The 56789-nt window shown below is 71.8% G+C and carries 49 protein-coding genes (1 of these 49 running past the window's edge); 14 read left to right on the top strand and 35 right to left on the bottom strand.

Features of this window, described 5'->3' with window-relative positions; genetic code table 11:
• The 11 genes from BO39_RS04545 to BO39_RS04490 all read right to left on the bottom strand — a co-directional run.
• Nucleotides 1-275, bottom strand: the start of a protein-coding gene (locus BO39_RS04545) for a phytoene desaturase family protein (RefSeq protein ID WP_169742728.1). The gene continues 1342 nt to the left of window position 1, outside the view; 275 of the gene's 1617 nt are visible here — the first part of the coding sequence; the start codon lies at nt 273-275; its stop codon lies beyond the left edge, outside the window.
• 2 nt (nt 276-277) lie between these two features.
• Nucleotides 278-1825: a phytoene desaturase family protein gene (crtI, locus tag BO39_RS04540; RefSeq protein ID WP_052401488.1), complete on the bottom strand. Its 1548-nt coding sequence runs from the start codon at nt 1823-1825 to the stop codon at nt 278-280.
• Between the two features lie 102 nt (nt 1826-1927).
• Nucleotides 1928-3517 (bottom strand): acyl-CoA dehydrogenase family protein, encoded by a 1590-nt coding sequence (locus tag BO39_RS04535; RefSeq protein ID WP_052401486.1) that lies wholly within the window; start codon nt 3515-3517, stop codon nt 1928-1930.
• Entirely contained in the window at nt 3514-4650 is a 1137-nt protein-coding gene (locus BO39_RS04530) for an FAD-dependent oxidoreductase (RefSeq protein WP_043830526.1), read from the bottom strand. The genes BO39_RS04535 and BO39_RS04530 overlap by 4 nt, the downstream gene beginning before the upstream one ends.
• Nucleotides 4651-4702: 52 nt before the next feature.
• Nucleotides 4703-5860, bottom strand: coding sequence for a DUF3140 domain-containing protein (locus BO39_RS33915; RefSeq protein ID WP_245614957.1), 1158 nt, complete (start codon nt 5858-5860; stop codon nt 4703-4705).
• Complete coding sequence (locus tag BO39_RS33910) at nt 5857-6720, bottom strand: hypothetical protein (RefSeq protein WP_211257383.1); 864 nt, start codon at nt 6718-6720, stop codon at nt 5857-5859. Before BO39_RS33910 ends, BO39_RS33915 begins: the two co-directional genes overlap by 4 nt.
• 61 nt (nt 6721-6781) lie before the next feature.
• Entirely contained in the window at nt 6782-7621 is an 840-nt protein-coding gene (locus BO39_RS04510) for an aldose epimerase family protein (RefSeq protein WP_043830524.1), read from the bottom strand.
• Nucleotides 7622-7626: 5 nt separating this feature from the next.
• Entirely contained in the window at nt 7627-8469 is an 843-nt protein-coding gene (locus BO39_RS04505) for an NAD-dependent epimerase/dehydratase family protein (protein WP_043830523.1), read from the bottom strand.
• A 7-nt stretch (nt 8470-8476) separates the two neighbouring features.
• Nucleotides 8477-9757 carry a TRAP transporter large permease gene (locus BO39_RS04500; RefSeq protein ID WP_043830520.1) on the bottom strand — a complete coding sequence of 427 codons (1281 nt, stop codon included), beginning with the start codon at nt 9755-9757 and terminating at the stop codon, nt 8477-8479.
• Between the two features lie 25 nt (nt 9758-9782).
• The gene (locus BO39_RS04495; RefSeq protein ID WP_198381897.1) at nt 9783-10316 is read right to left on the bottom strand and encodes a TRAP transporter small permease; all 534 of its coding nucleotides are present in this window, start codon (nt 10314-10316) and stop codon (nt 9783-9785) included.
• A gap of 2 nt (nt 10317-10318) precedes the next feature.
• The gene (locus BO39_RS04490) at nt 10319-11305 is read right to left on the bottom strand and encodes a TRAP transporter substrate-binding protein (RefSeq protein WP_043830519.1); all 987 of its coding nucleotides are present in this window, start codon (nt 11303-11305) and stop codon (nt 10319-10321) included.
• Nucleotides 11306-11436: 131 nt separating this feature from the next.
• Here BO39_RS04490 and BO39_RS04485 point away from each other — a divergent pair, with 131 nt between their 5' ends.
• Nucleotides 11437-12789 (top strand): amidase, encoded by a 1353-nt coding sequence (locus BO39_RS04485; protein ID WP_043830517.1) that lies wholly within the window; start codon nt 11437-11439, stop codon nt 12787-12789.
• A gap of 22 nt (nt 12790-12811) precedes the next feature.
• Here BO39_RS04485 and BO39_RS04480 read toward each other — a convergent pair whose 3' ends face one another.
• From BO39_RS04480 to pnp, 4 genes are all read right to left on the bottom strand, one after another.
• The gene (locus BO39_RS04480) at nt 12812-15052 is read right to left on the bottom strand and encodes a xanthine dehydrogenase family protein molybdopterin-binding subunit (protein ID WP_043830854.1); all 2241 of its coding nucleotides are present in this window, start codon (nt 15050-15052) and stop codon (nt 12812-12814) included.
• 23 nt (nt 15053-15075) lie between these two features.
• The gene (locus BO39_RS04475) at nt 15076-15525 is read right to left on the bottom strand and encodes a (2Fe-2S)-binding protein (RefSeq protein WP_043830515.1); all 450 of its coding nucleotides are present in this window, start codon (nt 15523-15525) and stop codon (nt 15076-15078) included.
• 167 nt (nt 15526-15692) lie between these two features.
• A complete protein-coding gene (locus BO39_RS04470; RefSeq protein WP_043830514.1) occupies nt 15693-17093 on the bottom strand; it encodes an NAD(P)H-dependent flavin oxidoreductase in 1401 nt (466 codons plus the stop codon).
• Between the two features lie 144 nt (nt 17094-17237).
• Nucleotides 17238-19478, bottom strand: coding sequence for a polyribonucleotide nucleotidyltransferase (pnp, locus tag BO39_RS04465; protein WP_043830512.1), 2241 nt, complete (start codon nt 19476-19478; stop codon nt 17238-17240).
• 558 nt (nt 19479-20036) lie between these two features.
• Here pnp and BO39_RS04460 point away from each other — a divergent pair.
• A complete protein-coding gene (locus BO39_RS04460) occupies nt 20037-20243 on the top strand; it encodes a cold-shock protein (protein ID WP_043830510.1) in 207 nt (68 codons plus the stop codon).
• A gap of 159 nt (nt 20244-20402) precedes the next feature.
• Here the strand turns inward: BO39_RS04460 and BO39_RS04455 are convergent, their stop codons facing one another.
• Nucleotides 20403-20792 (bottom strand): hypothetical protein, encoded by a 390-nt coding sequence (locus BO39_RS04455; RefSeq protein ID WP_043830508.1) that lies wholly within the window; start codon nt 20790-20792, stop codon nt 20403-20405.
• A 282-nt stretch (nt 20793-21074) separates the two neighbouring features.
• Nucleotides 21075-21671, bottom strand: a complete 597-nt coding sequence (locus BO39_RS04450) for a YbhB/YbcL family Raf kinase inhibitor-like protein (RefSeq protein WP_052401484.1) — start codon at nt 21669-21671, stop codon at nt 21075-21077.
• A gap of 108 nt (nt 21672-21779) precedes the next feature.
• Here BO39_RS04450 and BO39_RS04445 point away from each other — a divergent pair, with 108 nt between their 5' ends.
• Nucleotides 21780-22655, top strand: coding sequence for an aldose 1-epimerase family protein (locus BO39_RS04445; protein ID WP_043830507.1), 876 nt, complete (start codon nt 21780-21782; stop codon nt 22653-22655).
• 85 nt (nt 22656-22740) lie between these two features.
• Nucleotides 22741-23547 (top strand): class I SAM-dependent methyltransferase, encoded by an 807-nt coding sequence (locus tag BO39_RS29640; RefSeq protein ID WP_052401482.1) that lies wholly within the window; start codon nt 22741-22743, stop codon nt 23545-23547.
• Nucleotides 23548-23587: 40 nt separating this feature from the next.
• Here BO39_RS29640 and BO39_RS04435 read toward each other — a convergent pair whose 3' ends face one another.
• A complete protein-coding gene (locus BO39_RS04435) occupies nt 23588-24565 on the bottom strand; it encodes an ABC transporter substrate-binding protein (RefSeq protein WP_043830506.1) in 978 nt (325 codons plus the stop codon).
• Between the two features lie 71 nt (nt 24566-24636).
• Here BO39_RS04435 and BO39_RS04430 point away from each other — a divergent pair, with 71 nt between their 5' ends.
• Nucleotides 24637-25425, top strand: coding sequence for an alpha/beta hydrolase (locus BO39_RS04430; RefSeq protein ID WP_043830504.1), 789 nt, complete (start codon nt 24637-24639; stop codon nt 25423-25425).
• Here BO39_RS04430 and BO39_RS04425 read toward each other — a convergent pair.
• From BO39_RS04425 to BO39_RS04415, 3 genes are read right to left on the bottom strand one after another with little or no spacing between them, the layout of a single operon-like run.
• Entirely contained in the window at nt 25401-25877 is a 477-nt protein-coding gene (locus BO39_RS04425; RefSeq protein WP_052401480.1) for a MarR family winged helix-turn-helix transcriptional regulator, read from the bottom strand. The genes BO39_RS04430 and BO39_RS04425 overlap by 25 nt on opposite strands.
• Complete coding sequence (locus BO39_RS04420) at nt 25877-27346, bottom strand: indolepyruvate oxidoreductase subunit beta family protein (RefSeq protein WP_043830502.1); 1470 nt, start codon at nt 27344-27346, stop codon at nt 25877-25879. The genes BO39_RS04425 and BO39_RS04420 overlap by 1 nt, the downstream gene beginning before the upstream one ends.
• Complete coding sequence (locus tag BO39_RS04415; RefSeq protein ID WP_043830500.1) at nt 27343-29511, bottom strand: thiamine pyrophosphate-dependent enzyme; 2169 nt, start codon at nt 29509-29511, stop codon at nt 27343-27345. Before BO39_RS04415 ends, BO39_RS04420 begins: the two co-directional genes overlap by 4 nt.
• 79 nt (nt 29512-29590) lie before the next feature.
• Here BO39_RS04415 and BO39_RS04410 point away from each other — a divergent pair, with 79 nt between their 5' ends.
• The 5 genes from BO39_RS04410 (at nt 29591) to BO39_RS04390 (ending at nt 35806) form a co-directional block, all read left to right on the top strand.
• On the top strand, nt 29591-30925 hold the full coding sequence (locus BO39_RS04410) for an aromatic ring-hydroxylating oxygenase subunit alpha (protein WP_084697844.1): 1335 nt from the start codon (nt 29591-29593) through the stop codon (nt 30923-30925).
• Entirely contained in the window at nt 30922-31413 is a 492-nt protein-coding gene (locus BO39_RS29635; RefSeq protein WP_052401478.1) for an aromatic-ring-hydroxylating dioxygenase subunit beta, read from the top strand. The genes BO39_RS04410 and BO39_RS29635 overlap by 4 nt, the downstream gene beginning before the upstream one ends.
• 28 nt (nt 31414-31441) lie before the next feature.
• Complete coding sequence (locus BO39_RS04400; RefSeq protein ID WP_043830499.1) at nt 31442-33790, top strand: xanthine dehydrogenase family protein molybdopterin-binding subunit; 2349 nt, start codon at nt 31442-31444, stop codon at nt 33788-33790.
• Nucleotides 33787-34758 (top strand): Bug family tripartite tricarboxylate transporter substrate binding protein, encoded by a 972-nt coding sequence (locus BO39_RS04395; RefSeq protein ID WP_043830498.1) that lies wholly within the window; start codon nt 33787-33789, stop codon nt 34756-34758. Before BO39_RS04400 ends, BO39_RS04395 begins: the two co-directional genes overlap by 4 nt.
• A 79-nt stretch (nt 34759-34837) precedes the next feature.
• Nucleotides 34838-35806 (top strand): Bug family tripartite tricarboxylate transporter substrate binding protein, encoded by a 969-nt coding sequence (locus BO39_RS04390; protein WP_043830495.1) that lies wholly within the window; start codon nt 34838-34840, stop codon nt 35804-35806.
• A gap of 183 nt (nt 35807-35989) precedes the next feature.
• Here the strand turns inward: BO39_RS04390 and BO39_RS04385 are convergent, their stop codons facing one another.
• The 14 genes from BO39_RS04385 to BO39_RS04320 form a co-directional block, all read right to left on the bottom strand.
• Nucleotides 35990-36373 (bottom strand): H-NS histone family protein, encoded by a 384-nt coding sequence (locus BO39_RS04385; RefSeq protein WP_052401476.1) that lies wholly within the window; start codon nt 36371-36373, stop codon nt 35990-35992.
• Nucleotides 36374-36523: 150 nt separating this feature from the next.
• A complete protein-coding gene (locus tag BO39_RS04380) occupies nt 36524-37249 on the bottom strand; it encodes a DUF2272 domain-containing protein (protein WP_245614956.1) in 726 nt (241 codons plus the stop codon).
• 125 nt (nt 37250-37374) lie between these two features.
• Nucleotides 37375-39288, bottom strand: coding sequence for a hypothetical protein (locus BO39_RS04375; protein ID WP_043830493.1), 1914 nt, complete (start codon nt 39286-39288; stop codon nt 37375-37377).
• Nucleotides 39289-39463: 175 nt separating this feature from the next.
• Nucleotides 39464-40441: a Bug family tripartite tricarboxylate transporter substrate binding protein gene (locus BO39_RS04370; RefSeq protein ID WP_043830491.1), complete on the bottom strand. Its 978-nt coding sequence runs from the start codon at nt 40439-40441 to the stop codon at nt 39464-39466.
• A gap of 97 nt (nt 40442-40538) precedes the next feature.
• Nucleotides 40539-41465 (bottom strand): SH3 domain-containing protein, encoded by a 927-nt coding sequence (locus BO39_RS30860; protein ID WP_245614955.1) that lies wholly within the window; start codon nt 41463-41465, stop codon nt 40539-40541.
• Nucleotides 41466-41542: 77 nt separating this feature from the next.
• Entirely contained in the window at nt 41543-41914 is a 372-nt protein-coding gene (locus tag BO39_RS04360) for a DsrE family protein (RefSeq protein WP_043830489.1), read from the bottom strand.
• Nucleotides 41911-42708: a HesA/MoeB/ThiF family protein gene (locus tag BO39_RS04355; RefSeq protein ID WP_043830487.1), complete on the bottom strand. Its 798-nt coding sequence runs from the start codon at nt 42706-42708 to the stop codon at nt 41911-41913. The genes BO39_RS04360 and BO39_RS04355 overlap by 4 nt, the downstream gene beginning before the upstream one ends.
• A gap of 70 nt (nt 42709-42778) precedes the next feature.
• The gene (locus BO39_RS04350) at nt 42779-45169 is read right to left on the bottom strand and encodes a M10 family metallopeptidase (protein WP_052401473.1); all 2391 of its coding nucleotides are present in this window, start codon (nt 45167-45169) and stop codon (nt 42779-42781) included.
• Between the two features lie 104 nt (nt 45170-45273).
• Nucleotides 45274-45723 carry a dUTP diphosphatase gene (gene dut, locus BO39_RS04345; RefSeq protein WP_043830485.1) on the bottom strand — a complete coding sequence of 150 codons (450 nt, stop codon included), beginning with the start codon at nt 45721-45723 and terminating at the stop codon, nt 45274-45276.
• Entirely contained in the window at nt 45723-47153 is a 1431-nt protein-coding gene (locus BO39_RS04340; RefSeq protein WP_245614954.1) for a bifunctional phosphopantothenoylcysteine decarboxylase/phosphopantothenate synthase, read from the bottom strand. Before BO39_RS04340 ends, dut begins: the two co-directional genes overlap by 1 nt.
• On the bottom strand, nt 47150-47896 hold the full coding sequence (locus BO39_RS04335; RefSeq protein ID WP_043830484.1) for a class I SAM-dependent methyltransferase: 747 nt from the start codon (nt 47894-47896) through the stop codon (nt 47150-47152). Before BO39_RS04335 ends, BO39_RS04340 begins: the two co-directional genes overlap by 4 nt.
• A gap of 59 nt (nt 47897-47955) precedes the next feature.
• Nucleotides 47956-49335 carry a hypothetical protein gene (locus tag BO39_RS04330; RefSeq protein ID WP_043830483.1) on the bottom strand — a complete coding sequence of 460 codons (1380 nt, stop codon included), beginning with the start codon at nt 49333-49335 and terminating at the stop codon, nt 47956-47958.
• Between the two features lie 77 nt (nt 49336-49412).
• Nucleotides 49413-50132 carry a hypothetical protein gene (locus tag BO39_RS04325; protein ID WP_043830481.1) on the bottom strand — a complete coding sequence of 240 codons (720 nt, stop codon included), beginning with the start codon at nt 50130-50132 and terminating at the stop codon, nt 49413-49415.
• Between the two features lie 164 nt (nt 50133-50296).
• On the bottom strand, nt 50297-51988 hold the full coding sequence (locus tag BO39_RS04320) for a gamma-glutamyltransferase family protein (RefSeq protein WP_052401472.1): 1692 nt from the start codon (nt 51986-51988) through the stop codon (nt 50297-50299).
• Between the two features lie 107 nt (nt 51989-52095).
• Between BO39_RS04320 and mutM the strand changes: the two genes are divergently transcribed.
• The 4 genes from mutM (at nt 52096) to BO39_RS04300 (ending at nt 56789) form a co-directional block, all read left to right on the top strand.
• Nucleotides 52096-52989, top strand: coding sequence for a bifunctional DNA-formamidopyrimidine glycosylase/DNA-(apurinic or apyrimidinic site) lyase (mutM, locus tag BO39_RS04315; RefSeq protein WP_043830479.1), 894 nt, complete (start codon nt 52096-52098; stop codon nt 52987-52989).
• A 99-nt stretch (nt 52990-53088) separates the two neighbouring features.
• The gene (locus BO39_RS04310) at nt 53089-53652 is read left to right on the top strand and encodes a MarR family winged helix-turn-helix transcriptional regulator (protein ID WP_245614953.1); all 564 of its coding nucleotides are present in this window, start codon (nt 53089-53091) and stop codon (nt 53650-53652) included.
• Nucleotides 53649-55265 carry a benzoylformate decarboxylase gene (gene mdlC / locus BO39_RS04305; protein ID WP_043830478.1) on the top strand — a complete coding sequence of 539 codons (1617 nt, stop codon included), beginning with the start codon at nt 53649-53651 and terminating at the stop codon, nt 55263-55265. Before BO39_RS04310 ends, mdlC begins: the two co-directional genes overlap by 4 nt.
• Before the next feature lie 15 nt (nt 55266-55280).
• Nucleotides 55281-56789 (top strand): aldehyde dehydrogenase, encoded by a 1509-nt coding sequence (locus BO39_RS04300; protein ID WP_043830476.1) that lies wholly within the window; start codon nt 55281-55283, stop codon nt 56787-56789.

Raw genomic sequence — 56789 nt, 5'->3', positions numbered from 1 at the left:
ACGAGCGGCAGGTCGCGCGCCTGATCGCGCCCGGCCTCCGCGAAGATGCGGCGCAGCACGCGCGGCACCGTCAGGATCGTCGGCCCCATGTCGAAGCGGAAGCTGCCGCCGTTGCGCCCGCCGGGCGTCGCGGGGGCGTCGAGGTGCAGAACGGCGGCCTTGCCGCCCAGCCACTCGTTCTTGTCGAACAGCGTCACCTGGTGCCCGCGGGCCTGGGCCACACAGGCGGCGGCAAGGCCACCCAGGCCCCCGCCGATGACGGCAACCTTTGCCATGCTCAGATCCTCGTGGAGACGGGTGCGCGGCCGAGGTCGCGCAGCAGGAGGTTGGCGCTGATCCGCGCCCCCTCGTAGATCACGGGCAGGCCGGAGCCGGGATGCGTGCCGCCCCCGACGAGGTAGAGCCCCTTCGTGTCGCCGAACCGGTTACCGGGCCTGAACATGAGCATCTGGCGCAGATCATGCGCGAGGTTGAAGGTCGCGCCATAACCCACGGCATAGTCGTCCCGCCAGTCGCGCGGCGTTACGATGCGCTCGTAGCGGATGCGCTGCTCGATATCAGGCACGCCGAGGCCGCGCAGACGGTCCAGCGCCAGCTTGCGGTAGCGGACAGTGTCCGCCTCCGTCCACTCGTGCCCGTGGGTAAGGTTCGGCACCGGCACGAGCACGTAGAGGCTTGTATGCCCCGGCGGCGCCATGCTCGGGTCGGTCGCGGTGGGATTGTGCAGGTAGAGGGAGGGCGTCTCGGGCACGATGCCCTGCTCGATCTCCGTGATGTTCCGCTGGTACCCCTCCGAGAGGAGGATCGAGTGGTGGGCGAGGCCGGGGAACTCTCCCTCTACCCCGAGGTAGAGCATGAAGGTGGAGCAGGAGTAGCGCGAGCGCTCGATCCGCTTGTCCGACCATTTTCGGCGGATCGCGTCGGGCACCAGCCGCGGCATGGCATGGGCAAAGTCACCGTTGAGAACGACGGAAGCGGCCGGGATCAGCGTGCCGCCCGCCTCCACCCCTGTCGCGCGCTCGCCCTCGAAGGTGATGCGGTCCACCGGCGTGCCCAGGCGGAACTCGACGCCGAGATCGGCCGCCACGCGCGCCATGGCTGTCGCGACCGTGCCGCAGCCCCCACGCGGGTGAAACACGCCGTGCTCGTATTCGAGGAAGGAGAGGATGGTGAAGAGGCTGGGGCAGCGGAACGGGCTCATCCCCAGGTATTTGGACTGGAAGGAGAAGGCGAGCCGCGTGCGCGGGTCCCGGAAGAAGCGGCGCAGGTCGGCATCGACCGAGCGGCCCGGCTTGAGCAGCGGCAGCGCGCGCAGCATATCGGGCGCCATCAGGTCGGCGGCCTTACTGAAGGCGCGCTCCAGCACCGGGCGGAACGCCGCGAGCTTGCGGCGGTTCTCCGCCATGAAGGGGCGCACCCCCGCGGCGTCCCGCGGGTCGATCTTCGCGATCTCCCGCTCCATCCGCTCCAGGTCGGGCGTCGCGTCGATGGTGACGTTGCCGGCGGCGGCCTCGAAGACAAGGCGGTACTGCGGGTCGAGGCGGATCAGCTCCACCTCGTCCTCCAGCCGGGTGCCGCATTCGGCGAAGATCTCGCCGAGGATGCGGGGATAGAGGAAGAAGGTGGGGCCGAGGTCGAAGCGGTATCCCGCCTCCGTCTCCAGCGTGCGGCTGCGGCCGCCGACCACCCGGTCCTTCTCCAGCACGGTGACGCGCAGGCCCCGGGCCGCGAGCAGCATGGCCGAGGCCAGTCCACCGGGCCCCGCCCCGATGACGACGGCGTGCGGCCGCTCAGGGCGCAAGGAGGGGCGGCTTAGGGCGTTCATCGGACTCCGTCGGGCAGGGACACCGGGGATGTTTGCGCGGAAGCCGCGTGCGCAAGGGCTCGTTGAAGCAGGTTGCGCGGGCGATGCGAAGGCATCCGCCGATCAAGCGGGCGCCATCGCCTCGACCAGCCGGGCCCCGGCCCGGGGCAGCAGGCGGCGAAGGAAGAAGCCGGCATCGGCCGCGAGCGCCGGCTCGGCCGCCGCCGCCCGGACCAGCCAGCCACCCCCGAGCACCCAGCCGGCGGCGTCGAGGAAGGGCACGGCCGCAGCACCCGCCACCTCCGGCGGCGCCTCGGCCAGCCGCCGGGCGGCATCTGCCAGGGCCTCGGCCGGCGCGCGCAGGGCGGGGTCGGCCGCCCCTGCCTCCTCCACCAGCAAAAGGAAATCCGGCAGCGCGCGGGGTATCTTGCGGAGGGTGAGGTCCGCCGCCTGGATGCCGTTGGTTCCCTCGTAGATCGGCGCGATCCGGGCATCGCGCCAGATCTGCGCCGCCCCGGAGTCCTCGACATAGCCGGCGCCGCCATGCACCTGGATGCCGAGGCTCGCGACCTCCACGCCCCGGTCCGTGCACCAGGCCTTCACGATAGGGATCAGAAGGGCGAGGCGCGATCCGGCGCCCGCCTCCCCTGCCCTCGCCCGGTCGATGCAGACCGCGGCGTCGAGCGTCAGCAGGCGCGCGGCATGGGTCACGGCGCGCATCTCGGAAAGCATCCGCGCCACGTCCGGGTATTCGGCGATCGGCCTTCCGCCCTGCACGCGCTCCGCTGCATAGGCCTCGGCGAGGAGGGTCGCGCGGGCGCACTGGCCGACGCCCTCCACCCCCACGGCGAGGCGGGCCGCGTTCATCATGGAGAACATGGCGGCCAGGCCCCGGTGCGGCTCGCCCACCAGCTCGGCCTCCGCCTCCTCGAAGATCATCGTGCAGGTGGGACAGGCGTGAATGCCCGGCTTGCGCTCGATGCCCCCGCAGCGGAGCGCGTTGCGCCGGCCGTCCGGCAGCACCTTCGGGCAGGCGAAGAGCGAGATGCCGCGCGAGCCCGGCGGCGCGTCCGGTAGGCGCGCAAGGACGAGGTGGAGCGTGTTCTCCGCGAGATCATTCTCGCCCCAGGTGATGTAGATCTTCCCACCGCTGATCCGGTAGCCGCCGGCGCCGTCCGGCACGGCCCGCGTGCGGATGGCCGAGAGGTCGCTGCCCGCCTGGGGCTCCGTCAGACACATCGTGCCGTTCCAGGCGGCGGAGACGAGGGGCGGCAGCAGCCGCGCGGCCTGCTCCTCGCTCGCGTGGTGCGCCAGCAGCTCGATGGCGCCCGCGGTCAGCATGGGCATCAGGGCGAAGGCCATGTCGGCGGAGGTCGCCAGCTCGAAGACCGAGGTGAGCATCGCGTGCGGCAGGCCCTGCCCGCCCTGGGCTTCCGGCGCCGCAATGCCCTGCCAGCCGGCCGTGCGCCATTCCTCCAGCAGCGCCGCATAGCCGGGTGGCGTGCGGACGACGCCGTTCTCGATCGTGCAACCCGTGCGGTCCGCCTCCACTCGCCCAGGAGCGATTCGCTCCTCGGCGAAGCGCGCGGCCTCCTCCAGGATGGCCACGACGTCATCGGCCGCGAGCGGCGTGCCGAGCCGCGCGGAGAGGCCCGGCAGGTCGTGCAGGCGGTTGAGTGCGAGGGCCAGGGCCTCGGCGGCGGGCATCATCATGCGGCGACATCCCCTCTCTGCTGCGCATCACCCGCGGCCCAGCCTGGAAGGGCGGCCATGCGGGCGGGATCACCGAGCGCCGCGGCGACCGCCCGTCCGAGCACGGGCCCGAACTTGAAGCCGTGACCCGAGAAGCCGCTCATGACCACGCAGCGGCCGGAGAGCGGCTCGACCACAAATCGCTCCCCCTCGGCCACGTCGTAGTAGCAGGCGCGGGCCTCGATCACGCGATAGGCGCCGGCATCGCGCAGGCGCGGCAGCGCGAGGCCGAGGATGGCGTCGCGCTCCTCCGCCGTCGCCTCGCGCGGGTCCTCGGCGTCGCCACGGAGGGAGAAGCGGTGGTCGCCGATCTTCAGCCCCGTGCCGGCGACCGGCGGCACGGCGTAGAACCCGCCCGCTTCCGAGAGGTCGAGCACCATGGGCGCCCGTACCCAGGCCTCGCGCTGCGCGGGCGGCGGCTCGAGATAGACCACCACCTGGCGCGACGGCGTCACGCGCCCGGCGAGTTCGGGCAGCAGGCGCGGCGCCCAGGGCCCGGCCGCGACGACGAGCATGTCGGCGGCCATCGTATTGCCCCCGGACAGCGTGACGCTGGCGCGCGCCGGATCGACCCCCACCGCCCGCGCGCGGTGGAAGGCGACGCCCCGCGCCCGCAGGTGCCGCGCGAGCCCAGCGACGATGCGGCGCGCGAGGAGCACGCCGCCGCGGGGCATGTGGAAGCCCTCCGCGACGCCGGCGGCGCGCAGCCAGGGGAAGCGCGCCTCGAGCGCGTCGGGACGGAGGTCCTCGGCGGCCAGCGCGTGGCCCCGTAGCGCGCGGCGGCTGGCGGCGAACCAGTCCGCCTCCCCGTTCGCGCCGTCCGAGAGGGCGAGCACGCCCGTCTCGGCATAGGCCCGCTCCCCGATCGCGGCGAAGAGGTCGTCCCAGGCGGCGTAGGCCTCGTCCACCATCCGCATGTAGCCGGCGGCGGCGCCGTAGGCGTGGCGGATCAGGCGGTGTTCGTCCACCGAGGCGCCGCGCGGATTTGGCACCTCCTGGGCCTCCACCACGCTCACGGCATGGCCGGCGGCCTCCAGCGCCCAGGCGGCGGAGAGGCCCATGATCCCGGCCCCGAGGACAAGCGCGCGCTGCATGCCCCCATACTGCGCCCCGCCGCGCCCGGGTGCCAACCGGGGCGGCGGGCCGTCAGCCGCGGCGCGTGGGCGGCTTGCGCGGGGTGGTCGTGCGGCGGGCGGCGGTGGTCTTCGGCGCGGCCGCGCGGCCCGCGCGCGGCTTGGCGGCCGCCGCCCGCCCCTTCGGGGCTGCCTTTGCCGGGGCAGCTTTCGTCGCGCGGCCCCTCGCCGGAGCCTTCGCCGGGGCGGCTTTCGTCGCGCGCGTCTTCGCAGGGGCCTTGGCAGGGGTCTTGGCAGGCGCGGCCTTCGTCGCGCGCCCCTTACTCGGTGCGGCTGCCCTGGCCGTCCGGGCGGGTGCCTTCGCAGGGGCGCGCGGCTTGGCCGGGGCGGCCTTCGTCGCACGGGCCGCGGGCTTTGCCGCCGTGCGCGCCGCCGCGCCCCGAGTGGCGGGCTTCGTGGCGGGCTTCGTGGCGGCCTTGGCGGTGCTGCGCCGCGCCGTGGCCGGTGCCTTGGCGGCCGTCCGCCGCGCCGGGGCCTTCGCCGCGCCGCTACCCGATGCCTTGCCGCCCGAAGCCCTGCTTGCGGTGGCCTTCGCGGCAGTGCGGCCGGCGCTGGCCTTCGTTGCCCCCGCCTTCCCGCCCGTCGTCCGCGTCGCCGAGGCCTTGGTGCCCGCGGCCCTGGTGGACTTCGTGGCCGAAGGCTCCGCGCTCGCTTTCCGTCCCGCCGGCCTTGCGGTGCGAGCGCCCGCGGGCGCCGCAGCCTTGCGAGGAGCAGTACGGCGCGCGGCGGTCTCCCGCGCGACGGGCTGGCGCACAGCCGGCTTGCGTGCGGTCGTTCGCCGCGTCGCGGGCTTGCGCGCCGGGGTGGGCGCGTCCTGCCGCGCGTCCGGCCCCTTCATGGGGTCATGCCCCCAGTTCATCAGGCTGTAGCGCCAGCGGGAGTGCTCGATATCCTCCGCCGGGCCCTGCGCCATGTGGCGGTGCACATAGCCCACCACCTTGCGCATATGCGCGAGATCCTCCTCCGAGGGTTCCTCGGGCGGGTTCTCCAGCAGCCGGACGATGTGGTGGCCCATCTCGTGGCCCACCGCCTCGCTCTCGCCCTCCCGGACGAAGCCGACGGAGCGGCTCTCCTCGGTCTCGAGCCAGTCGCGCAGCGCGGCTGCTTCCATGTTCACCGCCTCGCGGAAGGCGCGCAGGAGATCCTGCGGATCGGTCGTGTCGTCGCTCACCGGGTCTTCCCCTTGCTCGGGCCCTTGGTGGGGCGCTTGGTCGTGACGCGGCGCGTCGCGGGGGTAGCGCGGGCCGCCGCCGCCCGGCTGGGCGCCTTGCGGGCGGCCGGCTTGGTGGTGGTCCGCGTGGCTGCCTTCGCTGCCGGGCGCTTGGCCGGGGCCTTGCGGGCGGCCGGGGCGGTGCGCTCCGCCGCCGGGGCGCGCTTCGCCGCCGGGGCGCGCTTCGCCGCCGGGGCGCGCTTCGCCGCCGGGGCGCGCTTCGCCGCCGGGGTCGCTGGCTTGCGCGTTGTGCTGCTCGTCGCGGATGCCTTGCGCGCGGTCGTCGTCCTCTTGGCCGCGGGCGAGCGCTTCGTCGCCGCCGCGGCCGGCTTGCGCGCGGCGGGCGCGGCGCGGCGCGTGGTGGTGCCCTTCGTCGCGGCCGGCTTCGCCGCGGTCGCCCGCTTCGCCGGCGCCGCCTTGCCGGTGTCCCGCGCCTTCGCCGTCTTGCGCGCGACATCCGCGGGCTGGCGGGAGAACTGCTTGCCAGCCGCCGTGTCGCGCCGCTTGGCTGCTGTCGTGCGCGCGTACTCCGTGCTGCTCAGCGATTCCCTAGCCTTGCGGGGAAGGTAGCGCTCGCCGGTCTTCCCGCTCTCGCGGCCCGACTTCGTGCCCCAGTCCTCCTCCGTCCACTGGGAGAGGTGGTTGTCGGCGCTCTTGCCGCCCTCGTAGCCGCCGCCCGCCTTCTTGTACTCGGCAACCGCCAGCTGCGCCTTGCGCGCCGACCACTCGCCGGCATCGCCGCCTTTGCTGCCGCGCGTGACGCGCGCCTTCACCTTCTCCCAGAGCTTCGGGTCTGTTCTGCGCGCCGTGCCGGATGCCATGGTGAGGATCTCCGCAGTTCGCTGGCGAACGCGGTGCTGCTCCCGAAGGTTGCCGGTTGCATCACGTCACGGGCATCAACGAGACTCCCCCTGTGATCGCCGCGCCATGCGCGAGGTGCCGCATGTCACCGAAGGAGGCGAAGTCGGGACGGTTCGCCACGTCCGGCACGTGGCTCACGGGCTCGGCGCAGATCACGCCCGCGCCGCGCGGCGCGAAGACCTGCAGGTTGCGCGACCAGGCGCCCTCGCCCGTCATCGCGAAGGCGCGCGCGCCGAGATTGAGCCGCAGCGCGCCGTCCCAGCCGGTGTAGTGCGTGTCCTGCCCCGCAAAGGCCTCCTCGCCGCCTTCCAGGCCGTCGGAGGCAGCGAGGCCGACGGGAAGGTTCCGGACGTCGCGCTCGATCATGCCGCTCGCGCGGAAGGCGATGCGCGTGCCGGCTGGGCGGACGAAGAAGGGGTGCCAGCCGCTGCCGAAGGGCATCCCCTCCGCCCCGTCATTCGTCACCGTCAGCACGAGGCCGAAGGCCGCGCCCAGCCGCAGCTCCATCCGCGCGACGTAGCGGTAGGGCGCAATGTCGATCCGCTGCACGAGCACGGCGCGGTCCGCCCCGGCGCTCTCCACCTCCCAGGCGTGCTCGCGCGAGAGGCCGTGCAGCGCGGTGCGCTCGGCCACGCGGTTGCACGGGAAATGCGCGACGCCCCCCGGATGCGGCAGCCGCCCCTCGTCCAGCCGGTTCGTCCAGGGCAGCATGACGAAGGCGCCGGCCCAGCTGTCGTTGGGATCCGCGCCCTCGGGCAAGGGGACGAGCACGTCCTCGCCCGCATGGGTGAGGCGGGCCAGGGCGCCGCCGCGCGCGGGCAGCAGGCCGGCCCGCCACTCGCCGCCGGCGATCTCGATCATCCCGCCTAGTCCAGCGAGAACTGGTCCTTCGGCGAGGGCGTCTCTCGCGTGTAGTCCATGGCGGTATAGCCGCCGCCCTGGTAGCGCTCCGTCACCGGGTCGCCCGAGACCTTGCCGCCGACCTTGTCGCGGAAGGCCTCGGCCGTGTCCTGCGGCTCCCAGCCGATGCGGTCGCGGTGATCGCCGCCCCAGTAGGTCGCGGGGTTCTTCGAGGCGCCCCAGACCACCGCATGGCCGATGCGCGGTGCCTCCAGGAAGCGCTCCATCAGCCGCGCGAGGTCCGCGTAGGAGAGCCAGGTGGAGAGCATCCGCGCGTCCACCGGCTCGGGAAAGGAGGAGCCGATGCGGAGGTTGAGGTTCTCCACCCCGTGCTTGTCCCAGTAGAGCCGGCCCATCAGCTCGCCATAAGCCTTGGAGAGGCCGTAGAAGCCGTCCGGGCGGAAGGCGCAGTCGGCGTCCAGCAGCTCCGCGTTGCCGGCCGGACGCTCGTGGAAGCCGATGCTGTGGTTGCTGCTGGCAAAGAGGACGCGGGCGCGCTCCCGCCGGGCGGCCTCGTAGATGTGGTAGAGGCCGCGGATGTTGGGGCCGAGCACCACCTCGAAGGCCTGCTCGGTACTGACGCCGCCGAAGTGCAGGATCGCCTGGCAGCCCTCGGCCAGGCGCAGGATGGTCGGGCCGTCGTTCAGGTCCGCCTTCGTGAAGGTGGCGCCGGCCGGCACCGCGTCCGGAAAGGGGGCGATGTCGGTCAGGCGGAGCGTGTAGCCGGCCGCGGTCAGCGCGGGCGCGAGCGCGCGGCCGAGGTTGCCGGACGCCCCGGTGAGCAGGACGGGGCGTGTCTTGTCGGTCATGAGGGCCTCAGTGGAAGACGGACGGGAGCCAGAGCGAGAGCCAGGGAATGTACGTCACGGCCAACAGGACCACAAAGCTGGCGATGTAGAAGGGCGCGCTGGTGCGCGTGGCCTCCCACATCGAGACCTTGCCCACCGCGCAAGCGACGAAGAGCAGGGGACCGACCGGGGGCGTGATCAGGCCGATGCCGAGGTTCAGGATGAGCACGATGCCGAACTGCACGGGGTCCATCCCGGCGGCCACGGCCACCGGCAGGAAGACCGGCGTGCCGATCATGATCAGCGGCGCCATGTCCATGAAGGTGCCGAGCACCAGCAGGACGACGTTGATCAGCAGCAGCATGGCCAACGGGTCGGAGGTGATGCCCTTCATCATCGCGACGGCCGCGGCCGGCACCTGCATCAGCGCCATCAGCCAGCCGAAGGCGGAGGCCGTGCCGATGATCAGCAGCACCATTCCCGTGGTGCGGCAGGCGCCGAGGACGGCCTCCTTGAAGGCCCCCCAGGTGAGGCTGCGATAGACGAGGCCGATGACCAGCAGGGCGTAGATCACGGCAACGCAGGCGCTCTCGGTGGCGGTGAAGATGCCCGAGCGGACGCCGGCGAAGATGATGACGATGAGCATCAGGCCGGGGATGGCGCCGACGGCGAGGCGCAGCAGCGCCCACCAGCCCGGGAAGGTCTCCCGCGGGTAGCCGCGGCGGACGGCGACGAGCCAGGCGACGAACATGATGGTCAGCATCAGCAGCAGGCCGGGGATGAGGCCCGCGGTGAAGAGGTCCGCCACCGAGATCGCGCCGCCGGCGGCGATGACGTAGAGGATCATGTTGTGGCTGGGCGGGATCAGCAGGTCGATCAGCGCCGCGTTGGCGGTGACGTTCACCGCGTAGTCCGGCGCGTAGCCCCGCGCCCGCATCTGCGGGATCATCACGCCGCCGATGGCCGAGGCGTCGGCGACGGCCGAGCCCGAGACACCGCCGAAGAGCGTCGCCGCGACCACGTTCACCTGGCCCAGACCCCCGCGCAGGTGGCCCACCATGGCGGAGGCCAGCGCCACGAGGCGGTCGGCGATCTGGCCGCGCATCATCAGGTCGCCGGCGAAGATGAAGAAGGGGATCGCCAGCATGGAGAAGATGTTCATGCCAGAGGCGATCTGCTGAAAGACCACGATGGCCGGCAGATCCATCCAGAGCACCGTGACGAAGGCGGCGATGCCCAGCGCGAAGGCAACGGGCGTGCCGATCAGCAGCAGCAGCGCGAAGCTGCCGAGCAGGACCGCGATATCCATGGATTGTCTCTCCGCGCCCGGGGCGTCAGGCGTCGGTTAGGATGGGTTTGGGGTGCATGTCCGCCGGCGCCCGCATCCCGGCCGCGTGGGCAAGGAGGCGCTCGATCCCGAACAGGGTGATGAGCACGCCGCCGAGGACCAGCGGCAGGTACTCCACCGCGCCGCTGAGCCCGATGGTGGGCAGGGTGGTGTCGGCCACCTCAGCCGCGAGCTGGCCGGTGAACCAGGCCATGCCGATGCCGAAGGCGGTGATGCAGAGGTCGGACACCACGTCGCAGAGCCGTTCGAGCGGGGCGGGCAGCAGGGTCTTTAGCGTGTCGAAGCCCATGTGGAAGCCCTCCCGCACGCCGACGGCGGCGGCACCCATAATGGTCCAGGCCATCAGCATCATCGCGGCCGACTCCGCCCAGGAGGGCGTGTCGTTCAAGACGAAGCGCCCGAAGACGGCGTAGGCCACCACTGCCACCATCGCGAGCAGCGCGAAGGCAGCGACGAAGAGGGTGACGCGGCAGATGGCATCCAGCGCGGCCGAGAAGCCGCGCTGAGTGGTGGCGAGCACGATCAGGTCGACTCGCGGATGCGGGAGACGATGCCCTTCATGCGGGCGTCGCTCACGAAGCGGTCGTAGACCGGGCCCATGGCGCGCTCGAAGGGCGTCTTGTCCATGGTGTTGATCTGGGCGCCGGCGGCGATGACGGCGGCCTTGGCCTCCTCGCTGCGGGCCTGCCACAGGCGGCGCATCTCGGGCACGCTGTCCTTCGCGGCCTGGCGCAGGATGTCCTGCAGCTCCTTCGGCAGGCGGTCGTAGGAGCGCTTGGCCATGACCAGGATCTCCGGCGCCATGGAGTGCTCGGAGACGGAGTAGAACTTCGCGACCTCGAAGTGCCGGAAGGACTGGTAGGAGGGGTAGTTGTTCTCGGCCCCGTCCACCACGCCGGTTTGGAGGGCGGAGTAGACCTCGCCGGTCGGCAGCGGCGTCGGGTTGGCGCCGAAGGCGCGCATCATCGCCACCCACATGTCCGAGGCCTGCACGCGGACCTTCTGGCCGCGCAGGTCGCCCGGCTCGTGGATCGCCTTCGTGCGCATGTAGAAGCTGCGCGCGCCGCTGTCGTAGTAGCCGAGCGGGATGAGGTTATGGCGCGGGCCGCTGGACATGATGTCGTCGCCGATCGCGCCGTCCAGCACGCGGTGCATGTGCGCCTCGTCCCGGAACAGGAAGGGCAGGCCGGGGATCACCGTCTCGGGGATGAGGGAGTTGAGGCTCGCGGAGTTCACACGATTCAGGTCGATGACGCCGAAGCGCGTCTGCTCCAGCGTGTCCTTCTCCTCGCCGAGCTGGCGGGAGCCGAAGACCTGGATGCGGAGCCGCCCGCCCGAGCGCTCCTCGACCTGCTTGCTCATGAACTTCACCGCCTCGACCGTCGGGTAGCCGTCCGGATGGACGTCGGCGGAGCGGAGCGTGATCGCCTGCGCGAAGGCGCGGCCGGCAATGAAGGGGGCGGCGAGCGCGCCCAGGAGCAGGGCGCGGCGAGGCGCGTGGATGGTCATGGACAGTCTCCCGGTGTCGCAGGGGCCCCTTGACGGTAACCCAATGGTTATCCGCAACGTGCTGCCAGCCGCCATCCGCTGTCAACGTCGCTCGCATTGCCGTCCCCCCACGGGCGCCGCATCATCGCGCTATGATGACGATCGACGCCGCCGCCCGCGCCCTCGCCGATGGTGGGACCACCGCCGCGCAGCTTGTGGAGGAGGCCCTCGGCCGAATTGCGGACCCCGCCGGCGAGGGCGCGCGCGCCTTCGTCGAGGTGCAGGCGGAAGCCGCGCGCGCGGCCGCGGGGGCGATGGATTCGCTCCGCCGCGCCGGCCGTGCGCCAAGCCCCTATGCGGGCATCCCCATCAGCATCAAGGACCTCTTCGACCAGGCGGGCGCGGTGACGCGCGCGGGCTCGGTCGCGCTGCGCGACGCACCGCCCGCGACGGCGACCGCTCCCGCCATCGCGCGGCTGGAACGCGCGGGCTTCGTCGTGCTCGGGCGCACGAACATGGTGGAGTTCGCCTTCTCCGGCACCGGCCTCAACCCGCATCTCGGCACGCCCCTCTCGCCCTATGACCGCGCGACGGGGCGGGCGCCGGGCGGCTCCTCCTCCGGCGCTGCGGTCGCGGTGGCGGACGGGATGGGCTTCGGCGGGATCGGCTCCGACACCGGCGGGTCCTGCCGCGTGCCGGCGGCGTTCTGCGGCATCGCGGGCTTCAAGCCGACGGCCCGGCGCGTGCCGCTGGCGGGTGCCTTCCCGCTCTCGACCACGCTCGACAGCATCGGCCCCCTCGCGCCTTCCGCCGCCTGCTGCGCCATCCTGGATGCGGTGATGGCGGGGGAGGAGGATGCCGCCCCGCCGCCGGCCGCTTCACTCGACGGGCTGCGCCTCGGCCTGCCCAGCTCGACCGCTCTCTTCGACGGGCTAGCCCCGGCCGTCATCGCCGCCTTCGAGCTGGCGCTGCGGCGATTGGAAGCGGCGGGGGCGCGGCTGATGGACGTGGCGCTGCCGGAACTGGCGGAGATCCCGGCGGCCAACGCCACCGGCGGTTTTGCCGCGGCCGAATCCTGGGCGCTGCACCGCGACCTCATCGCCCGCGCGCGCGACCTCTACGACCCGCTGATCCTCGCGCGTATCGAGCGCGGCGCAGGCATGACGGCGGCGGACCTCATCGCGTTGGGGGCCGCGCGCGCCAGCATCATCGCGGCCACCGCCCCGCGCACGGCGCCCTTCGACGCCATTGTCGCCCCCACCTGCCCACTGACGCCGCCCGCCATCGCGGAACTCGCGACGGCCGAGAGCTTCAACCGGATCAACCTGCTGCTGCTGCGGAACACGGCGGTCGGTAACTTCCTCGACCGCTGCTCGATCAGTCTTCCCTGCCACACGCCGGGCGAAGCGCCGGTGGGGCTGATGCTGATGGGGGAGAACGGCGGGGACCGGCGGCTGCTTGCCGTCGCCCGCGCGGTGGAAGGCGCGCTGGCGGGCGGGGAGTGATCCTCCCCGCCCGCCGCTTCGGCTAGGCGGAGCCGAGCCGGGCCTTTGACATCGGCAGGCTGCGGATGCGCTGGCCGGTCAGCGCGGCCACCGCGTTCGCCACCGCCGGCGGCACGCCGGGCACGCCAGGCTCGCCCACGCCGCCGAGCGCCGCGCCGCTCTCCACCACCTTCACATGCACCCGCGGCATCCGGGCATGAGGAAGGATGGTGTAGCCGTCGAAGTTCCGCGCCTGCGGCTCGCCATTCTCATAGACCACCTCCTCCAGCAGGGCGGAGGAGAGGCCGATGGCGGCCGCGGATTGCACCTGGGCCTCGATCAGGCCGGGGTTCACCGCCCGTCCCGGATCGATCGCGATCCAGAGGTCGTGGACCTGGATCTCTCCGTCGGTGATGGAGACCTCGGCGATGGTCGCGACCTCCGAGCCGAAGGGCGAGGCCATGGCAACGCCGCGGGCGCGCTTGCCGCCCTCGGCATCGAAGGGACCGCGCTTCCAGCCGCCCGAGAGATCGGCCACCGCGCGCAGCAGCGTCGCGTGGCGCGGGCTGTCCTTCAGCATCGCCAGCCGCATCTCGAAGGGGTCCTTGCCGCCGGCGGTCGCTAGCTCGTCGAGGAAGGACTCGTAGAAGAAGTCGTTCATCGAGTGGCCGACCGAGCGCCAGAAGGCGATGACCGGCGGCTGGCGCAGCTTCACGCAGTCCACCCGCTTCGCGCCGATGGCGTAGGGCTTGCCGGCGATGCCCTCGACCATCGAGGGATCGACGGGGGCATTGGCGGCGAAGTAGCGGCCGATGGGCCCCTCCCCCACCGCGGCGGCCTGGAGGGCGACGGGCATGCCGTCCGCCCCCACCGCGCCCTTGAAGCGCACGAAGCCCATGGGGCGCAGCCCGTCGCGCAGGAACTCCTCCTCGCGCTTCCAGATCACCTTCACCGGGCGGTTCACGGCCTTGGCGAGAGCGATGGCCTGCGGGTAGGGCGCGGCGGCGTCGTAGGTGAAGTGCCGGCCGAAGAAGCCGCCGAGGATGGGCGAGTGGACCTTCACCTTCGACGCGTCCAGCCCGGCCTCCTTGGCAGCCAGTTCCTGGAACACCTCCGGCGCCTGGTTGGGCATCCAGAGCTCCAGCGTGCCGTCCCCGTTGAAGCGGGCGATGGTGGAGGGCGGCTCCAGCTGCGCGTGGGCCAGGTAGGGCGCGTCGTACTCGGCCTCGATCGTCTTGCTGGCGCTAGCGAAGGCGGCGGCGAGGTTGCCGCTCTCCTCCGCGGGGCTGCCGGCGCCCTTCTCGGCGCGCAGCGTGGCCAGCATGCCGGCCGAGGAGAAGTCGGCGGGCAAGGCGCGGTCATGCCGCCCCTCCGCCCAGGTGACGTTCAGCGCCTCGGACGCCTTGCGGGCGCGCCACCAGCTATCGGCCAGCACCGCGACGGCGCCGGGCAGCTTATGGACGGAGTGCACACCGGGCATGCCGCGCACCTCCGCCTCGTTCGCGATCGCGCCGGGCTCCTGCCCGAGGCGCGGGGCGTGAACCACGCTCGCCTGGAGCATGTTCTCGACGGTGAGGTCGATGCCGTACTGGGCGCGTCCCGTGGACTTGTCGCGCGCATCCAGCCGCGGCACGGGCTTGCCGATCCAGCGGAAGGTCGCGGGGTCGCGGAGGGAGGCGACCTCGCTCGGCGGCAGCTTCATCGCGGCCTCGGCCAGCTCGCCATAGGCGAGGCTGCGGTTCGAGGCCTTGTGGATCACGCGGCCGGGCTCGGTGGTCAGCTCGCCCTCCGGCACGTCCAGCCGCGCGGCGGCGGCGCGGACGAGCAGGTTGCGCGCGGTGGCGCCGAGCTGGCGCATGGTGGCGTAGCTGGAGCGGACCGAGAGGCTGCCGCCCGTCAGGCGCCGTCCGTTGACGATGAGGTAGTCGGCGCCGGGCGGGGCGCAGTCCACGATGAAGTTCGCGGGCTCGAAGTCCAGTTCCTCGCCGACGATCTGCGCCATGGCCGTCGCGATGCCCTGCCCGCCCTCCACGAAGGGCGAGAGGAGGCGCACCTTGCCGTCGTTGCGGATCTCGAGAAAGGCCGGGACCTGCGTGCCCGGGCGAGGGGCGACGGCCGCCATGCCCTCGCCCTGCGCGCGGGCCGGGCGGGTGCGGACCATCGTGCCGAGCAGCAGCGCGCCCGCGCCGATACCGAAGAGGCCGCGGCGGGAGAGGTTGGCCACGCCCCGCTCGGGGATGGAGACCGGCGTGCCGAGAAGCGCGTCGGTGCCGGGGATGTTCATGCCGTCCACGATGCGATCCCCGCTCAGGCCGTCGCGGCCTGCCGCACGGCGGCGGCGATGGCGTTGTAGGTGCCGCACCGGCAGAGATTGGTCATCGCGGCCGCGATGTCCTCGTCAGTCGGCTTGGGCGTCGCCTTCAGCAGCGCGGTCGCGGCCATCACCTGGCCGGACTGGCAGTAGCCGCATTGCGCCACCTGGCCGGCAACCCAGGCCTCTACGACCTTGGCGCCGACGGGATCGCTCTCCATCGCCTCGATGGTCGTCACCTGCGCGCCCACCACGCTCTCGGCGGGAGTGACGCAGGAGCGGGTGGCGTTGCCGTCCACCAGCACCGTGCAGGCGCCGCACTGGGCGATGCCGCAGCCATATTTCGTACCGGTCATGCCGAGCGTGTCGCGCAGCACCCAGAGCAGCGGCGTGTCGCCCTCGGCGTCCACCTGCTTCGTCTGGCCGTTGATGTTGAGTTCCAGCATTGCCGGCTCCGTTCCTTCGGCCCCTGAAGGCCATCGATCTAAGCTAGCGGGCTTCTGGCAAGAATGTCAGCGGGGCTGGCACAACCCACCATCACTCTCCGGCGAAAGCGTATGAGAAAGGCCCGCTCCCCGGAGGGAACGGGCCTTCCAGCAGGCGGCAGGTGCGATCAGCGGCCGGTCATGATCCGGCCGACGAGTTCCTTCACGGTCGGGATGAAGCCGTTGGAGTAGAAGGGGTCCTGCGCGAAGCGGTAGGCGTTGTGGCCGGCGAACATGAGGTTGTGCTCGGGGTCGCCGCCATGGCCGATGTCCTGCAGGGTCTTCTGGATGCAGAAGCTGCGCGGGTCGGCCTTCTTGCCGTTGGAGTGGTCGTCGGTGTGCTGCGCCCAGTTGGAGAAGCGGCACTGGGAGAGGCAGCCCATGCAGGCGATCTGGTCCGCCACGATCTCGCGGCTGGTCTCGGGCGTCACGAAGATGAGCGTGTCGTCGGGCGTGCGCAGCGCCTCGGTATGACCCTCGGCCTCCCACTGGCGGACGTGCTCGAGGTCCGCCGGCACGAGATAGACGGGGCGCTTGCGCGGCCCGACGCCATAGGTCGCGGAGTGCTCGCCCACGGGCTGCACGGTATAGGCCACCTGACGGTGGCTGCGCCCCTCCAGCTCGCGCAGGAAATCGTTGCGCACCGCGCTGCTATAGAAGCCGGTGGGGGAGAAGTTCTGGAGGGACACGTCGCCGGGCTTGAGCGTCAGCAGGCGCTGCTTCCAGGCGTCGGGGATCGGGCTCTCGCGCGTCACCAGCGGGCGGGTGCCGAACTGGAAGGCGATCGGGCCGAGCTCGGGGTTGTCGATCCAGTCCTCCCACTCCTCGAGCCACCACACGCCACCGGCCATGATGATCGGCACGTCGCCGAGGCCGAACTCGCGCATCTGCTGGCGCAGCTTCAGCACGCGGGCATAGGGCGCCTCGGGCTTGCGCGGGTCCTCGGAGTTGGAGAGGCCGTTATGGCCGCCGGCCAGCCAGGGATCCTCGTAGACCACGCCGCCCAGCCACTCGCTGGCCTTGGAATAGGCGCGCTTCCACAGCGCGGAAAAGGCACGGGAGGAGGAGACGATGGGATAGATGTGCACGCGGTACTCGCGCGCGATGTCGGCCAGGCGATAGGGCATGCCAGCGCCGCAGGTGATGCCGTTGATGAGGCCGCGCGCCCCTTCCAGCATCCCGCGCGCCACGCGCTCTGCCCCGCCCATCTCCCAGAGGATGTTGGCGTGGACGCGGCCCTTGCCGTTCGACCGCTCATAGGCCTCACGCGCCTGGGCGATGCCCCCGGCGATGCCATAGGCGACCAGCTCCTCATGCCGCTCGCGCCGGGTCTTGCCGTGGTATTCCTGGGGGATGATGCGCCCCCCGGCGTCGTAGCTGTCCGCGTTGACCGCGGAGAAGGTGCCGACGCCGCCTTCCGCGGCCCAGTTGCCGGCGGAGGCGCCGTTCGACGCGGAGACGCCCTTGCCGCCCTCGACGAGGGGGAGAACGTCGGCACCGCCCATGCGGATGGTGTTGATCGCCTTCACAGCCGGGGTGTTCCTGAAACGGGGACAAACATGGGTTAAGCGAGAGAAGCCCATATGGAACGGCCCGGAGGAATGGAACAGTCCTCCGGGCCGCTGGGCGATGTTCTCAGGGAGCGAAACCCCTGGCTCCGCCCCCTGGTTTCATCAGTCCTCGCGGCGGCGGGGGGCGCGGTCACCCCCACGGTCACCACGATAGCCGTCGCGGTCGCCACGCTCACGGCGCGGGCCGCGGTCGCCGCCTTCCTCGCCCTCGGGGCGGGGACGCTTGGCGCCGACCTGCTCGGTGATGTCGGCGCCCGTGGCCTGGTCCACCGTCCGCATGGACAGCTTCACCTTGCCGCGGTCGTCGAAGCCGATGACCTTCACCTTCACCTTGTCGCCGACGGAGACGACGTCGCCGGTGCGGCTCACCCGCTCCTGGCCGAGCTCGGAGATGTGGACGAGGCCGTCCTTGGCGCCGAGGAAGTTCACGAAGGCGCCGAAGTCGGCGACCTTCACGACGGTGCCGTTGTAGATCGCGCCCACCTCGGCCTCGGCCGTGATGCCCTTGATCCGGTCGATCGCGGCCTGGGTCGCCTCGGGGCTGCTCGACGCGATCTTGATCGTGCCGTCGTCCTCGATGTCGATCTTCGTGCCGGTCTGCTCGACGATCTCGCGGATCACCTTGCCGCCCGTGCCGATCACTTCGCGGATCTTGTCCTTGGGCACCTGGATCACGGTGATCCGGGGCGCCGTCGCGGCCACTTCGCCGCGGCTGCCGGACAGGCCCTTGGCCATCTCGCCGAGGATGTGGATCCGCCCGTCCTTCGCCTGATCGAGCGCGATGCGCATGATCTCGAAGGTGATGGACGTGATCTTGATGTCCATCTGCAGGGCGGTGATGCCCTGCTCGGAGCCGGCCACCTTGAAGTCCATGTCGCCGAGGTGGTCCTCGTCGCCGAGGATGTCGGACAGCACGGCGAAGCCCTTCTCCTCCTTGATGAGGCCCATGGCGATGCCGGCGCAGGGGCGCTTGAGCGGCGTGCCCGCGTCCATCAGCGACAGCGAGGTGCCGCAGACAGTGGCCATGGAGGAGGAGCCGTTGGACTCCGTGATCTCCGACACCACGCGGATGGTGTAGGGGAACTTCTCCTTCTCGGGCAGCAGCGGGTGGATTGCGCGCCAGGCAAGCTTGCCGTGGCCGATCTCACGCCGGCCCGGGGAGCCCATGCGGCCGGTCTCGCCCACCGAGTAGGGGGGGAAGTTGTAGTGCAGCATGAAGTTCTCCCGGTACTCGCCCGGGAGGGCGTCGATGATCTGCTCGTCCTGGCCGGTGCCGAGGGTCGCCACGCAGAACGCCTGGGTCTCGCCGCGGGTGAACAGGGCGGAACCGTGGGCGCGCGGCAGCACGCCGACCTCGGCCACGATCGGGCGAACGGTCTTGGTGTCGCGGCCGTCGATGCGGATGCCGGTGTCGAGGATGGTGTTGCGCACCACGTCGGCCTCGAGGCCCTTCATCAGGCCCTTGGCGGCGGCGGGGTCGTGGCCCTCCGCTTCCAGCTTCTCGAGGATGGACTTCTTCACCGCGCCGACCTTGGCATAGCGCGTCTGCTTGACCGTCTCCTTGTAGGCCTCGGTCATCTCGGCGGTGCCGAGCTCGGCGATGCGGGCCTTGAGGGCCTTCTCGGCGTCGGACACCTCGGCCAGCGGCCAGGGCTCCTTGGCGGCGCGCTCGGCCAGCTCGATGATGCCCCGGATGACCGGCTGGAAGGACTTGTGGCCGAACTCGACGGCGCCGAGCATCACCTCCTCGGAGAGCTCCTTCGCCTCGGACTCGACCATCAGCACGCCCTCGGCGGTGCCGGCGACGAAGAGGTCGAGCTCGCTCGTCTTCACCTGGTCCATCGTCGGGTTGAGGATGTACTCACCCCCGGCATAGCCCACGCGGGCGCCGGCGATCGGGCCGAAGAAGGGAATGCCCGAGAGGGTCAGGGCGGCGGAGCAGCCGACCATGGCGACCACGTCCGGGTTGTTCTCGAGGTCGTGCGACAGAACGGTCGCGACCACCTGGACCTCGTTGCGGAAGCCCTCCGGGAAGAGCGGGCGGATCGGGCGGTCGATGAGGCGGGAGACGAGGGTCTCGTTCTCGGAGGGACGCCCCTCGCGCTTGAAGAAGCCGCCCGGGATCTTGCCGGCCGCGAAGGCCTTCTCCTGGTAGTTGACGGTGAGCGGGAAGAAGTCCTGACCCGGCTTGACCGAGCGGGCGCCGACCACCGTGCAGAGGACGATGGTGTCGCCCAGGCGGGCCATCACGGCGCCGTCGGCCTGGCGGGCCACCTTACCGGTCTCGAGGGTGAGCGTCTTGCCGCCCCACTCGATGTCCTTGCGGTAGTAGTTGTCGAACATGCGTGCATCCTGTCGGCCCCACCGGGCCGGATTGCCTGGCGGGACGGTGTTGCGACGCGGATGGGATGAAGGGTCTCTGCGCCCCGCTGGCCCGCGCTTCGGGCTTGGGGGTCCCCGGCGCTTCGGGCGGCATGGGGTCCGCGCGCCGGGTCTGCGCGACGGGGTCCATGTGGCCGGAAACGCCGCGGCGTGGCCGTTCCTGTCAGCCCACCGCATACGCGGAGGGCGGGCTGGACCATGGAGGTCAAGCCCGGCGGGCCGCTATATGGCCCCTTCGCCCGCCGAAGGCCAGGGGAAAACAGGCCTGGGGGAAAGGCTGATCGCCCCATCACAGGCGGCACCCACAGAGGCCGCTACGGGCGTCTTTAACAAGGGCTAATCCGACCAGCGGCTGGGTAGTTGCAATCCGTTCATCCGGACCCTACCTCAGACACGCCACGCTGGTTCGGACGCTTTCCTCGCCCTGCCACGGGGCGACCGGCCACGCCTCCCCGCCGGTTCCTGGCTCCTCGTCGGGACCGGCCCGCGGGGCAACCTCTCTCGAAAGATACGCGACCGATGCCGACCGGAACCGTGAAGTGGTTCAACGCGACCAAGGGCTATGGCTTCATCCAGCCGGATGACGGCTCCAAGGACGTGTTCGTCCACATCTCGGACGTCACCCGCGCGGGCCTTCGCGGCCTGAACGAGGGCGACAAGCTCTCCTTCGAGGTCCAGAAGGATCCGAAGGGCAAGATGTCCGCCGCCAACCTGCAGATGGGCTGAGCTGATCCGCCGGGCGGTTCGCCGCCCAAGCCGGCGGGCGCCAGTAGCGTAAAGGCTTGTGGCGCCCGCTTCAGCACTTCTCAACCGGCATTCGTCATTCAAGGCCGGCTGAAGTGCCGGGCGTGCTACCCGGATGCTGGTGGCATGGTGGTACGTCCGTTATCCGGCCACTCGCCGTTCAACCTGGCGCAGCACGGCGCATAGCCGGGAAAAGACAAGCCAGAAGGCACCGTGTCCCGCCGCCATGTCGGCCGCGCCGCCGGTTCCCTGCGGCTCTCCACGACGGATGGTCGGGAGCCTCGCTTCAAAGCGTCCGCGCATGTTCTCCAGGAACGCGCCGGTAGCGCTGAGATACTGCTCAAGTGTTTCGGCGGCGATCTCCGCCTCGATCCTTGGGTGTCCGCCAAGGCTGAAGCGCTTCAACTCCCGCGTGTCCTGGGCTAGCGCGAGGTGGAGCCTGTGCAGTTCCGCCAGATGGCGGGCGATGCGGAGGCGCGCGTCCCTGACCTCATCCTGGGCATGGGCGGCTGCGGCGGTGGGCTGGGCCATGCAGGAACCTCCTAGGCCGAGGCTGGACCTTTGCAGGTTAAGGCCTCGTGAAGGCAGGCCACATCGTTCATCGAATGGTTGGTGGAACGGCTGCATGAGTGCGGCCCTCCGGCCCCGCGTTATTCGACCCAGTGCAGCCAAGACCGCCGGAAAACAATGAAAAACAAGGAATCACTTCTATCATGAGTTATCTTACCCAGCGGCAGCCTCCCAGGCCGCCTACCCCCTCCTCTCGTCCCGCGCCGGCCGGCACCCTCACCGAGGCGGAGATCCGCCAGATCGTCAGCGAGATCCTCGGCTGATACGGCCGAGGGATCGCGACGCCGGGCGTGCATAGACGCCGATAAGGCAGCCCTTCGCGACCACCCCCTTCCCCAGCGCGGCGCGGATGGCACCGCGGCCAGGGTTCTCCCCGAGGCCTTCCGGCCGGCGCCTGAGCGCGAAGAGCTGAAACGCGTAACGGTGCGGTCCGTGGCCCGGGGGTGGGTCGGGCGGCAGCCAGTCCGTCCGGAAATACGAGTTCCGCCCCATCCCCACCCCGGAAAGCCCCGGCAGGTCGCCCGCGGCGAGGCCCGCCCCTTGAACGGGCAGGCGCGTGGCGATCGCGTGTACCAGGGGGCGGGGCGTCGGGCTGTCGGCGTCCTCCACCACCAGCATCAGCGCGGCGGCGTCCTCGGGCAGGCCGCGCCAGGCGATGGGCGGGGAGAGGCCCGGACCGTCCGCGGTGTAGAGAGCGGGAATGATCCCGCCCTGCACGAAGGCAGGGCTCGTCACCTCGATTACGGCCGGCACGTTCACCCCGGCGAAGAGCAGGGCGTTGATGCCGGGCCGCATGCGCGAGAGGAGGCGGCCGAAGCCGGCGGGCAGGACTTGCAGCATGGCGTCTCCCGAGGGTTGTAACGGTCCCTGTTGAAAGGGACGCGCGCGGCGGGGCCGGGTTGCGTCCGCACGCTTGCGCGGCTTCCGCCGACGGGCGATCCCTGGCGCATGGCTGACCTTCACCGCTTCGGCGACTCCCGCCTCCTCGCCAGCGTCTCGGCGGAGGGGGCGGAGCTGCGCTCGCTCCGCGACGCCTCCGGCGAGGAGTGGCTCTGGGGCGCGGGGCAGGAATGGCCGCGCCACGCGCCGGTGCTCTTCCCCATCGTCGGGCGCCTGCCCAACGACACGCTGCGCCACGAGGGCCGCAGCTACCGGCTGACACAGCACGGCTTCGCGCGCGACCGGCGCTTTGCCTGGAGGCGTCGCGCGGCCGATGGCTGCGGACTGCGGCTGGAGGCGGATGCGGCAACGCTCGCGGCCTATCCCTTCCCCTTCATCCTTGATCTCGACTGGACGGTGGCGGAGGGGCGGCTCGCCTGTACCGCCACCGTTTCGAACCCTGGGCCGGGGCCCCTTCCCTTCAGCCTCGGCGCCCATCCCGCCTTTGCCTGGCCGCTGCCCGGCACGGCGGCGCAGCAGGATCACGCCCTGACCTTCCCGGAGGTCGAGCTGGACTCCCTCTCCGCCAGGCGGCTGACGGGCGGGTTGCTGGACACGGCGGAGAGCATTCCCCTGCCCGGCGGGCGGCTGCCGCTGCATCCAGGCCTTTTTGACGCCGACGCGATTGTGCTGCCGGACTTCCCGGGCCGACGCCTTCGCCTGGAGGCGCCGGGGGCGGCGCTCGAAATGGGGTGGGAGGGCTACGGCGACCTCGGCCTCTGGTCGAAGCCGGGCGGCGCGGGCTTCCTCTGCCTCGAACCCTGGTGCGGCACGGCGGCACCGATGGGCTGGGACGGCGATTTCATGATGAAGCCAGGTGTCGTCATCCTCGCCCCGGGCGCCGCACGATCCTTCAGCTGGTGGGTTTCGGCGGAACGGCCTTGAGCAGGAGGCGCGGATACCTCACGATGTTGTCACCTCCGGCGCTGAATGATACGGCAGCGCAGCCACAGGCGAAGGCGCGCAGGACATGCTGTCACTCGACGACCTCGGCATCGTGCAGGGAACGGACAAGTCCTCCGCCTGCCACGGCTATCTGAAGCATTACGAGCGCCTCTTCGCCCCCTGGCAGCACGCCCCGATCACTCTCGTGGAGATCGGCGTCTTCGATGGCGCTTCCCTCCGCACCTGGCGCCAGTTTTTCTCCCGCGCGCGGATTGTCGGCCTCGACATCGACCGCAGCTGCCTCAAGCATGCCGCGGAGGGGATCGAGGTCGTCATCGGCTCGCAGACGGACGCCGCCTTCCTTGACGAGGTGGCGCGCTGGACGCGGCCGAACATCATCATCGACGACGGCTCCCACCAGGCCGACCACATCATGTTCACCTTCGAGCACATGTTCCGCCACCTCGTCCCCGGCGGCTGCTACGTGATCGAGGACCTGAACGCCCATGTGGGGCCCAACGCCTCCTACTGGCGCGGGACGGCCGAGTGCCCGCCGACCGACCATTTCGGCCGCTTCTTCGGGGAGGTGGCGACACGGCAGCGCGCGGACATCGAACGCATCGAGGCCTTCCCCAGCGCGGTCGCCATTTGGAAGTCGGCGCGGACGAACCTCGACGCCGTCGAGGCACGGGTCGCGCAGTTGCTCGAGAGCGGCGAGGCGACGGCCGAGAGCTTCTACCGCCAGGCGCTCTTCCTGCGCGACCGCGGCAAGATCGGCCCGGCCGAGGTGGCCATCGCGCGGGCGATCGAGATGGATTCCACGAGGCCCTGGTACCATACCGCCCGCGAGGACATCCTCGCCCGGGCACAGGCGCGCGCGGCGGCGGAATAGCCCGCCCTTCGGGAGGGGCCGCCCCTCCCGGCCGCGCGGATCAGCCGAACAGGTCGTGCGTGTAGAGGTCCGCGAGCGGCGAGGCGCGCGGGATGATGCCGGCATCGACGTAGAAGCGCTGCACGAGGTCCATCCTCGCCTCGTCCACCCGGCCGGGCACGGCCATGTCGGTATAGACACCCTCGTTGTAGAGCTTCAGCGTCGCCAGCACGCGCGGGGCCTGCACGGGCGCGCCGTTGCGGCCGAGGAAGGCGACAAGGTCGGCCGAGGCGGCCTCGGGGTCCGCCTGGAGGTCCGCCAGGGCCCGCAGCAGGGCGCGGCAGGTGGCGGCGATCGGCTCCTTCTGCGTGCGGATGGCGTTGTCGCTGGCGATGACGACCTGCGCCATGCTCGGCGTGTTGCCGCGGTTGGAGAGGCGCGTGACGGGCACGCCCTCAGCCTCCGCATCCACGATCCAGTCGGGCACGGCGGCCATCGCGTCCACGGTGCCCGCGACGAAGGCCTGCCAGACGCCGGCGGGGCCGAGGGACTGGATCTCGGCGCTGCGCGGGGTGAGGCCGACCGAGCCCATGGCGCCGATCAGCGAGTAGTAGGTCGTGTCCTGCACGGACTGCACGCTGATCTTCTTGCCCGCGAGGTCGCGCAGGCTGTTGATGCCGCGGTCCTTGCGCGCGACCACGGTGACCAGAGCGCCGCCGCCGAGCGCCATCACCGCGCGCACGGGCACGCCATTCGGGCGCACGATGATCGGCGTGTCGCCGATGCCGCCGCCCATGGGCGCGTTGCCGGCGCCGACCTGGGTGGCCACCGCCGCGCCGCCGCGCAGCGTGATGAAGTTCGGCTTCACCCCGTTCGCCGCGTAGTAGCCGCGAGCCTCCGCAAGGTTGTGGGGCGCGAAGGCCGTGAGGAAGCGGATGGAGGGAAGGAGGAAATTCACCTCCGTCGCCTGCGCGCGCGCCGCCCAGGGTCGGGCGAGCGGGCTGGCGGCGAGCAGCGCGAGGGCGTGGCGGCGGTTCATGGGCGACCTCTCTCCAAGGTGACGGGAATCGGGGGATTGACGGGGAAAAGGCTGGCAGCAAGCTGGCGGCCATGACACCCGGCACGAAGATCTGGCGCGACTACGATCAGGCGGGGCTGGACGCCGCCTATGACCAGCGGGTCTGGGCAAAGGACGCCGCCGACTGGATCGCGCGCTACGCCGCCGACACGGCCGCCGCACGCGCGGCCCATCCGCCGGAGGTGTATGACACCGGGGCGGGGCTGCTGGACCTCTATCGTGCCAAGCCGCCTGCGCGCGGCATCCACCTGCACGTGCATGGCGGCGCCTGGCGAAGCCTGACGCGGGCCGATGCGGGCATGGCCGCGCCCGCGCTGGTCACGGCCGGGCTGGATGTCGCCGTCCCCGATTTCCGGCTGCTGCCGGAGTTCCGCCTGCCGCATATGGTCGAGGACGTGGTGACCGCCTGCCTCTGGGCTGCGGCGCGCGGGCCGTTGCATCTCTCCGGCCATTCCTCGGGTGCACATGTCGCGGCGGTGGTCGCGACCGATCCGCGCGTGGGGCCCCTGCTGCGCTCCGTCACGCTGCTCTCGGGGTTGTACGACCTGGAGCCCGCGCTGCTCTCGGCCCGCGGCGCCTATGTGGCGCTGGACGCGGCCGAGGCGATGGCGCTGAGCCCGGTGCACCATGTCCGGCGCATCGCGGCGCCCGTGGTGATCGGCTACGGCACGGCGGAGAGCCCCGAGTTCATCCGGCAGTCGCAGGACTTCGCGAAGCTGATGGGCGTGGAGCCGATCGTGCTGGAGGGGACGAACCACTTCGCCACGGCCTATGCGCTGGCGGAGGGTCCGGTGCATCAGGCGATGCTCGCGCTCGTCTGAGGGGGCGCGACCGCCCCTTCCAGCCGGTCGATGAGGCGGAGGAGAAGGGCGCGCTCCGCGGGGTCCAGCGCCGCGAGGCCCGCTTCCGCTTCCTCCAGCGCCAGCGGCAGCCACTCGCGGTAGCGGGCACGGCCGCGGGCGGTGAGTTCCACCGAGACGGCGCGCCCGTCGGCGGCGTGGCGGCCACGGCGGAGAAGCCCGTCCCGCTCCATCGCCGCGATCTGCCGCGAGAGGGTGGAGTGCGGCACGAGGGTGTGGGCCGCGAGCTCCACGATGGTCAGCGGGCTCCCGGCGCGGGCGGCCACCATCAGCACGCGCCACTGGGCGAAGCCGGCGCCGCGCTCGGCCAGCAGGGCTTCCAGCCGCGCGTTCCAGGCGGCCATCAGGCGGTTCAGTCGGAAGGGGACGAGGTCGGGCTCTTCCTCCCCGCCCATGGAGTCGAGCGCCGGCATCAGGCGTTCGCCAGCGCGCCGCGCAGGGCGACGTGGTCGGGATCGGCCAGCGCGGCCTCCCGCGCGCGGGCGACGCGGCCGGCGGCCAGGGGATCGCCCGCGGGGCCGGCGAGGGCGGGCTCCACCGCATCCTTCATGACCGCGGCGAAGGCCTGGCGGCCCCGGCGATAGGTCTCGCCATAGCCCTTCAGCAGGCGCGGCAGGGCGGCGATTTCGATGGCTAGCGCGTGGTCCCCGCGCTCGGCCGCCTCGATGACGCGGGCGAGCCATTCCTCGATGCCTGCCCTCTCCTCTGCCCAGCGGAGGGTGAAGGGGCGCCAGGGGCGGAGGCGGGCGAGGAGGAAGAGGCGGAGGAAGCCGGACAGCGTGGTGCTGCGAAGGCGGAGGGACATGCCGCCCTCCAGCCGCCCTGTGCGCTCGGCCCAGCGCAGCAGGGCGCGCCCGGGCGCGGGCGGGAGGAGGGAGGCGACCTCCTCCCAGCCGGGCTTCATATGCTCGGTGACGGTGACGGGCTCACCGGGGCGGGCTCGGACCTCCGCGCGGATCTCGGCGAAGCGGGCGGCGGCCGACTTGTGCTGGGCGATCCGCACCACGTCCTCATAGGCCATCCAGAGGGTGAGCTGGCGCGCGACCTCGGCCGAGAGGCGCCAGTTGCCGCTGGGCGCGGGATCGGCGGCCAGCACCCGGCGCACTCGCTCCATCCAAGTCGCGGCGTAGCGGGCGGACTGGTAGCGGGCGAGGCGCGGGAGCGCGATATCGGCGACGGCCAGCACCTCCGGCGGCAGGGTGGCTGCGGCGTCGGCCAGCAGCGCGGGCAGGCTGGCGCGCGGCGTGGGCGCCGGGGCAGCGGCGGGCGCGGGATCGGCGAGCGCGAGGCCCGTTTCGAAGGCGCGCAGGTTGGCCTCAGGCGCGACGCCGGCGGCGATGGCGGCGCGCAGGGCATCGAGCGGGATGGGCACCGCGCCGCTCGCGGCCATGCGGCCGAGGAGGACGGCGTTCAGCGCCTGGCCCTCGGCGGCCGAGGCGTCCACCAGCAGGGCGCGGCGCGGCATCTCGCGGATGGCGCGCATGACGCGCGCCACGTCGAAGCGGCCGTCGCCCATGGCCGACTTCTCGCTCGTCGCGAAGACGCGGCGGGTGGAGGCGACGAGGGTCGTGCGGTCCGGCGAGACGAAGCCGCGCTCGCAGCACCGGCCGGCTTCCACCAGTTCGGTCGCGATCACCACGTCCACGTCACCGGGCGAGGGGCCGAGGCCGAAGACGGGGCGGCGGCCACCCAGCGTCGGCCAGGGCTCGGGCCACATCTCGATGTAGTAGGTGGTGGCGCCGGTGCGCTGGGCGACGCCGGGGATGGAGGTGCCCTGCACCGGCAGGTCCGCGCGCTGGGCGGCGCCGACGATCCAGTCCGTCAGCACGCCACCGCCCTCCCCGCCCATGGCGGAGACGAGGATGCAGATCGGGCGGGTCATGCGGCGGCCCCTATGCCTGCACGGGCTTCGGCGCGGCGCTCGGCCCAGGATTGCAGGCGGGCGATCACGGCGTCGCGCCAGCGCATGCGGCGGGCATCGGCGCGGGTCGGGTTGCTGACGATGTCGGCGCGGTAGAAGGAGGGGCAGAGCTGCGCGGCGTCCGCCACCTCGCCGCAGAGGGAGCAGCCGACGCAATCCTGGTTCACATGCGCCACCGGGTCGCTCCGCAGCGGGTCCGGGTTTTCCTTCAATGTCAGGGAGGGGCAGCCGGAGAGGCGAATGCAGGAATGGTCGCCCGTGCAGGTCGTGGCGTCCACGCCGTAGCGGGTGCGGACCACGCGCTCGCCGGCCTTCAGCGCGCGGGCGTATTCGGGCTTCACGCGGCGCTGGCGCGCGAGCTGGCACTCCTGCTGGGCGACGATGACCTTCAGGCCGCCCTCCTTCGTGGTCAGCGCCTCCCGCAACGTACGGACCATGTCCTTGACCACGTAGGTGCCCTGGGTGCGGATCCAGGTGACGCCCATGGCGCGCAGCGCGGTCTCGATGGGGATGCGCGGGCCGTCGCGCTTCTCCGCGCGGGAGGAGGGGATGTCTTGCTGGCCGGTCGCGCTGGAATAGCCGTTGTCCATGACGATCAGCACGCCGTCCGTGCCGTTCTGCACGGCGGCCGAGACGCCGGTGGAGAGGCCGTTGTGCCAGAAGCCGCCGTCGCCCATGACCGTAACCGTGCGCTTTTTCCCGAAGAGCGGCGCGAGGGCTGCGGCAGAGGAGAGGCCGAGGCCGTAGCCGAGAATGCTGCTGCCCATGTTGAAGGGCGGCAGCGTCGCGAAGGAGTGGCAGCCGATATCGGCGGCGACGTGGACGGGGCCTTCGCTCTTCTGGACGATCTTCATGGCCGCGAAGACCGGGCGCTCGGGGCAGCCCGTGCAGAAGCCGGGCGGGCGCTGGGGAAGCTCGGCGCCGATCAGGGCGCGGGCGCGCTCGGCGGGGGCGGCCACCTCCGCCGCGATCCGGGCGACGGCGGCGATGTCGATGCCGGCGGGCATGGAGCCCTCGATGAACTTGGCGACGCCCGCGAGCATGACCTCGGCGGTGTACTCGCCGGCCATGGGAAGGCACTTCTTGCCGAGGACCTTCGTGTGCACGGAGGCCTCGCGCAGCGCCTGGCCGATGGCCTGTTCCAGGTATTCGGGGTTGCCCTCCTCCACCACCAGCACGGCGCGCTTGCTCGCGCAGAAGCCGGTCACCTCCTCCTCCACGATCGGGTAGGTGACGTTGAGGACGAGGATGGGGATGCGGCTGTTGCCGAAGGCGTCCGCCAGGCCCAGGCGGGCGAGGCTGCGGAGAAGCGTGTTGGCGTGGCCGCCCTGGACGATGATGCCGATGTCGGAGACATCGCCGGGCAGGTGCTCGTTCATCGCGTGCTCGAGGATGAAGCGCTTGGCCGCGGGGAAGCGGCGGGCGATCTTGTCCTTTTCCTGCCGGTAGGTACTGGGGGGAAGAATCACGCGCTCGTAGTCGAAGACGGGCTCGGTGAGCGGGCTGTGAAGGCCCACCTTGGGCCGGACATTGTCGCGCGCGGTGAAGCGGCCGCGCAGGTGGCAGGCGCGGATGCGGACCTCCACCATGACGGGCGTGGAGGAGGCCTCGGACATCTCATAGGCGAGGCCGATGGTGCGGACGAGATTCTCGTGGTCCGGGCGCGGGTCCAGCAGCCACATCGAGGATTTCATGGCGAAGGCGTGGGTGCGCTCCTGCATGATGGAGGCGCCCTCCCCGTAGTCCTCGCCGACCACCATCACCACGCCACCCACCACGCCGGCGGAGGCGAGGTTCGAGAGCGCGTCCGAGGCGACGTTGGTGCCGACGGTGGACTTCCACACCGCGCAGCCACGCACGGGATAGTTGATGCTGGCCGCCAGCATGGAGGCGGCGCCGGCCTCGTTCGCGGCGGGGGCATAGACGACACCGAGCTCGTCGAGCAGCGGCTTGGCGTCGCTGAACACGTCCATCAGATGGCTGACGGGCGCGCCCTGGTAGCCCGTGACGTAGGAAACGCCGGATTCGAGCAGGGCCTTGGTGATGGCGAGGATCCCCTCGCCCTCAAAGACCTCGCCCTCGCCCAGGCGGAGAAGGGACACCTCCTTTGCGAAGGATCGCTCCATAGGAAAGGTTCCCGACAGGTTATAACCACTTGCATATAGTTTGGCGGCCCGCCTAGCATCGCGTCAAGGAGATACGACCATGGACATGCCGCTCCCGACGCGAAGCCGGCTGGAACCGGCCGAGATGGTCCAGGAGGGGCGCGTTCACCGCGCCGCCTATGTGGACCCCGCCATCTTCGAGATGGAGATGGATCGGATCTTTGGGCGGGCCTGGCTGTATCTCTGCCACGAGAGCCAGGTGGCCACCCCCGGCCGCTTCTTCGCGACGCAGATGGGGCGGGAGCCGGTGATCGTGGCCCGCGCGCGGGACGGCGTGATCCGCGCCATGTTCAACCGCTGCACGCATCGCGGCGCGAAGCTGACCATGGACGAGACGGGGCAGGCGAAGCGCTTCGTCTGCTGCTACCACGGCTGGGCCTTCGACCTCGACGGCAAGCTGGCCGAGGTGCCGCTACCGGAGGGTTACGGCGACAGCGCCTATCCGCCGGAGGACGGCTCGCTCGACCTCGTGCGCGTGCCGCGGGTGGAGAACTATCGCGGCTTCATCTTCGCGAGCCTCGCGGCCGAGGGGCCGACGCTGGCGGAGTTCCTCGGCCCTGTCGCCTCCTCCTTCGACGACATGGTGGACCGGGCGCCGGGCGGGTTGCTGGAGGTCGCGGGCGGCGTCTCGCGCCATGCCTATGACGGCAATTGGAAGCTCGTGATCGAGAACCACAACGACACGCTGCACCCGCGCTTCGTCCATGCCTCCTCCGTCGCCGCCGCGCGGGACCAGAAGGACACGGTGCACAGCGACGGCGCGGGCGAGGTGCAGATCAAGCAGATGCGCCAGAACGGCGCGCCGGCGGCGGTTTGGGAGAGCCTGGGCATCTGGGCCAGCGCGTCCGGCCACTCCTTCATGGGCGACTACCACACGGACGCCCACATGGCCGCGCGCCCGGCGGAGGACCCGGTGCAGATGGCCTACGGCCGCGCGCTGGAGGAGACGCACGGGGTGGAGCGGACGGAGGAAATTCTCTCCATCCAGCGCTTCAATACCGTGGTCTACCCGAACCTCTCCTTCATGAGCCGCTTCCGCCAGCTTCGCGTCGTGCAGCCGATCAGTGTGAACCGCACGGTGGTGACGACCTACACCTTCAGGATGCCCCTCGCGCCGCCCGAGATGTTCCGCGACAGCATCGCTTTCGCCAATGTGGTGAACGGCGTGGGCTCGCTCGTGCTGACCGACGACCTCGAGACCTATGCCCGCGTGCAGGACGGGCTGGCGAGCCAGGGCGGGGACTGGGTGGACGTGAAGCGCGGCATGGGCGGCGACGCCAACGAGGCCAACGGCACCTTGCGCGGCCAGACCGGCACGAGCGAGATCCACCTGCGCGCCCAGTTCGCGGCCTGGCGCCGCTGGATGACGGCATGAGCGCGGTTCTGGAGGCGCCCGCCCCGGCGCTCGACCCCGCGCTGGCCTCCCTGGTGATCCAGGAATCCGCGCTGCTGGATGCCTGGAAGCTGGAGGAGTGGCTGGCGATGTACGCGCCCGTCTGCGCCTACTGGGTGCCGACGGAGTGGGACCAGGCGAGCCCGCACGACACGGTCAGCCACATCTACGACGACCGGCGGTTGCTGGAGACGCGGGTGCGGCGCTTCCGGCACGCAATGTTCCACGCGCAGAAGCCGCCAAGCCGGACGGTGCGGCTCGTCACCAACCTGCGCGCGGGGCCGGTGCCGAACAGCACGCTCTGCTCCTACGAGGTAGCGGAGTTCCGCAACAACCGGCACCGGCGCTATGTCGGACGGGCAACCCACGAGTTCGAGGCGGACGGGGCCGGGGGCTGGTTGATCAGCCGCAAGCGCTTCGACATGATCGACTGCGACGCCGTGCTGGACGGCATATCGATCATACTTTGACCGCGGCAGCGCGGCGGCGGGGGACGTGATGGACGGCTCGGTTCTTCCCACGGAGGCCGGCATCGGCGCCCCGGTCCGCCGGCACGAGGACAAGCGCCTGCTGCGCGGCCTCGGCCGCTACACCGAGGACGAGGTGCCACCGGGCGCGCTGCACGCGGTGTTCCTGCGCAGTCCGCACGCCGCGGCGCGCATCCTTTCCATCGACACGACGGACGCGCGCGAGATGCCGGGCGTTCGGGGCATCCTGACAGGCGCGGATATAGCCGGGCTGCGGCCCCTGCCCTGCGCCGTGCCGCGCGCCCTGCCCGGCGGCGCGCCCATGCCGCGGCCGCCCTACCGGGCGCTGGCCGTCGAAGCGGTCGCGCATGTCGGTGATCCCGTGGCACTGGTGGCGGCCGATACGGCGGCCCAGGCGCGGGATGCGGCCGAGGCCATCGTCGTGGATTGGGAGACGAGGCCGGCGGTGACGGAGGCCGCGGCGGCGCTGGCGCCCGGCGCGCCGGAGGTCTGGCCGGGGCTCGCGCCCGGCAACCTCGCCTTCGAGTGGAAGCTCGGCGACCACGCGGCGGTGGCGGCGGCGATCGCGGGGGCGGCGCATGTCGTCTCCCTCGATTTCCGCATCAGCCGCGTCGTCGGCGCCTTCATGGAGCCGCGCGCGGCGGTCGCCTGGCACGACCCGGCGGAGGGGCGCTTCACCCTTCGCAGCGGCGTGCAGGGCGCGCATCCCGTGCGGGACGAACTGGCGGCTATCCTCGGCATCCCCGCCTCCTCGCTCCGGGTGATCTCGCCGGATATGGGCGGCGCCTTCGGGCTGCGCGGGCAGCCGACGCAGGAGCATGCGGCGCTGCTCTTCGCCGCCCGCGCCCTCGGCCGCCCGATCCGCTGGACCGCCGACCGGACGGAGGGGATGCAGAGCGACCCGCACGGGCGCGACACGCATAACCGCGTGGAGCTGGCGCTGAGCGCGGAGGGAGATTTCCTCGCGCTCCGGGTCGAGACGGCGGCCAATCTCGGCGCCTATCTCGCGCTGATGGGGCCGCATGCGAGCACGAACAATCTCGGCGGGCTGGCGGGCGTCTACCGCACGCCGCGCATTGCGGCGACCGTGCGCGGGGCTTTCACCAATACACAGCCGCTGGCCCCCTATCGCGGCGCAGGGCGGCCGGAGGCGACCTATGCGATCGAGCGCGCGATCGACGTGGCGGCCTCGCGCCTCGGCGTGGACCGGATCGAGCTGCGCCGGCGCAACCTCATCCCGCGCGAGGCCATGCCGTACAAGACGGGCCTCATCTTCACCTACGACAGCGGTGACTTCGCGCGCGGCATGGCGATGGCGGTGGAGGCCGCCGACCTGCCGGGCTTCCCCGCCCGTCGCGCCGCCAGCGAGGCGCGGGGGATGCGGCGGGGCCTCGGCGTCGCCAATGCCATCGAGATCAGCGCGGGCCCGCCGCGCACGCCCGCCCCGGAATCGGCCGAGATCCGCGTGAACGCCGATGGCAGCGCGACCTTCCTGCTCGGCACGCACAACCACGGCCAGGGGCACGAGACGGTGTTCCGGCAGATGGCGGCGAGCATGCTCGGCCTGGCGCCGGAAATGGTGCGGATCGTGGCGGGGGATACGGACGCGGTGTCGCAGGGCCGCGGCTCCTTCGGCAGCCGCACGATGGTGGCGGGCGGCACCGCCGTCGCCCGCGCCTCCGAGCGGATCATCGAGCGGGGGCGGCGGATCGCGGCCCGGCTGCTCGAATGCGACGAAGGCGACATCGAGTTCACCCCCCTCCCCGGCGGCCGCTTCGCCGTGGCGGGCACGGACAAGGGCGTGACGCTGGCGCAGGTGGCCGCCGCCGCCCACGCGCCCGGCCCCCTGCCACCCGGGGAGGATGGCGGGCTGACCGCGCAGACCATGGCCGCGCCGGGCGACGCGACCTTCCCGAACGGGTGTCATCTCTGCGAGGTGGAGGTCGATCCCGAGACCGGCCGCATCACCCTCGACCGCTATACCGTCGCCGACGACGTGGGCACGGTGGTGAACCCGCTGCTCATGCACGGGCAGATCCATGGCGGCATCGCCCAGGGCTTCGGCCAGGCGGTGATGGAGGAGGCGCGCTTCGACGCCGAGAGCGGGCAGTTCCTCGCCGCCTCCTTCATGGACTACGCCCTGCCGCGGGCGGGCGACCTGCCGGAGTTCGAGGTGCTGTCCAACCCGCAGCCGACGGCCACCAACCCGATCGGCGCCAAGGGCGCGGGGGAGGCCGGCACGGTGGGTGCATTGCCCGCCGTCATCTCCGCCATCTGCGACGCGCTGGGGGTGGAGCACCTCGACATGCCCGCGACGCCCGAGCGCGTCTGGGCCGCCTTGCAGGACGCCCGCCGATGATCCGCCGCCGCTCTCTCCCCGCCCTTCTCGCCGCCCCCTTCCTGGCGCGTGCCGCCCTCGCCCAGCCCGCGGGCTTCCCGCAACGCCCACCCCGTATCATCGTGCCCTTCACCCCCGGCGGCTCGCTGGACGTGGCCGCGCGGATGCTGGCGGAGGAGAGCGGGCGGCGCTGGCCGTTCGGCGCGGTGGTGGAGAACCGGCCGGGCGCGGCGGGGAATATCGGCGCGGAACTCGCGGCCCGTAGCGCGCCGGACGGGCACACCATGGTGGTGGTCAGCAACAACATGATCACCATGAACCCGCATGTCGGGCCGATGCCGATCGACCCGCTGACCGCCCTTGCGCCCGTCTCGATGCTTGCGCAGAGCCCCTTCGTGCTGGTGGGCGCGACGAACATCCCCGCCACCAACCTGGCGGGACTGCTGGCCATGGCGCGGGAGCAGCCGGGGATGCTGACCTACGCCTCCATCGGCAACGGCACGCCGCATCACGTCTCCATGGCCATGCTCTGCGGCATGGCGGGGATCGAGATGACCCACGTACCCTATCGCGGCACGCCCGAGGGCCTGTCGGATGTCGGCGGCGGACGCGTCGCCTGCATGGCCTCGCCCTTCGGCCCGGCCCTGCCGCTGATCCAGGCCGGTATGGTGCGGCCGATCGCGGCCATGGGCGCGACGCGCCTGCCCTGGATGCCCGACTTACCGACTGTCGCGGAAAGCGGCCTGCCCGGCTTCGACGCGGGAAGCTGGCTGGCGCTGGCCGTGCCGCGCGGCACGCCGCCGGCCACTGTCGCGTTCCTCGCGGAGTTCTGCTCCTCCGTCATGAACGACCCGAAGCTGCGCCCGGCGCAGGACCGCGTGGCACTGGTGCCCGACACGATGGGGCCGGAGGAGACCGGCGCGCTCTGGCGGCGCGAGCACGCGACCTGGGGCAAGGTGATCCGGGACGCGCGGATCACCGCCGGATGAAGGGCGCCGCGCGGATTGTGATCGGACGATCCGCTGCGCGGATCACCATCGGACGATCCGCTGCGCGGATCACCGAGGGATGATCGCCCGCCGCGGCATCGGCGCGCTGACGGGGCTGCTGCTCGCGGCGCGGCCGGGCCTCTCCCAGCCAGCCTTCCCCATGCGGCCCCCGCGGCTCATCGTGCCCTTCACTCCCGGTGGCGCGCCGGATCTCGTTGCGCGCACCTTGGCGGAGGAGAGCGGGCGGCGCTGGCCCCATGCCGTCGTGGTGGAGAGCCGGCCCGGCGCGGGCGGCAACATCGCCGCCGAAGCCGTGGCCCGCGCCGCGCCCGACGGGCACACGCTGCTGTTGATGAGCAACAACATCGTGGCCGTGAACCCGCATATCGGGCGCATGGCGATCGACCCGCTGACGGACCTCGCGCCCGTGGCGCTGCTGGCGCGCAGCCCGCTCGTCTTCGTCGTCGGCGCCGACTCACCGGTGCGCGACATCGGCGGCCTCGTCGCGCAGGCGCGGGCCGCGCCCCGGGCCCTGGCCTATGCCTCCGCCGGCAACGGCTCGCCGCATCACCTGGCCATGGCATTGCTCTGCCAGCGGGCAGGAGTGGAGATGACCCATGTGCCCTATCGCGGCACCATCGCGGGGCTGACCGACCTCATGGGCGGGCGGGTGGCCGCCATGGCCTCCCCCTTCGGGACGGCGCGGCCACTGATCGAGGAGGGCAAGCTTCGGCCGGTCGCGGCGGCGGCCATCACGCGCCTGCCCTGGCTACCCGACCTGCCGACCGTGGCCGAGAGCGGCCTGCCCGGCTTCGACGCGAACACCTGGCTGGCCCTGGCGGCGCCGCGGGGAACACCTGCCCCGATCATTGGCGCCTTGGCCGATTTCGCGGTGGCCACCATGGACAACCCGAGGGTGCGGGAGGCGCTCGACCGCGGCGGGAACGAGGTGCGGACTGCCCCGCCCGAGACGCTCGGCGCGTTATGGCGGTCGGATCATGCGGAATGGGGCGCGGTGATCCGGGAGGCGCGCATCACGGCCGATTAGGAGCCTGCAACGTCACCCAGTTCGTAACCTGCCCCGAGAAAATCTCCGGAGAAGGGAAGAAACGCCTCTTCCCTTCCCGCTCTTACGGATGAAACCGCTTCCGGGAAAAACCAGCCGGAATACAGATCGGCGAGATAATCCCCGGCAGAGATATCCGGCGGCCACGCATGGTGGGCCGATCGATCAGACGCGGAATTCGTCGCGCTTGTGCCCGGAAGCTTCCATGGCGGAGAGCCAGCGCGGCATGCGGCCACGGCCGCTCCAGGTTTCGCCGTTCGGCCCCCGGAAGCGCACTGCGACAGAACCGCCGGCATCGCGCCGCGTGCGGCGGCCCGTGGGCTGCGGCGCGGAGGCTCCGGCGGCCGCGGGAACGAGCGTCTTGAAATCGAGCCCGATCTCAGCGGCCTTGCTGCGGAATTCCTCGATAAGTGCGTTGCGGGCCTCTTCCTGCTTCTCGGCGCGCTTTGCCTCCGCGGCCTCGATAAGGGCGGTCAACTCCTGCGCGCTCATGGAGTCAAGGTCGAAACCCGATTTGCGCCGCGAGGTGGTTTCGGTTGTTTCGGGCATCGGAACTCCTTGAGAAATACTGTGCAACACTCGGCGCACCGAATCCCGAAATTCGCGGGCGACGGCACGGGCGCGGAACATGGTTATATCGGCAAGGCTTGTCGATAGCCGCTTTGCAAGAAACAGCGGAAAGGCAGAACACCAAAGCGGCTAGCCCGGGTTCTGTCCCCTTTGTCCCGAAATAATCAGGGTGGGCTGAAACGGCGGCAACCGGCCCAGTCGGTTCTCGACGATGGCGAAAACAGCTGGTTCGCCGGGGCCGCGGGGCATCACCAGCCCGGCCGCATCGGTGGGATAGAGGGTCAGCGTCACGGCGTCGGCGATGTTGCCGCCCACCGCTTCCGCGACGCCCGGCGCGGTGCGCAGGACGATGTCGCAGTGCATCGGGCGGAAGCGCCCGACCTCGGCCAGCCGGTCCCGCCAGGAGGCGAGCGGGCGGCGGGATCGGTCGGCGCAGATGAGATCGCCGGGCTCGGGCGCGCGCCCGGTGGGGTCGTGCGGAAGGAAGGGCGCGCGCGCGGGGAATTCGGCGGCGTCGCGCAGGATGGCGTCCAGGTAGAAGGCGTGGGAGGCGGAGGCGTGGAATTCGCGCTCGTCCACCCCCGCCGCGCGCATGACGTAGGAGACGAAGGCGGCGGACCAGGCGGGCTCGGACCAGACCCCTTCGCGCGGGGTGCCGCCCAGTTCGGCGGACCAGCGGGCGCGGTTGCGCGCAATGGCCGAGGTGGCCTCCTCCTCGGGCACCGCGCGCCAGTAGGCGAGGACGCGCGGGAAGGCCTCGACCGCACCTTCCGCACCGCTGGGCGGGCGGGGAAGGCCGGGGCCGGCTGCAAGGCGCCCCCACTCCATCCATTCCGCCTCGACGATCCGCAGCATCCGGGACCGGACGGAGGGCGGATAGGCGATTGGCGGCTCCCGCGGCGGGGCCGGGGCAGCGCACGCAGCGGCCGCGAGGAGCAACGCCAGGGAAGCGAGGCGCGATGCCGAACGGGCAGTGCTTTTCAAGCCGCCACCAGACCCATGGAAAGCGCCACCTCGTCGGGCGAGAGTACGGCGAGGAGAAGCGAGGCGGTGGCGAGCGCATCGGGCTTGCCCCCTTCGGTCGAAAGCACCTCCAGCCGGTCGCCCGTGGCGCGCAGGCGGCCGGATAGGGTGGCGAGCGAGGCCTCCCGCAGGGCGGCGGCGCGGGCGAGCACGGCGGCGTCGGGCGGGATGCGGCCCGTCTCGGCCAGGAACTCCACCGCCCGGACCCCGCGCAGCAGGGCGGCAAGGGCCCGGGTGGAGGGGAGGCCGGGCTCGGGCGGGGTGCCGGCGAGGCGCGGCCCCTCGGCTTCCAGGGCCAGCACGGCGCGGCGCAACGCGTCGAGCAGCCAGGGCTCGGGAATGAGGGTGGCGCCGCGGGCAAGGGCCAGGACGGCCGCGCCGTGCTCCTCCAGGCCCCTGCCGAAGGCGCCCTCCGGGGAGGCGGCCTTGGCGAGGCGGCCGAGAAGGGCACGCAGCCGGCGCCGGTCGCGCGGCAGGCCGCCGGCGCGCCAGGCGGCGTCCATCGTGAGGGAAAGCGCGGCCAGTTCCGCCACCGGGGACGCGGAGGCCTCCTCCTCCGGCAGGGCGGTGATCTGCCGGTCGAGCAGGTCCTGAAGCGCGGCGAGGCGATCGCGCGGAAGGGGACGAGCGAAGCCGGGCGCGTTCAGCACCGTGGCCGCGAGGGCGGAGAGGGTGGAGCCGATGCCCATCTGACCAGGGTCGCGGCTCGTCAGCATCGTGGGCACGCGCATGAGGCGGAGCGCGGCGGCGGCCCCCCCCTGGGCGGCGCCGAGGGCGAGCAGCCGGTCCTCCCGCACGGTGGCGGTGCCGCCGGCCGGCAGGTCGGGCAGGCCGTGGCGCAGGACGAGCCAGTGCGGCGCGCCGTTCCGCCCGCGGGCGCGGACGCTGAACACCGCCTCCCCCGCGCGGGGCCGGATATGCAGGGCAAGCGCTTTCTCAGGCTGGCCGGACTGCCAGAGGTGGAAGGAATCGATGGCGCCCTGCGCGATCAGCTCGTCCTCATCGAAGGGAGCTTCCGAACGGGGCACCTGGGCGCCGTCCCGGCCGACCGAGGCGTGCTCGAAGGGAGGGGCGGCGTCGGACAGCGCGTCGGCCGCCGTCGTCAGGCGGATGGAGGAGAAGCCGGTGCGGGGGCTGGCGCGCAGCGTCACGGCCAGGCGCAGCAGCGGATCGGCGGCGGAGACCCGATACTCGTAGCGGACGGTACCGACATCGAGCGAGAGGCCCGGCAGGGGGCGCAGGCGCAGCGCGCTCTCGTGCCACAGCACCGCCTCCTCGCCCTCGGCCTCGATCCCCTGGGCGGTGATCGCCTCCTCCACGTCGAGCGTGCGCGCGCGGAGCGAGAGGCGGCCGAGCAGGCCCGGCACGCCGTTGGTGGCGCGCAGGCGAACCATGTTGCCGGTGTGGAGCACGCTGCGCTTGCGCAGCTCCTCCTCCGGGAGGTTGGCGCGGCTCCCCGGCGCCTCGCGCACCCGCTGGCGCAGCAGGCCGCGGGTGAGGTCGCCCGTGAACTCGTGCCAGGGGGTGAGGATATGGAAGCCAGCGGGGTCGTTCCGCACTATCTCAACCTGTCGCGACGCCTCCTGGGCCTCGAGTGGCCGCAGGCCCCGCGTGGTGGGGCCGGGCTCCTCCGCCACCGCCGAGAGGAAGAGGAGGAGATCCTCTGCCAGTACCGGGTCCGCCTCGCGCAGGGCAGGGATCGCCAGGGCCTCGGCCGCGACGGCGTTGTCGAGCACGGCGAGCGCGGCGCCGGGCGCTTCGGCATGCGCGAGGCCGGAAAGCGGGCGACCATCCAGGAGGGTGCGGCGAAGCAGCCGGCGCAGGCCCGCGAGCAGTCGGTCGCGCTCCTGGGGATGCAGCAGGTCAGGCACGGCGCGACGACCTCATGCGGGGGGAACGGATGCGCCGAGTCTTGTAGACTCTTTCGCACACGGCTGGAATTCGGGGAGCGGCGCGTTCGGGCGCAAGGCGAGGCGGTTGTGGCCAGAGGGCCGCGCCGGCGCCTTGCCCGGGCAGCGGGCGAAGCCTCCCTGCCCGGCGCGCCGGTCAGTCAGTCAGGCGGACGCCCGTCGCGCGCGCGATCTCGCCCCAGCGGGCGCTTTCCTCGGCGATGAAGCGGCTCATCGAGGCAGGATCGAGCGCCTCCACCGTGAAGCCGGCGGCCGTCACGCCGCGGCGCACCGATTCGTCCCGCTGGGCATCAGCGATGGCGGCGGCGATCCGCCCGACCGTCGCGTCCGGTACCGCGCGCTGGGCGAAGAGGGCGTTCCAGACACCCAGGGCGAAGCCGGGCACGCCCGCCTGCTCGAAGCTCGGCACCTCCGGCAGCAGAGGATCCCGGGCGGGGCCGGTGACGGCGAGCGCGACCACCTTGCCCTCCCGGATGAGGGGCAAGGCGGAGCCGATGGCGGCGACCATCACCTCCACGCGCCCGGCGGCGATCTCGAGCAGGGCCTGAGGGGCGCCGCGGTAGGGGACGTGCTGGCCCTTGAGCCCGAGCTGGTTGACGAGGCCCGCCATGAAGAGGTGCCCGGCGGAGCCCGCGCCCACGCTCGCGTAGTTCACCTCCTGCGCCCGCGCACGGGCGAGGAAGCTCGCGAGGTCCGTCGCGAGGCCGGGGCGGACGACGAGGACCTGCATGGAGACCCCGAGGAAGGCGACCGGGCGGAAGTCCCGGTCGGGGTCGAAGGGCATGCGGTCGGTAATGTGCTTGTTGATCGAGATCGTGCCGTTGCTGCCCACGAAGAGGGTATTGCCGTCGGGCGCCGCGCGGGCCGCGAACTCGGCCGCGATCATGCCGCCGCCGCCCGCGCGGTTGTCCACCACCACGGGCTGGCCGAGCGGGCCGGAGATGGCGGCGCCGTAAAGCCGGGCGAGCGTGTCGGGCGTGGTGCCGCCCGGGAAGGGCACGACGAGCCGGAGCGGCGCGCCGCCCGCGGTCTGCGCCCCGGCCCCGCGTGCGGCGAGGGCCAGCGCGGGAAGCGCAAGCGCGAGCCTGCGGCCGAGGCGGTGCGGTGCGGTCATTGCGGCGTTTCCCCTGCGCGGCGCCCCTGCCGGGCGCTCCCTCCTCAGCGGGATAGGGCCTCGGGGCGGCGGTCGGCAAGCCAGGGCGGGGGGCGGATCATTTCACCTCCTCCCCCGGCATCGTCCCGAAGAAGTCGGTGCGGCGGAGCCAGCCGCGGAGGTCGCCCACCTGGACCTCGCACCAGCCCTCCCCCGGCGCGCAGAGCCGGATGCGGCCGAGCACGCCCGGCTGGAGGCGCGCGACAACGGCGCCCGACTCCTCGGGGCGGCGGCGGAGCACCCTCTCCTCCCCCGTCACGACGAGGTTGCGGCGCCCGGTGAGGTTGGACTGGTGCACCCAGCCCTCCGTGCCCTCCATGTCGCGGATGCGGCGCCAGAGCTCGAACTCGCGCACGATCTGCACGGGCAGGTCGCGGCGCTGGTAGGTCCACTCGATCGGGTAACGCGTGCCGGGGCCGGCGCGGAGGTTGACCTCCTCGGCGCGCAGCGAGGCGAAGCGCGGCAGCGGAAGGTTGGTGACGGGACCGATCGGCGGTGGCGGGGGCTCGGCCGGGGCGGGCGCGGGGCTCGGCGCGGGGGGCGCGGCCGCGGCGCCGGCGGCGGCTCCGGCCGCAGTCCCCGCAGCGGCGCCGGCCGCGCGGCGGCGCTGCGTGCCCCGCCCCTCGGCGCCCCTTGGCTGGCCCGGGCGGGAGGGCGCGGCGCCACCGGCGGGCGGGTTGGCCGGGCGGCCAGGGCTGGCCGAGGGGTTCGCCCGGGCAGCGGGTGCGGCCCCGGAAGGCGCGGCGCTGCCGCTGGCCGGGCGGGGCGGGTTGGCGCCGGGGCGGCGCGCGGCCGCGGGGGCGGCCGGCGATGCCTGGCCGGAGGGGGCGGGCGCTGCGGCACCCGGCGCAGGTGTCATGGCGGCCGGCGCGGGCGCCCCGGCGGCGCCGCGGGGAACCGGGGGCGGCAGCGATCCGGCCGTCTGAGCCCAGCCCTCCGGCGAGAGCGCGAGCAGGAGGGATAGGAAGGGGAGCAGGCGTTTCATCAGGGCCCGATCACGCGCAAAACCCTGCCCGCGGGTCAAGGCGCCGCGTGCAACCACCCGTTGTAAAACCGCCGCGGCTACAGGGAGAGGGCGTTGCCTGGCCCGACCGCCTCAAGGAAGGTCACGACACCCGCCACCTCCACGCCCTCGGCCAGGGCTTCGGGCATGATCCCCTCGGCGCGCAGCCCGGCCTCGCAGGCGATGCGGCGGAGGCCGAGTTCCTCCGCCGCCTCCAGCAGGGTGGCGATGCCCGCGACGCCGCGCCCGGCGAGCAGCGCTTCCCGTGGATCGGAAAGAAGCGGCGCGTCGCGGCGGAAGAGGGCGAGGCCGGCATTGGTGGCGAAGAGCGTGACCGGGCGGCCGATGGCGGCCGCGGCGGTGGCGAGCACGAGGGCGTAGTGCGCGGGCTCGTGCCCCTCCCCGCGGAGGAGGATGCCGAGGGGGTTCATGCCTCCCCGGCGCCACAGAGCTTGCAGGCGGGGTCGCGGCGGAGGCGGATGGTGCGGAAGCGCGTGTCCAGCGCGTCCCAGAGGAGGAGGCGGCCGGACAGGGATTGGCCGATGCCCAGCACCTCCTTCAAGACCTCTGTCGCCTGGAGCGTGCCCATAACGCCGGTTACGGCGCCGAGCACGCCCGCTTCCCCGCAGGAGGGGACGAGGCCTTCGGGCGGCGGCTCGGGGTGCAGGCAGCGGTGGCAGGGATGCGGCGCGCCGAGATGCGACTTGAAGGTGGAGAGCTGCCCCTCGAAGCGCAGCACGGCGGCGGAGACGAGGGGCCGGCCGAGGCGGTGGCAGGCATCGCCGAGAAGGAAGCGGGTGGGGAAGTTGTCCGTACCGTCGCAGACGATGTCGTAGCGGGGGATGAGGTCCCGCGCCGTCTCCTCGGTAAGACGGACCGCATAGGGCTCGACGGTGGTGAGGGGATTCAGGGCGCGCAGCGTCCCGGCCATGCTCTCCACCTTCGGGCGGCCGACGCGGTCGGTGGCGTGGGCGACCTGGCGCTGGAGGTTGGAGAGCTCCAGCGTGTCGTGGTCCACGAGGCCGATGGTGCCGATGCCGGCGGCCGCGAGATACATCGCCAGCGGCGAGCCGAGGCCGCCGGCCCCGACCACCAGCACGCGGGCCTCGCGCAGCCGCGCTTGGCCGATGGCGCCGACCTCGCCGAGGAGGATGTGGCGGGAGTAGCGGTGAAGCTCCTCCTCGGTGAAGTCGAGGCTGGGCGCCTGGGGGAGGGATCCATCCATGGTGAGGGATGTCGGCGGTCCGGCGCGGCGCGACAAGCGGGGGGCGTGCAATCGCGGCCGAGAAGCCCAGTCAGCCGAAGAGGAGGTTGCCCGGGGTGAGGAACCCAAGGGAGGCGCCGAGGATGGTGACCGTGTCCGTCGCCGTATAGGCGATGACGAGATTCCCGCCGACGAGCTGGCTGGCCGCGCTAACCTGCGCGAAGCTGACGAGCGTGCCGGGCCGGAACTGGAGCACGTCGTGGTCGCCGGCGGCGTGGCCGAAGCCTGCGACGATGTCATTGCCCCCGCCGGGGTCGAAGACGAAGCGGTCATCGCCACCCTCGCCGTAGAGCGTGTCGTCGCCGCCCTCCCCCAGCAGCACGTCCGCGCCGGTGCCGCCGACCAGAATGTCGTTGCCGGCGCCGGCGAAGAGGATGTCGTCTCCCTCGTCACCGCGCAGGTGATCGTTGCCGGCCTCACCGTAGAAGGCGTCGTTGTCGAGGCCGCCGAAGGCGAGGTCGTTGCCGGCGCCGCCGACGAGGATGTCGGCGCCGGCATCGCCCACCAGAGTGTCGTCGCCCTCGTCGCCGCGCAGGTGATCGCTGCCGGCTTCTCCGTAGAAGGTGTCGTTGTCGAGGCCGCCGAAGGCGAGGTCGTTGCCGGCGCCGCCGACGAGGATGTCGGCGCCGGCATCGCCCACCAGCGTGTCGTCGCCCTCGTCGCCGCGCAGGTGATCGTTGCCGGCTTCCCCGTAGAAGGTGTCGTTGTCGAGGCCGCCGAAGGCGAGGTCGTTGCCGGCGCCACCGACGAGGATGTCGGCGCCGGCATCGCCCACCAGCGTGTCGTCGCCCTCGTCGCCGCGCAGGAGGTCGTCGCCGCCCTCGCCGTAGATCGTGTCATTGGCGAAGCCGCCGAAGGCGAGGTCGCTACCCGTGCCGCAAAGGAAGATATCGGCGCCGGTGCCGCCGAGCAGGGTATCGTTCCCGCCATTGCCGAGGAGCATGTCGTTGCCCTCCAGGCCTTCGATCCTGTTCGCGCTCTCGTCGCCGGCGAGCATGTCGTCGTAATTCGTGCCGGTCAGGCCCTCGATCTCGATAAAGGTGTCGCCGGCGGCATCGCCCCGGTTGACGGCTGGGTCGGCCAGGCTCGCCCAGACACCGGCCCAGGCAACTCCGATGGTGGCGTAGGTCTGGTAGGCGGCGATGTCGACGCCACTGCCTCCGATGAGGATGTCGGCGCCGCTGTCGCCGTAGAGCACGTCGTCGTTCGCGCCGCCGTCCAGCCGGTCGTTTCTGGCATCGCCGTACAGCGTGTCCACGCCGCCGTTGCCGATGAGCCAGTTCGCAGCGCCGTTGCCGGTGACTTGGTCGCTCCCCGAGCCACCCTTGGCATTCTCGATGACCGTGCCGCCCATGATCATGATGTTGCCGACCTCGCCGCCGATATCGGAGGCGGCGCCGGGGAGAAGGCTGATCCGCTGAGCGCTCGCGTAACCGGAATAATCGAGCGTGTCGGTGCCGCCGCTGTCGAAGATCGTGTAGCTATAGTTGACGGGGAGGTAGTCGGTCGCAGCAAAGGTGGCCGCGCGGTAGATGTCCTCGGCGTTCGAGTTGAAGCCGTAGGTCGTGTTTCCCGCGCGCTCGACCGAGGCGCCGTAGAGCGCCTGAACGGCGAGGATGTCCGCCGCCTGCGGGCCGATCACATAGGCACGGGACGCGTTGATGTAGGTGTTCTCGTCCTGGTCGAAATAGGACATCACCGTCGCCTGCCAGGAATCGTTGCGGTAGATGTTGTCCACGCCATAGGTGGCCGTGTTGTTGTAGGGACCGGCATGGCCGAGGCCGAGGGCGTGGCCGATCTCGTGGATGTAGCTCTGAAAGGAGTAGCTGAGCAGGCCGGTGCCGTAGTGGCTCAGCCAGTCCGGGCCGACATTGACGCGTGCGTCGGTGATGAATGCCGGGAACGAGAAGTGGTAGCCGCTCGTCGCGTAGGCGCCGTTCGCGTTGTCGTCGAAGTTGATGTCGGCGGCAGCGCTCGTCTGAATGAAGTTGATGGGACTGACCGCGGACCAGGCGTTCAGGGCCGCCCGCGCCAGGGCTCGCCCGCCTTCGGTCAGCCCGTCAATGTTGTAGGTGATGCCTCCGTAAAGCGAGAGGCTTACCGCCCCGATGGCGGGGTGCGAGTAGGGTCCGTGCACGAGGTAATCGGCGATTTGCGCGTTGCTGTAGACGGGAAGGGCCGCGGTAACTGCGCCCGACAGCGTGCCCGTTGCGCCGGCTTCCCCAGGCGTCTGGCCGGACGGCATGGAGAAAAGGTCCAACTCGCCAGCGGGGCCAACCTCCATCCCGACCGGGACCACGGTTGAGGCGAGGGTTGCCTCGCAGGGGTTGGCGGTGCCGTTCGCCGGCCCTTCCATCCGGTCCTGACCCGGCAGGCCGTCGTCGAGCGGCTCCCGGGCGCTGCGCTGATGGAGACCAGGCATCCTTCCCCCACTCCTGCGGCAATCCGACGCCGCCCTGTTCCCCGAGGACGTTTCGGAGCCTTACTTCATCGTTACAAGATGGATAAGAATTTCCATTCCGCTGGCTAGCGCTCGCCGGTGCTGCCGAAGCCGCCCTCGCCACGCGGCGTGTCCGGCAGATCGGGCACCTCCTCGAACACGGCGCGTAGCACCGGGGCGAGCACCGCCTGGGCGATGCGCATGCCGCGCTCCACCCGGAAGGGCTCGTTGCCGGCGTTGAGCAGGATGACCTGCACCTCACCGCGATAGTCCTCGTCGATCGTGCCGGGGGAGTTCGGAAGGACGATGCCGTGCTTGAGCGCGAGGCCGGAGCGAGGGCGGATCTGCCACTCGTGACCGGGTGGCAGGGCCACGCGAAGGCCGGTGGGGATGAGGGCGCGCCCTCCGGGCGGGATCACCGCAGGCGCGCCGACGGCGGCCAGCAGGTCCATCGCGGCCGCGCCCTCCGTCACGTAACTCGGCAAGGGAAGGTCCTGCGCGTGAGGCAGGCGGGTGACGCGGATGGTCGCGGTCATCAGCGGAAGGTCTCGGCTACGCGGTCCGCCAGGCGGCCGGCAACCTCCGCCTTGGGAAGCCGGGGCCAGTGCTCCACCCCGTGTCCGGTCACGAGGTGGACGGTGTTCTCCGCGCCGCCCATGGCATCGCCCGAGACGTCGTTGGCCACGATCCAGTCGCAGCCCTTGCGCGCGAGCTTCGCCTGGGCGTGCTCGATCACCCGCTCCGTCTCGGCGGCGAAGCCGATGACGAGTTCGGGGCGCCGCGGATGGCGCGAGAGGGTGGCGAGGATGTCCGGGTTCGGCACCAGCGCCAGCGGCGGCGCCGACTGGTCGAGGGGCTTCTTCATCTTCTGGGCGGCCACGGCAGCCGGGCGCCAGTCGGCGACGGCGGCAGCGAAAATCGCGACATCAGCCGGAAGCGCAGCCTCGCAGGCTGCCAGCATGTCGCGGGCGGTTTCGGCATGCACGACCTCCACCCCCCGGGGATCAGGAATGGAGACAGGGCCTGAGACGAGAGTGACGCGCGCGCCGAGCGCCGCCAGCGCCGCCGCGATGGCGTGGCCCTGCTGCCCGGAGGAGCGATTGGCGAGGTAGCGCACGGGGTCGATCGGCTCGTGCGTGGGGCCGGAGGTGACAAGGGCGTGGCGGCCCGCCAGCGGCAGGGCGCCCGGGGCGGCGCCGCGAAGGCTGTGCGGCGCCGGGCCATCCCCGGCGCGGGAGGCGGAGAAGGAGGAGGAGGCGGCCTCCACCGGGTCGGCGTGGTGGTCCGCCGGATGAGGCAGGCCCTCGGTGAAGCTGGAGGTAGATGGCGCCCGCGGGCGCGGCGCGGGCTCGCCCTCCTGCTCGGCAATGGCGGCGTCGAGCGCGTCCTCCAGCGCGGCGTCGGGGGCGCCGTGGTCGGGGTCGGAGAGGATGGCCTCGATGGCCGCGAGAATCGTGGCGGGCTCGGAGAGGCGGCCGGTGCCGCTCTCGGCCTCGGCCATGGGGCCGTCCTCGGGCCCGACGATGGTGACGCCGCGCGCCATGAGGGTCGCAACATTCGCGCCCGTGGCAGGGTGGGACCACATGGTCGGGTTCATGGCGGGGGCGACGAGCACAGGGCCGTTCCAGGCCAGGAGGGCGGCGCCGGCGAGGTCGTCCGCCAGGCCCGCCGCCATGCGGGCGAGGCGGTCCGCGGAGGCAGGGGCAACGACGACGAGGTCGGTCTCGCGCGCGAGGCGGATATGGCCGCGGGCGGCTTCCTCCCCCAGCGACCAGAGGTCCTGCGCGAGCGGGCGGCCGGTGATGGCCTGCAGCGCATGGGGCGTGACGAAGCGGGCGCCGCCGGCGGTCAGCAGCCCGGTAACGGTCGCGCCAGCCTTGCCCAGCAGCCGGGCCAGTTCCAACGACTTGTAGGCGGCGACCGAGCCCGAGACGATCAGGAGGACGCGCTTGCCGTTCAGTCTCACAGCCGCCACCCGGCATGGATGGCGACGATGCCGCCGGAGAGGTTGCGGTAGGTGACGTTCTCGAGGTCCGCTTCGCGGAACATCGTCGCCAGCGCCTCCTGGTCGGGCATCATGCGGATGCTCTCGGCGAGGTAGCGGTAGCTTTCGGAATCCTTGGCGATGCGGGCGCCGATGGCGGGCAGGGCCTTGAAGCTCCAGGCGTCATAAAGGGGGTCGAGCGCGGCGACCTGCAGGCGGGAGAACTCCAGCACGAGGAAACGGCCGCCGGGGCGCAGCACGCGCCGGGCCTCGCGCAGCACGGCGGGCTTGTCGGTGCAGTTGCGGAGGCCGAAGGCCATGGAGACGCGCTCCACCGAACGGTCGGGGAAGGGAAGCTTCTCCGCGTCGCAGCAGACGAAGTCGAGCCCCGAGGCGAGACCCCGGCCAAGCGCCCTGCCCTGCCCCACGCCGAGCATGGCGGCGTTGATGTCGGCCAGGATCACGCGGCCCGCGCCGCGCTCCTTCGCGAGGAAGCCGATGTCGCCCGTGCCGGCCGCGAGGTCGAGCAGCGTGTCGCGCGGGCTCGCGCCGATGGCGTTGACGAAGGCGCGCTTCCAGAGGCGGTGCAGGCCAACCGACATGAGGTCGTTCATGACGTCGTATTTCGGCGCCACGCTGTCGAAGACCTGGCGGACGAGACCCGCCTTGCTCTCGCGCGGGACGGGGGTGAAGCCGAAGTCGATGGTGTCGTCGTGCTGGGACATGGGGGGAGGATAGGGGCGGCAGGCGCCGGCGTCACGCGGGGTGGGAGGCGAGGGCTCCCTCAGGGCCGCTGCACCTCGAAACGGTGAGGGAAGCCATGGCCGCCGTGAAGGGGGAACGTGCCCTCAAGGAAGACATTGAGGTAGGGACCATTCTGATCCTGGCGTATGATCTTGAGCGACTTGCCATCGAAGAAGGTCAAGGTAGTGCCAGGCGTCAGCCGCTCACGGTTTGACGGAGAGTTCTCAATGACGAAGGCTGGCGAGAAGCGGTAGACGCCGTTGATCCAGTTCCCGTCCGTCAGGTCCATCGGAAGGTCATCCGTGCCGGTCGCCGGCTTCGGGAATACCGTCGGCTGGTCCACGATGATTTCGCGCGCGGTGCACCCACGGAGTTGCAGGCCCGCCAGGGTGTCGAACCGCGCCGTCAATTGAAAATTCAGACGGTTGCGGCCGGGCACGAGGATGGCTGCGGGAAACACCCATTGCCCGGCTTTGGGGTCGATCGAGAGGAAACCGTCGGCATCGACGGCGAAATTAATGTTGTTTCGCACACGAAGTAGCGTCGTACGAGCGAAGTGCGCCTCATAGGAGAGGGTGACTTCGTAGTATCCAGTCGACTCGCTCTCGACGATCACGGCAGGGTCGGGCCCGTTTTCCACATGGCATCCGACGGAGGGCCAGGTTCGTGCCGCGGCGTCGCGTCGCCAGAGCGTTGTGGTCGGACTGGATACCTCCGAACTGTAATGCTGCAGCAAGCTTCCGTAGAGCCACCAATTGGTGCTGTAGAGCCAGCCGGTGAAATATCCCAGCTGCACTGGCAGGGGAGTGACTGCAAAATCCGGCAGCGCCGCGCGGAACCGCGCCGCAAAAAGTTCACGCGTGCCGCCCAGAGCGTGGATAGCGGAGTCGGTGGGATAGGGGCTTCGGACACGTGTCGCGGCGCTCCACAGCCCCCAGTAATCTTCGACGACAGAGTCGTTCCGATGCGACAGCGCGAAGCTGATATAATCCTTCCACGCGATATGAACATAGCCGCCGAGTTCAGCGGAATGGAAGGATAGTGGACTGACCTTGGCCGCCGCGAGTTCGCTCGCGTAGACCCTCCAGGCCTGCGTCAGCGTCACCAGGGTCAGGACCGTGACCGCCGCTGCCGTCGGCAATTCGGGCATCCGGCGGTCAGCCTCGAACCAGCGCGCCAGCAGCAGCAGCGGAGAGGCGGCAGCGGCCGCTTTCGCCCAAAAGAGGTACGCGGACGCGTAGTCGACCTCGATGTGCCCGCCCACGGCTGCGACCACGCTGCCGAGGAACAGGGACCAGCCTATCCCTGCGGCCAAGCCGAGCGGCAAGGACCGGCGAAGCGTGGCGGCCAGCGTGAGCAGGACCGGAACGGCGAGCCAATAGCCATGAACCGGTCCGACGAACCGGGTGTAGAGGTCCATCGGCGTGAAGATCCGGCAGCCTTCGGACCAACAAGGGAAATACCAGCCCTGATCGTGGCTGACCCCTGCGTAATACGTCACCAGTTCCAGCGGATGACCGGCGGTGAGCAGTGTGAAAAGACCGCCGCTGCGCCGAGGCTCACGGCGGGGATGGCCAGGCTGCGCCAGAAGGAACCGGTCTGGCCAAAGAGCCAGATCATGCCGAGCAGTCCGAAAACAAGGGCTGTTGGCGGGCCATTGTCGGTTGCCCAGGTCAGCGCGAAGCCAATAACGGCACCGATGATCCCCGCCTTCCACCGCAGACGGATCGGCAGCCGCGCGACTCCGAAGAAGCAGGCCGCGACGATATAAGGGATGCAGGCACGGAGTGGCCGCAGGCTGTTACCCGGCGTGAGGCGGCTGACGAACTCAGCTGGAAGGGAGTTGTAGAATAAAACCGCGGTGCAAAGCAGCACCACGCCGATGAGGGTGCCAACCGCCAACCGGCGCGCGAGGAGGACGGCGATAAGCCCAACACTGAACGCGAAGGAGAGCAGGACAAGGAAATAGGCGGAGAAAACGCTGGCCGCCATGGTACCGCCGCCCGCCAGGAAGGCAGGAAAGAGGGCATAGAGAAGGCTGAGGCCGAGATAGGGAAAGAAGTCACGGCCAGGCCACTGCCCATCCAGCAGGCGGTGCAGCCCGCTTGCGGTCTGGTACGCACCGTCGCCCTGCCCGAGCGGCACCATGATCGAAAGACGAAGTGCGAAGAGCAGCGCGATGGCGATGGCGCCGGCCAGCGAAGCTCCAAACAGCAACTGGAGAAGGTGCTTCCTATTTCCAGAGAATGACCGGATCATCACCTGTGTCGAACTATCCTGCGCTTCGTCTCGCCCTGCTGACGGGCAGAAACGGCTGGCACTGCTCTATCATGGCTGAATCACCCGAGCCATCCTTGCTCCGCCGGGCTGCGCCCCCGCCCTTACTCCCCTAACGCTATCCCGTCGCGCCGCGGATCCGCCGCCCCTTCCCAGCCGCCGGGGACGCGGCGGATGAGCTGCAGGCCCGTGTTCATCTCCACAAGGCGCGGCGCATGGCCCATGGCGCGCAGCGGTTCGGCGAGGGTGGCGGCTTCGGTGCCCGCCTCCAGCTCCTCTGCGCCGTTCTGGGCGCCGATGCGCGGGCGGCCGGTGGCGCGGCGGGTGTCGGCGCCCCAGGCAAGGACCTCCACCATCGCGACCGCGACGGAATCGACGATGCGCGCCCCGCCGCCAGCGCCGACGACGAGTTCCGGCGGGCCGTCCGCCCCGAGGACGATGGTCGGCGCCATGGTGGTGACGGGGCGCTTGCCGCCGGCCATCGCGTTGAAGGTGGGGGCCTCGGCGGGGCCAGGATTGGCCGCGAAGTTGGTCAGGCCGTTGTTGAGGGTGATTCCGGCGGCCAGCCGCTCCGCTCCGAAGTTGAGGTTGTTGGTGGTGGTGAAGGAGACCGCGTTGCCCGCGGCGTCCACGATGGCGATATGCGAGGTGCCGGCGAGCGCGAGGGGATCGGAGGCGGCGGGAAGGGCGCCGTGGCGCTCCAGCGGGTTGCCGGCGGGGGCCTCGGCCATGGCGCGGGCGAGGTCGATCAGCTGGGCGCGCGAATCGAGATAGGCAGGGGAGACAAGGGGCGCGGTGGGCACGGGCACGCGATCCGGGTCGCCCATCCAGCGCCGGCGGTCGGCGGTCGCGAGGCGGCTGGCCTCGAGGATGAGATGTGCAGCCTCCGCTGAATCCGGCGCGAGGCGCGCGATGCCGAGGCGGTCGAGCATCCCCACTTGCTGCTGCACAGCGACACCGCCGGAGGAAGGTGGCGAGGCCGAGCAGACCTGGCGACCGAAGGCGGCGGAGCAGACGGGGTCGCGGCGCTTGGCCTCGTAGCCCGCAAGGTCCTCGGCGGTCATCCAGCCGGGCACGGGCTCGCGGCCAGCTGCCTCCAGAATCGCGCCGACGAGCGGGCCGCGGTAGAGGGCCTCGGGGCCGGCTTCAGCGAGCAGGCGCAAGGCGGCGGCCTGGGCGGGATTGCGGATCGGGGTGCCGACCGAAAGGGGCTTGCCGTCGGGGCCGAAGAAGAGGGCACGGATATCGGGATCGCGCGCAAGCTCCGCGGCGCGGGTGCCGATGACGCGGTGGAGCGTGGGCGGCATCGGGAAGCCCTCCTCCGCCGCGCGGATGGCGGAGGTCAGCAAGTCGCGCCAGGGCAGGCGCCCGTGGTCGGCATGGACGAGGGCGAGCATCCGCAGTGTGCCGGGCACGCCAACCGCGCGGCCGGAGCGGGCGACGGTCGCCGCGCCGACACGCGTGCCCTCCGCCGCTTCGACGAGGCGGGAGGTGGCGGCGGCCGGGGCCGAGGCAATGCCCTCGTAGCCCGCAAGGCGGCGCGCGGCGGCATCCCAGTGGAGAAGGAGGGCGCCGCCGAGAAGGCCGGTGGCGTTCGGCTCCACGACCGAGAGCACGGCCTGCACCGCAACCGCCGCATCCGCCGCGCTGCCGCCGGCCCGGAGGATGTCGAGGCCGGCCCAGGCCGCGAGCGGGTGGGCGGCGGCGACCATCTGCCGGGCGGGGCCCTCGACGGCGCCCGCTGGGGCGCCCACGGCCAGGAGCGCGGCGATGAGGAGGGCGGGACGCAGGCGCATCGGTTCTCTCCCGGGGCAGGTGGCGGAGCTTATGGCCGCCGGGCGCCGCGGGCGAGGGTCCCGCCCCGCCGGCTGAAGGTGCCGCGCACGATCCCCATATCCCCCCCATGCCCGAACTGCCCGAAGTCGAGACCGTGATGCGCGGCCTCTCCGCCGTGCTCACCGGCCGGACCATCGCCCGCGCCGAGACCCGCCGGGCCGGCCTGCGCTGGCCCTTCCCCGAGAACCTGGCCGAACGGCTCGGCGGCCGGCGCGTCGAGGGGTTCCGGCGGCGGGGCAAGTACATGCTCATGCGGCTGTCGGAGGGGGAGTCGGCCCTCATCCATCTCGGCATGTCCGGGCGGATGGTGGCGCGGCCGCCGGGTGAGGGTCCGGTGCCGCGAATCGCGCCTCAGGGCGCCTTCTCGGACGCGCGCGGTGCTTTCGACGGGCTCGCGCACGAGCACCTGATGATGGAGACGGAAGACGGGTGGCGCGTCGGCTTCCAGGACCCGCGACGCTTCGGCTGCCTCGACCTCGTGCCGACCGAGGGCGAGGATTCGCACCGGCTGTTGCAGGGCATGGGGCCGGAGCCGTTGGAGGAGGGGTTCAACGCCGTCTCCCTCTCCCGCTCGCTGATCGGCAAGAACACGCCGATCAAGGCGGCGCTGCTCGACCAGGGCGTGGTGGCCGGGCTGGGCAACATCTACGTGGCGGAGGCGCTGTTCCGCGCGGGCATTTCGCCCCGCCGCCTGGCCGCGACGGTGCCGGGGGCTCGCGCCGCGCGCCTGGTGCCCGCGATCAAGACGGTGCTGACGGAAGCCATCGAGGCCGGCGGGTCCTCGCTGCGCGACTACGTGCGGAGCGACGGCGAGATCGGCCGCTTTCAGGACCGCTTCGAGGTCTATGACCGGCTCGGCCAGCCCTGCCCGCGCTGCCCAGGGCCGCCGGCCTGCGCGGGCGTCGCGCGGATCGTGCAGAGTGGCCGCAGCAGCTTTTTCTGCCCGCGCACTCAACGATAAGCCCGCCCCACGCCGCCCTTGCGGGGCGATCGTTTGATCCCCTACGGTTCTCCCCGAGCGGTGCGCGATCCATGACGCGCCGCCGGAAGAGGAAGCGACTTGACCCAGCCCTTGCCCGCAAGTCCCGCGCCTGCCGCGCAGCCACGGCCCCGCAGGGGCGCAGCGCCCGCGCTGCGCGTGCTGGAGGGCGCGCCCGCGGAGCGCGGCGGGGTGCGGCTCGGGCCGCTGACGGACACGATCGGCTTCCACCTTCGGCTGGCGCAGGAGGCCTCCTTCGCGGCCTTCGCCCGGCGCAACGCGGGGTCGGATGGGGCAGGGTCGGGACTGAAGCCCGGGCGCTTCGCAATCCTCGCCATGATCCGTGAGAATCCCGGTCTGTCGCAGACCGCGCTCGGCCTTGCCGTGGGGCGCGACAAATCCACCCTCACCCCCGCGCTGGCAGAGCTGGAGCGCTGCGGCCTCGTGCGGCGGGACAGGGGTGCGGACCGGCGGAGCTACGCTCTCTCCCTCACTCCCGCCGGCGAGGCGGCGCTCACGGCGCTGAGCCGGCACGCCGAGGCGCATGATCGCGCCCTCGACCGGCTGGTGGGCGCGGAGCACCGCGCCGCCTTCCTCGACACGCTGCGCCGCCTGATCGCGGGGCTGGATACGGACGCTCAATGATGGACGGAAACGCCACCCAGTCCCGCACCACCGTGCGGGACGCGACCTTTGACCTGCTGCGGCAGCTCGGCATGACCACGGTCTTCGGCAATCCGGGATCGACGGAGCTGCCCTTCCTCGACCGCTGGCCCTCGGACTTCCACTACGTGCTCGGCCTGCAGGAGGCGAGCGTGGTCGGGATGGCCGACGGCTATGCCCGCGCGACCGGCCGCTGCGCCATGGTGAACCTGCACTCCGCGGCGGGCGTCGGGCACGCGCTGGGCAACGTGTTCACGGCAATGAGGAACGGGGCGCCGATGGTGATCACGGCGGGGCAGCAGACGCGGGCGTTGCTGCCGAACTATCCCTTTCTCGGCGCGACCGAGGCGGCGCATTTCCCGAGGCCCTATGTGAAGTTCTCGGTCGAGCCCGCTCGGGCAGAGGACGTGCCGGCGGCGATCGCCCAGGCGCACCGGATCGCCATGCAGCGGCCCTATGGCCCGACCTTCGTCTCCATCCCCTTCGACGACTGGTCGGCGTCCTGCCGGCCCGTTACGGCGCGCGCTTGGTACCCGGACACGGCGCCCGATCCGGCCGCGCTGGCAGAGGCCGCGCGCGCGATCGATGCCGCGCGCCGCCCCGTGCTGGTGGTGGGCCCCGAGGTCGATGCAGAGGGCGCGGGGCCGGCGATGGTGGCACTGGCCGAGCGCATCGGCGCGCCGGTCTGGACGAGCCCCTTCTCCTCCCGCCTCTCCTTCCCGGAGGACCACCCGCTCTTCGCCGGGCACCTGCACGCCTCGCCTCAGCAGGTCTCGGATACGCTCATCGGGCACGACCTGGTGCTGGTGATCGGCGCGCCGGTCTTCACCTTCCATGTGCCGGGCGAATGCGCGCTGTTCTCGACGGGCATCCCGATCATCCAGATGACGACGGACACGGAGACCGCGGCCTCTGCACCCGTGGGCACGGCGATCCTCGGCGCGCTGCGGCACGGGCTGCCGGCGCTGGCCGCGCTGATCGAGGGCGCGGCGCGGCCCCTGCCCACTCCGCGCGCCCGCCCGGCGCCGCCCGAGCCGGGCAGTCCGCTCGGCGCGCCCTACGCGCTGCACCGGCTGCACGCCGCGATGCCGGAGGGCGCCATCCTCGTGGAGGAGGCGCCCTCCCACCGGCCGGCGATGCACGCCCAGATGCCGATCCGCGAATGGGGAGGCTTCTTCACCATGGCGAGCGGCGGGCTGGGCTACAGCCTGCCGGGCGCGGTGGGCGTCGCGCTGGCCAACCGCGGGCAGCGGGTGGTCTGCCTCATCGGCGACGGGTCCTTCATGTACTCGCCGCAGGCGATCTGGACGGCGGTGCAGGAGAAGCTGCCGCTGGCCGTCGTCGTGATGAACAACGCGGGCTACGGCGCGATGCGCTCCTTCTCGCGCGTGCTGCAGGTGCGGGACGCGCCGGGCATCGACCTGCCGGGGCTCGACTTCGTCTCCATGGCACGCGGCATGGGATGCCCAGGGCGCATCGCGGCCACGCCGGACGAGCTGGACGACGCGCTGGCGGAGGCCATGGCGAGCAAGGGGCCGATGGTGGTCGAGGTGGTGATCGATCCGGTCATCCCGCAGCTCTACGACAAGAAATAACCGGAGGAGACAACCATGCTGGACGTACCGCTGATCATTGGCGAGGGCGACCGCCCGGCCACGGGCGAGGGAACCTTCGAGCGCCGCAACCCCGTCACGGGAGAGGTCGCGACCCGCGCCGCCGCCGCGACGGTGGCCGATGCCGAGGCCGCCTGCGACGCGGCCGCGGCCGCCTTCCCCGCCTGGTCCGCCATCGGCCCGGGCGCGCGGCGCGGCATCCTGCTGAAGGCCGCCGACGCGCTGGCCGCCAGGGCGCCCGAGTTCATCCGGCTGATGGCGGAGGAGATCGGCGCGACGGCCGGCTGGGCCGGGTTCAACGTGCACCTGGCCGCCGGCATGCTGCGCGAGGCGGCGGCGATGACGACGCAGACGACGGGCGAGGTGATCCCCTCGGACAAGCCCGGCTGCCTTGCGATGTCGATCCGCGCGCCCGTCGGCGTGGTGCTGGGGATGGCGCCGTGGAACGCGCCGGTCATCCTCGGCGTGCGCGCGCTGGCGCTGCCGCTGGCCTGCGGCAACACGGTGGTGCTGAAGGCGAGCGAGCTCTGTCCGGGCACGCACAGCCTGATCGCCCAGGCCCTGCGCGAGGGCGGGGTGCCGCCCGGCGTGGTGAACGTGGTGACGCACTCGGCCGAGGACGCACCGGCAGTGGTGGAGGCGATGATCGCGCACAAGGCGGTGCGGCGGATCAACTTCACCGGCTCCACCAAGGTGGGGCGGATCGTGGCCGTGCACGCGGCGCGGCACCTCAAGCCCGTGCTGCTCGAGCTAGGCGGCAAGGCGCCGATGATCGTGCTGGAGGACGCGGACCTGGACGAGGCCGTGAAGGCCGCCGCCTTCGGCGCCTTCATGAACCAGGGCCAGATCTGCATGTCCACCGAGCGGCTGGTGGTGGTGGAGAGTATCGCGGACGAGTTCGCGCAGCGGCTCGCCGACTTCGTCGCGGCGCTGCCGGTGGGCGACCCGCGCGGCGGCAACGTGTTCCTCGGCTCGGTGGTGGACGAGGCCTCCGCCGTGAAGGTGGAGCGCATGATCGCCGACGCGGCCTCCAAGGGCGCGGTGGTGCACGGGGGCGGCGCGCGGCAGGGAACGATCATGCCGGCCGCCATCGTCGATCGCGTGACGCCGGCGATGGCCCTCTATGCCGAGGAGTCCTTCGGGCCGGTCGTCGCGATGATCCGCGTGAAGGACGCCGAGGAAGCGCTGCGCGTGGCGAATGACACGGAGTACGGACTGTCCGCCGCGATCTTCACGCGGGACGTGGCGCGCGGCATCGCGCTGGCGCAGCGGATCGAGAGCGGCATCTGCCACGTGAACGGCCCGACCGTGCATGACGAGGCGCAGATGCCCTTCGGCGGCACCAAGTCCTCCGGCTACGGCCGCTTCGGCGGGCGCGCAGGGATCGCGGAGTTCACGGAGCTGCGCTGGATCACCGTCGAGACGCGGCCAGGGCAATATCCCTTCCCGCCCGCGGCCGCGAAGGACGCCGCATCGCCGCCCCCGGCAACGCCCGGCGCGCACTGA

It is taken from the genome of Roseomonas aerilata DSM 19363 (genome assembly GCF_000711725.1).
Lineage (GTDB): Bacteria > Pseudomonadota > Alphaproteobacteria > Acetobacterales > Acetobacteraceae > Roseomonas > Roseomonas aerilata.
The sequence above is the reverse complement of the archived record's forward strand: the minus strand, read 5'-3'. Positions and strand labels throughout refer to the sequence as shown.

What these genes read in the sequence shown, in the direction of transcription:
- crtI (WP_052401488.1), bottom strand. Translation starts at nt 1,825, where the DNA reads ATGAACGCCCTAAGCCGCCCCTCCTTGCGCCCTGAGCGGCCGCACGCC.
- BO39_RS04535 (WP_052401486.1), bottom strand. Translation starts at nt 3,517, where the DNA reads ATGATGATGCCCGCCGCCGAGGCCCTGGCCCTCGCACTCAACCGCCTG.
- BO39_RS04530 (WP_043830526.1), bottom strand. Translation starts at nt 4,650, where the DNA reads ATGCAGCGCGCGCTTGTCCTCGGGGCCGGGATCATGGGCCTCTCCGCC.
- BO39_RS33910 (WP_211257383.1), bottom strand. Translation starts at nt 6,720, where the DNA reads ATGGCATCCGGCACGGCGCGCAGAACAGACCCGAAGCTCTGGGAGAAG.
- BO39_RS04510 (WP_043830524.1), bottom strand. Translation starts at nt 7,621, where the DNA reads ATGATCGAGATCGCCGGCGGCGAGTGGCGGGCCGGCCTGCTGCCCGCG.
- BO39_RS04505 (WP_043830523.1), bottom strand. Translation starts at nt 8,469, where the DNA reads ATGACCGACAAGACACGCCCCGTCCTGCTCACCGGGGCGTCCGGCAAC.
- BO39_RS04500 (WP_043830520.1), bottom strand. Translation starts at nt 9,757, where the DNA reads ATGGATATCGCGGTCCTGCTCGGCAGCTTCGCGCTGCTGCTGCTGATC.
- BO39_RS04490 (WP_043830519.1), bottom strand. Translation starts at nt 11,305, where the DNA reads ATGACCATCCACGCGCCTCGCCGCGCCCTGCTCCTGGGCGCGCTCGCC.
- BO39_RS04485 (WP_043830517.1), top strand. Translation starts at nt 11,437, where the DNA reads ATGATGACGATCGACGCCGCCGCCCGCGCCCTCGCCGATGGTGGGACC.
- BO39_RS04480 (WP_043830854.1), bottom strand. Translation starts at nt 15,052, where the DNA reads ATGAACATCCCCGGCACCGACGCGCTTCTCGGCACGCCGGTCTCCATC.
- BO39_RS04475 (WP_043830515.1), bottom strand. Translation starts at nt 15,525, where the DNA reads ATGCTGGAACTCAACATCAACGGCCAGACGAAGCAGGTGGACGCCGAG.
- pnp (WP_043830512.1), bottom strand. Translation starts at nt 19,478, where the DNA reads ATGTTCGACAACTACTACCGCAAGGACATCGAGTGGGGCGGCAAGACG.
- BO39_RS04460 (WP_043830510.1), top strand. Translation starts at nt 20,037, where the DNA reads ATGCCGACCGGAACCGTGAAGTGGTTCAACGCGACCAAGGGCTATGGC.
- BO39_RS04455 (WP_043830508.1), bottom strand. Translation starts at nt 20,792, where the DNA reads ATGGCCCAGCCCACCGCCGCAGCCGCCCATGCCCAGGATGAGGTCAGG.
- BO39_RS04450 (WP_052401484.1), bottom strand. Translation starts at nt 21,671, where the DNA reads ATGCTGCAAGTCCTGCCCGCCGGCTTCGGCCGCCTCCTCTCGCGCATG.
- BO39_RS04445 (WP_043830507.1), top strand. Translation starts at nt 21,780, where the DNA reads ATGGCTGACCTTCACCGCTTCGGCGACTCCCGCCTCCTCGCCAGCGTC.
- BO39_RS29640 (WP_052401482.1), top strand. Translation starts at nt 22,741, where the DNA reads ATGCTGTCACTCGACGACCTCGGCATCGTGCAGGGAACGGACAAGTCC.
- BO39_RS04435 (WP_043830506.1), bottom strand. Translation starts at nt 24,565, where the DNA reads ATGAACCGCCGCCACGCCCTCGCGCTGCTCGCCGCCAGCCCGCTCGCC.
- BO39_RS04430 (WP_043830504.1), top strand. Translation starts at nt 24,637, where the DNA reads ATGACACCCGGCACGAAGATCTGGCGCGACTACGATCAGGCGGGGCTG.
- BO39_RS04425 (WP_052401480.1), bottom strand. Translation starts at nt 25,877, where the DNA reads ATGCCGGCGCTCGACTCCATGGGCGGGGAGGAAGAGCCCGACCTCGTC.
- BO39_RS04420 (WP_043830502.1), bottom strand. Translation starts at nt 27,346, where the DNA reads ATGACCCGCCCGATCTGCATCCTCGTCTCCGCCATGGGCGGGGAGGGC.
- BO39_RS04415 (WP_043830500.1), bottom strand. Translation starts at nt 29,511, where the DNA reads ATGGAGCGATCCTTCGCAAAGGAGGTGTCCCTTCTCCGCCTGGGCGAG.
- BO39_RS04410 (WP_084697844.1), top strand. Translation starts at nt 29,591, where the DNA reads ATGGACATGCCGCTCCCGACGCGAAGCCGGCTGGAACCGGCCGAGATG.
- BO39_RS29635 (WP_052401478.1), top strand. Translation starts at nt 30,922, where the DNA reads ATGAGCGCGGTTCTGGAGGCGCCCGCCCCGGCGCTCGACCCCGCGCTG.
- BO39_RS04400 (WP_043830499.1), top strand. Translation starts at nt 31,442, where the DNA reads ATGGACGGCTCGGTTCTTCCCACGGAGGCCGGCATCGGCGCCCCGGTC.
- BO39_RS04395 (WP_043830498.1), top strand. Translation starts at nt 33,787, where the DNA reads ATGATCCGCCGCCGCTCTCTCCCCGCCCTTCTCGCCGCCCCCTTCCTG.
- BO39_RS04390 (WP_043830495.1), top strand. Translation starts at nt 34,838, where the DNA reads ATGATCGCCCGCCGCGGCATCGGCGCGCTGACGGGGCTGCTGCTCGCG.
- BO39_RS04385 (WP_052401476.1), bottom strand. Translation starts at nt 36,373, where the DNA reads ATGCCCGAAACAACCGAAACCACCTCGCGGCGCAAATCGGGTTTCGAC.
- BO39_RS04380 (WP_245614956.1), bottom strand. Translation starts at nt 37,249, where the DNA reads ATGCTGCGGATCGTCGAGGCGGAATGGATGGAGTGGGGGCGCCTTGCA.
- BO39_RS04370 (WP_043830491.1), bottom strand. Translation starts at nt 40,441, where the DNA reads ATGACCGCACCGCACCGCCTCGGCCGCAGGCTCGCGCTTGCGCTTCCC.
- BO39_RS30860 (WP_245614955.1), bottom strand. Translation starts at nt 41,465, where the DNA reads ATGAAACGCCTGCTCCCCTTCCTATCCCTCCTGCTCGCGCTCTCGCCG.
- BO39_RS04360 (WP_043830489.1), bottom strand. Translation starts at nt 41,914, where the DNA reads ATGAACCCCCTCGGCATCCTCCTCCGCGGGGAGGGGCACGAGCCCGCG.
- BO39_RS04355 (WP_043830487.1), bottom strand. Translation starts at nt 42,708, where the DNA reads ATGGATGGATCCCTCCCCCAGGCGCCCAGCCTCGACTTCACCGAGGAG.
- BO39_RS04350 (WP_052401473.1), bottom strand. Translation starts at nt 45,169, where the DNA reads ATGCCTGGTCTCCATCAGCGCAGCGCCCGGGAGCCGCTCGACGACGGC.
- dut (WP_043830485.1), bottom strand. Translation starts at nt 45,723, where the DNA reads ATGACCGCGACCATCCGCGTCACCCGCCTGCCTCACGCGCAGGACCTT.
- BO39_RS04335 (WP_043830484.1), bottom strand. Translation starts at nt 47,896, where the DNA reads ATGTCCCAGCACGACGACACCATCGACTTCGGCTTCACCCCCGTCCCG.
- BO39_RS04330 (WP_043830483.1), bottom strand. Translation starts at nt 49,335, where the DNA reads ATGGACCTCTACACCCGGTTCGTCGGACCGGTTCATGGCTATTGGCTC.
- BO39_RS04320 (WP_052401472.1), bottom strand. Translation starts at nt 51,988, where the DNA reads ATGCGCCTGCGTCCCGCCCTCCTCATCGCCGCGCTCCTGGCCGTGGGC.
- mutM (WP_043830479.1), top strand. Translation starts at nt 52,096, where the DNA reads ATGCCCGAACTGCCCGAAGTCGAGACCGTGATGCGCGGCCTCTCCGCC.
- mdlC (WP_043830478.1), top strand. Translation starts at nt 53,649, where the DNA reads ATGATGGACGGAAACGCCACCCAGTCCCGCACCACCGTGCGGGACGCG.
- BO39_RS04300 (WP_043830476.1), top strand. Translation starts at nt 55,281, where the DNA reads ATGCTGGACGTACCGCTGATCATTGGCGAGGGCGACCGCCCGGCCACG.